This window comes from Enterobacter vonholyi (genome assembly GCF_008364555.1).
GTDB lineage: Bacteria > Pseudomonadota > Gammaproteobacteria > Enterobacterales > Enterobacteriaceae > Enterobacter > Enterobacter vonholyi.
Genome location: NZ_VTUC01000004.1, coordinates 230,687 through 288,357, shown reverse-complemented (window position 1 = coordinate 288,357; position 57,671 = coordinate 230,687). Strand labels below are relative to the sequence as shown.

Here is a 57,671-nt window from a genome sequence, read left to right as displayed (position 1 = left end):
AATGAGAGAATATATCTTCAGAAACTCCGATATAACAAACAACCCTAAATTCACCCACACATTTGAAATACCAAACACACTTATCAGAAGTGGGAAAAGAGAAACCGAACATCTGAATGAAATGAGACGAAAGACTTCCTGAATAAGGGCAAACTTAATCGCAACATTTTTTCTCTTAAAAAACATCCAGGCCGAAGCAAAAAGAGAAAGCAACAAAAGCAAATCAAATATAAAAAAGAGGGTTACGATAAAGCTGTAACCGCCTCCTGAAATGACATCTGAGTTCCCTGTGAACGCGATGATATCTGAAATGAAGGGGATCCTGTCCTGGCGAAGTGAATTTATAGCGTAAAGCAAGATAGCCAGTACATCCATACATCCCCAGAAATACCATAATTTACTTTTTAAATTCATAATCCTCTTCTCTGACTCCAGGTATCCATTGCCATGATTTACCACTTACTGCCCAGGCATCATCGCTCTCAAGGTATTTCTGATAAATGGATCGTTGTTCTCCGAAGCGTCTAATTACAGATTTTTCAGATATCAACGCGCGTGATACTCCGTCCAGGTCTGCGGGTAGTGCTGTCCAGCGCTGGATTTTATCGCGCGACGTATTCATGTAATCTTTACCGTCCGATCCAAACACCCGTCCCTCGTCCCCCATGCTCGTCAGGCGATTAATCGCCATGATCACAACATTTTTTGTGCCATGATAATCATCTTCCACAGTTTTCCAGTAACCCGGTCCGTAGTAAGCGGTCGATGGAATAAATGAATCACGCGTTGGGGCTGGTTTTCCAAATAGAGCGACATTGTTTCGGTAACGTTCGAGGATGTAACTCACGAAAGCTGAGCTGTACATCTTCTCATCTACACAAAACAACTCTCCTGACTCAGAGATGAAAAAGGGATATATGGCTTTTGTCCGTTGACGGTGGTCTGTTAAAACTACTTCTCCTGAGTCAATTAACCGTTCAATTTTACTAAGATTTTGTGCGTAGAGAGGATCAAACACGGCATTAGGATTAAATTCGAAGCGACGTCGCAACGTTAAACCATCAATGCTGTGAAATGGATTTAAAGCACCGCGCACCACAACAAATTCACGTCCTACGTCGCTCCGCGCATAAACAGGAGAGACAATCTTTTCGAATTCCTTTGGATGAAGCCTCTGGCTTCGAAGATCGTACACTTCCATAGTTTCTCCTGTTTATATTTCTACGGATTCACCAGCCAGGTACCCGGCCTGGTGATATCCAGCGTCTGGCCACGCGTTCTTCCGTTGCCCTGCAGTTCAATCTTCACCTCACCGGCCGGCAGCTTGAGCGATGCATAGCCGTTGGTCGCCGGACGCAGCGCTTTTGGCTCGCCGTTCACTTTCAGCGTTTCGCCGTCGAGGATGCGGATATAGACCAACGCAACAGGGCTCTCGACAGGCGGTGGCGTCTGCTGTGCCGTCGCCTGCTCGCTCACCTTCGCCGTTTCCGGCTTCACGTCCGGCGTGTTCGCGGCGGTTTCGGTTGGACGCGTCTCGGCCGGTCCCTGTGCAGCCTGCTCAGGCGCATCGTTACCGCCGCTGAACAGCATCGCCCCGGCGACAACGCCCACCAGCACGCCTGCGGCAACCAAGCCCGGGATCTTGTAGCGGTGCCAGTCGAGTAGCGAAGCCGGTTGTTCCTCCTCCACCGGTACCAGCATCGTGCCGGGCTTTTTCGCCGTCAGCACGTCGTTGATACCGGCGACCGGCATCTCTATCAGCGCGGCGAACTCGTCGATTGACTGCGGACGGTCTTCCATGTGCAGCGCAAGCGCGCGGTCGATGGCCTGCAGCAGCGGAATGGAATAGCCCTGCGGCATGATTTCCACCAGCGGTTTGCAGGTATCCTGAATAGAGCGCACCACGCTGACCGGCGGCGGAGAACCCACAATCAGCGTACGCAGCACCGCGCCGAGGGCGTAAATGTCCGTCCACGGGCCCTGCTCGCTTTCGTTGTCGTCGGTGTACTGCTCAATCGGGGCAAAGCCCGGGCGCAGCATGGTTTCCGTTTCGTCGGAGAGATTACCGATGGTGCGGCGCGCGGAGCCGAAATCAAGCAGCACCGGCAGGCCGTTATCCTGGATCTGAATGTTATCCAGAGAGATGTCGCGGTGCAGGTAGCCTTCGTTGTGGATAGTCTTGATCGCGCCAAACAGCATCGGCAGCGTGCGGCGGATCCAGGCTTCGTTAATCAGCTCCGGCTTTTGTTCGCGCAGGCGCGAAAGCGTGGTGCCGCTGTAAAACAGCGTCCCCATGTAGGCCGTGTCGTTTTGCACCCAGAAGCGCAGGACGTGCAGCAGGTTCGGGTGGTTAAAGCGCGCCAGCAGACGGGCTTCCTGAATGAAGCTGTTCAGGCCTGCGGAAAACGCTTTGCCAAAACGCTCGCTGCGCAGTACCAGGGTCATGTCGTCGCCGCGCACGGCGAGCGAGGAAGGCATAAATTCTTTGATAGCGATAGTGCGTTCGAGCTGGTGATCCCACGCGCGATAGACGATGCCAAAACCCCCGCCGCCGATCACCTCTTTGATTTCAAACTCGTTGAAGCGGTACCCGACCGGGAGCGCGTTTGGGACAGTCCGATTGTTATCATTATCCGTCATCTTTTACAGTTCTCTTGATGATTATTACGCGGCAAACTGACAGTGAAACTCGCCCTGCTCGCAGGTGACGTGCAGACGTCGGTACTGCTCGTCGCTGCGGCTGGCGGTAAGTAAGATCTGGCTCATCTGAGGCAGCAGGGTGTTGGTCAGAATAGCGTCCACCATGCGTCCCCCGGACTCCACCTCGGTACAGCGCTGAACAATCTGTTCCACCACGCTGTCGTCAAACTCAGAAATAATGCTGTGATTCTCTTCCAGGCGACGCTGAATGCGCTTGAGCTGCAGGCGAACAATCTGCCCCAGCATCTCGTCGCTGAGCGGGTAGTACGGCACCACCAGCAGGCGACCCAGCAGCGCCGGTGGGAAGACCTCCAGCAGCGGCTGGCGCAGCGCGCCGCTTAACGCCTCAGGCTCCGGCATCAGGTCCGGATCGGCGCACATGGCGCTAATGAGGTCGGTGCCGACGTTGGAGGTCAGAATAATGATGGTGTTACGGAAATCAATGTGGCGTCCCTCGCCGTCTTCCATCCAACCTTTATCAAACACCTGGAAGAAGATCTCGTGGACGTCCGGGTGCGCTTTTTCAATTTCGTCCAGCAGCACCACGCTGTACGGGCGGCGGCGCACGGCCTCGGTCAACACGCCGCCTTCACCATACCCTACGTACCCCGGAGGCGCACCCTTTAAGGTGGAAACGGTGTGCGCTTCCTGGAACTCACTCATGTTGATGGTGATGACGTTCTGCTCGCCGCCGTACAGGGATTCGGCGAGCGCCAGCGCGGTTTCGGTTTTACCGACGCCGGACGGTCCGCAGAGCATAAAGACGCCCACCGGTTTGTTGGGATCGTCCAGCTTAGCCCGCGAGGTTTTCACGCGGCGGGCAATCAGATCCAGACCGTGACGCTGGCCGATAACGCGCTGGTTGAGCGTGTCGGCGAGGTTTAGCACCGCGTCGATCTCGTTTTTCACCATCCGGCCCAGCGGGATCCCGGTCCAGTCGGAGACCACCGCGGCAACCACGTTTTCATCCACAGCTGCAAACAGCAGCGGTTCATCGCCCTGAAGGGCGTTCAGCGCCTGCTGCTGCTCCGCCAGCTGGCTGCGCAGATCGGCGCTATCTTCATCACCCGCCGCGAACAGCGCCGCGCGCAGGCGAATAATTTCCTGCACCAGGCTGCGTTCTTCTTCCCAGCGCAGGGCCAGGGCTTCGCGTTTTGTTTCATACGCGTCGCGTTCTGCGCGTAACGTCGTCACGCGCTCGGCGTCACCGGCCCCCACGCGCGCTTCGCGTTCAGCAATCTCAATTTCCACGTCCAGCGCGGCAAGGTGGCGCAGGCAGTCTTCGAGCTGCGCAGGGGGCGCGCTCTGGCTGACCGCGACGCGGGCGCAGGCGGTGTCGAGCAGCGCAACGGCTTTGTCCGGCAGCTGACGCGCCGGGATGTAACGATGCGACAGCTTCACCGCCGCGCTGACCGCTTCGTCGAGCAGCAGAACCTGGTGGTGCGTCTCCAGCGGCGACACGGTGCTGCGTAGCATCAGAATGGCTTTCGCTTCGTCCGGCTCGTGCACCTGCACCGTCTGGAAACGACGGGTCAGCGCCGGATCTTTCTCAATGTACTTTTTATATTCTGCCCAGGTAGTTGCGCCGATGGTGCGCAGCTGGCCGCGAGCCAGCGCGGGCTTCAGCAGGTTCGCCGCATCGCCGGTCCCCTGCTGGCCGCCTGCGCCAATCAGGGTGTGTATCTCATCGATAAACAGAATAATCGGCGTGGCGCTGGACTGGACTTCGTTAATGAGCGCCTGCAGACGGGCTTCAAACTCGCCTTTCATGCCTGCGCCCGCCTGCAGCATGCCGATATCCAGCAGCCACAGCTGAATATTTTGCAGCGGCTCCGGGACGTCGCCGTCGGCGATGCGCAGCGCCAGCCCTTCAACAACGGCGGTTTTGCCGACCCCTGCTTCCCCGGTCAGCAGCGGGTTGTTCTGACGGCGACGCATCAGGATATCCACCATCTGGCGGATCTCCTCGTCGCGCCCGACAACCGGGTCAATCTTCCCGTCCCGGGCGCGGGCGGTCAGGTCCTGGCCATACTGGGCCAGCGTCCCCTGTGCAGCCGGTACCGCACCCGCCGGTGCGTCGACGGCGGCAGCGGCCTGCTGCGTCTCTTTGCTGTTGGCGCAGATGGTATCGAACTGCTCAATCAGCACCTCGACGTTAAGGCGGGTAAACTGCGCCGAAATGCTTTTCAGCACGTTGGCCAGGTTCCAGGTTTTCAGCATGCCGATCAGCAAATGGCCGCCGCGAATACGGCTGACGCCAAACTTCAGCGAGCCGAAGACCCAGGCGCGCTCCACGGCGCTGTCGATATGCTCGGAGAGATCGGAAACTGAACTGGCGCCACGCGGAAGGACATCCAGCGCGGCCACGATATCGCGCGTCAGCTGCTGTTCGTCGAGGGCAAAGTGGCGGATGACCTGCTGCAGATCGCCATCCTGCTGCTGCATCAGCTGATGCAGCCAGTGCACCAGCTCCACGTACGGGTTGCCGCGCAGCTTGCAGAACGCAGTCGCGCTTTCCAGAGAGGTAAATAACAGCGTATCCAGTTTGCCGAAAAGCACGGCACGGCTAATTTCTGACATGTTAGTTTCCATTAACAATGATTCGGTATACGGAAGGATTACCGCTCTGCGCGATACACCAGATCGCCGCGCGGGACAGGCTGCGGCTGAATGCCCAGCCAGGTGTTATAGCCTAATCGCCCATGACTGCCGAGCGTGGTGCCCTGCACCGCGTCTTCGCGCAGGATCACCCGCGTTTCCCATTCAAATTCTACCCCAGCGTACTGACGCACCCAGTCGCGCAGCTCGGTGACCCACGCTTCACCCGGCAAAAAGCGGTTGTATTCCTCCGCGCTCAGCGGGCCAATATCGATGCGAAACTTGTGCTGCACGTCGCGGACGGCGACGCCGAGAAAGGCCGATTCCCCCATGCGCGGCATGCGGCGTCCTGCTCCCAGCTGCGCCTGCTCGCGCGTGGAGAGCGGCATCCACTGCGGCACGTTGCTGACCAGTTTGACCGGCGCCTTAAAATAGCTGCGCAGGATCTTCTCCAGCCCCTCCGGATCCCGCCCGTGACGGGTCAGGTGCCCGGCGTGGGTAAAGCGGGCATGCGAGCTCAGGCTGCCTTTGTTCATCTGCCCAGGCTGGCCCATGCCAATCAGCGACGCCAGATAGCCCTCAAAGCGCTTGTTATCAGCGCGGTCCAGCGAGACGGTAGGCTGCGCATCCGCCCAGGCGCGGTAAAACAGCAGCGCAAGACGGTGATGGAACAGATCGGCAAACGCGCTGAGGCTGGTGTCCTGATGATGATAAATACGCTCGCGGGCGTACTCGGTCATATGGACCGGGAGCGGGCCGTTCGGGCCAAACAGGCCGAAGCTGAGGATAGACACCTCGTGCAGCCCGCTCTCTTCCCGCTGACGTACGTGGGCCAGCGTCGACGGCGCAAAGCTCATCGACGGCTGCTGGCCGATGCGCAGCGGTTCAAATTTCGGCAGTGGCGCGCGTCCCAGCGGGTAGCGCTCGCCGCCCTGGGCATCAATGCGCCTTAACAGCTGAAACAGATCGTAGCGCCAGGGCGTCTCACGGACGCCGTGCCAGAACGCATCCGGCAGCTTCGTCAGGCGATGCACGCGCAGCGGTGCAGTGGCAGCGTCACTCATATCAACGCCCTTTTACCCATGCGCGGCGCCCAGTAGCCAATCTCGCCGCGCTGCTGACTTTTCAAGGTGAACTCGGTGAAGCTGTTGATAGAGACCAGACGGGCAAAGAGGCGCTCCATCACGCTGCCAAAGAGCCACGGGCTGGCGCCGGAAAAGGCTCGCTCATCCACCGTCAGGGTAATGCCGATCCCGCGGGCGAACACGACCGGGCCGGGTTCAGGCACGCGGCGGTGAACCGGCTCCAGCACGCAGTGGCGCACCCCCTCCACCTGACGCGCAACGGGCGTTTCGGCCAGGTTGGCATAAAGCCCTAACAGCTGGCGCAGCGCGGCCGCCCCCTCTTCGTTTTCGCTGTCCATCAGGCTGAGGTAGTTCATCTGCAGCTGGCTGATAAGCCGCCAGGTGCTGAACCCTTCCGCCAGAGCCGGGCGCGGCGGCGTCGGGCCTTTGCGCAGGGTGAGGGATTTCACCGGCATGGAGTCCGCCACAATAAACTGCCCGAGCTCCTGCTGCAGCATCAGCGGCAGGTCGCGGCTGGTGCAGAGCACCTCGGCAGAGATATAACGCAGGTTTTCCTGCCAGGGGGCATGCTGTTCATCCACCAGCGAAACAAACACCTCCGAGCCGATATAGCCGGTACGGGTGCCGTAGCGCAGGGCGTGCTCGGACAGCACGCGCTGCTCGCGTCGCAGCGAAAAATAGGCCCCGTAGTTGCCCGCATCGCCGCTCCAGGTGCTCCAGAATGGACGAAACGTCTGGTCATCGCGCTGGCCGTCCGCGCTGCCATAAATTTTTTTGACCGCGTAAATTTCATAATCCAGCGGACGAATGTTATCGACCACCAGATGGTATTCATGCTGGCCTTCATTCAGCTTCTGACGCGCCGCGACCTTTGGAAACAGGTTGATGACCGGCGTACAGTGCAGCGCCAGATGGCTGGCATCGACCACGCGCTCCAGCTGTTCATCTGACTTATCCAGCAGAATGAAGATGTCGAAGGCTTTTTCGCCTTCACAGCGCTGGATCAGCGTGCTCAGACCGCTCAGGCTGATGAAGCGGAAGCGGGCCGGAAACGCAAAGTACTCCTGCAGCAGGCGATAGCCGTCAAAGTTGCGCAGATCGTCCGGCAGCAGCGCCTGGTCAGGCTCAAAGCCCTCCTGGCGCAGCGCATCTGACGCCAGCAGCTGTCGCTGCGGCTGCGGACTGACCGTCTGACAGACGATCCCGGCGTGGTGCTCCATCACCAGCTCCAGCAGCTTCAGCGCTTCAATGTCCGGACCGCCGAGGAAAAATTCCAGGCGGTCGAAATCCAGGTGCCCGAGGTTTTGCGGGCCGTCGCAGGCAATGCGGATCCGCAGGGCGCTGCCGATCCCCCGCTGGCTCAGTCCCAGCTGCGCCAGCGGCAGATCGGCGGGGACGCCGCCCAGTTCAACCTTATCGATTTTCAGCGGCAGCAGGTTGACCTCGTGCGCCGTGGTATAGCTGCAGGTCACGCCGGTTTTTTTCAGCGCCAGGCTGTCCATCATGGTGCCACGCGGGACAATAAAGCCTTTGCTCAGGTCGCCCCGGCTGCTGTCGGGCTCAATCTCCGCAATCGCCATCGACGGCGTGGGCGCGAGATAGTTAGGCGCGATCATCTCCAGCAGACGCTGGGAGAAGCGCGGAAACTCCGCGTCCATTTTCATCTGCACGCGGGAAGTCAGGAAGGCGAAGCCCTCCATCAGACGTTCGGTATACGGGTCCGCCACTTCGATGCCGCGCATGCCCAGCCGTCCGGCGACTTTTGGGTAGCGTTCGGCAAACTCGGCCCCCATTTCGCGCAGATAGGCCAGCTCGCGGTTGTAATATTCGAGCAGTTTACTTTCCATGATTACCCCGCATCCTTCAGTTCAAAATGGCCGTTTTCCAGATCGACATCGGTACGAAACAGAAACTCCAGCGGGTACGGCACGCACCATAAACGCCCTTTGATCTCGATGGAGAGCACGTTGTGCAGATCCAGCGAGGAGGTATCCGACACGCAGCGAACCTGCAGCCCCTGCGGCAAAATGCGCGGCTCAAAATTAATGATGGCCTCGGTGAGCTTGCGCTGAATATCGTGCCATTCGATGTCCGACATTCTTTTCCCGGCCAGCGGCGCGACGCCGAAGTTGACCACCGAGCGGTTCACGTGCGGCAAGGCGCTCAAATCGCCGGAGGCATCGTGGTTGATGGTGTTAAACAGCCACTGCAGGTCGCGCAGGACGTTGCGGCGCAGGGCGGCATGGGTGATCAGATTGCTGTTGGCCGACTCGCGCTTTTTTTCCGGGTCGTCATCGGTGAGGCGATCGAGCAGCGAGGGCTGCATTTTGTCGCGCGCCCCCACCTTCTCCTGCTTGCTGCGGGCTTGCCAGCCGCTGCGCAGCAGATCGCCTTCGCCAGCGGGATTACTCATCGGCTCCATCCGTCGCAAACGTCACGAGGCTCAAGGACAGCAGCGGGCTTTCGCTTTGCTCGCTCAGCCAGGCTTTCTGGCCCCTGCCTTCGTAAAGGGTACCGTCTTCGTCGAGCGCCTGCCATTCGGTGGTGCGGCCTAATTTGACCGCATCAGCGGCATCGGCAGCAAAAGGATAACGCGCCAGGATCTGACACACCTGCTCCGTACCGTCGGTCAGGCGCACCAGCGCGTGACGCCAGACCAGATCGGTGACGCTGGCAGGCGCCTGGAAACGGATCTCCGTGATAGCGTTAAACGGCAGCCAGAAATAGCGGCCATTCACTATGGTTTCGCAGACCGGGCCGAGACGGGCATCGCCGTCCATCAGCCAGTCAAAAGCCTGCGTCTCCTCGTTTTCGAGGGTGATGTGACCCGCAGTGGCCTGCGCCTGTTCAAGGGCTTCAAGACGCAGCGCATGCGCGCGCTCGCCGTCCTCGCTCAGCGCCGCGGCAAGGGTAGTCAGCCACGGCCACTGGGTTTCAGGCATGGCCGGTCGCGCCTGTCCCGCCATTACCTGCGCGCGCTGCAGCTCGCCCTGAATGGACTGCTCCAGCAGCGTGACGGTAGGTTTCGCCTGAGGCTTCAGCGCCAGCCAGCTTTTCAGCTGGGTAAGAGCCCGCGTCCAGTTGCCGCTGAGGGTTAAAAACTGCACAAACGCAGCGCGAAGGTCGGCATCCGCCGGACGGGCTTTGATTTCAGCTTCCAGACGCGCCAGCGCATCGTTGAGCGACTCGCCCGCCAGGTGTTGATAAAGCGTATTCATAGCCATTCCTTAATTCGCCGCGCGCCATGCGCCGACGGCCGGATCGCGCAGTTGAGGACGCAGGGTGTCAATCAGAACGATATTCAGCGGAGTACCCGGTGCGACCCAGGCGCTCCACGTTTTTTTCACCGCCGCGATACGCGCCTGCAGTTTTGCGTCATCGCTGGCGATTTCACGGGAAATCTCCACCGCTACGGTGCCGTTGCTCTTCCAGCTGTTCAGGCTGTTATCGTAAGGCAGGATCATCCAGCTCTGGTCGCTGTTTGGGGTGCTGAATACCATGCGCTCTTTGTTGACGGAGGTGATCAGCGCGTTTTCCGGGTCGGCGCTTTGATTTAGGCCGGTCACCGGGAAACCGTGGATGTACGTCACCGCCATCTCTTTCTGTCCGCCGTTGCGGGACTGCGAAACTACGGTGTGTCCGCTCAGCCAGCTGCCGTTGCCGCAGCGGGTGGTGTCAGAATCCGGAATAAAGAGCGCCGGAGCAGAGGCGCCCCCTTCCCAGAAGGTGCGCAGGTGGCAACCGTCCTGAAGCGTAAACTCCTGCCACGGCGTACGGTCGGCGGGAACGGTGCGGGAAGCCACATTTTGATCTGGGGGCAATAACGTGCCGCTGGCTGTGGCAGCGGTGACGGTTGCGGCAGGCGTGGCCTGCTCCTGTTTCACCACCAGCGCCCAGTCCTGCGCTTTGCCTGCGGTACCCTGCGCCAGCGTGGTACCGGCCGGATCGTTGAGCGTCCAGCTGAGTTTATTCACTTTGCTGCACTGGTGCTCCAGCAGTGAGCCAAGACGCGGCACAAAGTTCTCCAGAACGGAGACGTCTTTCTTGCCGTTCGCCACAATGCGCAGCGCCACCTCAGGCTTACACCAGCTTTGCGGCGTGTTGTCTTTAATGTTGTCGATCCAGATATCCAGCTTCTGTGCAGGAGACTGCACGATGCGGAAATTCTCAGCCTGCGCGGTGGAGGTGACCGCCAGAAGTGCCAAACCCGATAGCCAAAGTTTCATATCGTTCCTTGTGTGTCTAATCAGTTCCGCAGGGAAGAAATTGTGCTGCGTCAGAGAGGGTGTGCAGCAAAGTGGTGTCCTGAGGGTTGCCCATCCATACCGCCAGGGCAGTATAGTTATCCTGAGCATTCCCTTCCTGTTCACCATTCTTTTGAATGATTTGGTTCATTAAGGTCAGCCACTCCTGCGGCGTATTGACCATATGCAGCGACTGCTTCATTTGCTCTTCACTGACGCCGTGCCAGAACCCGTCGGTGCAGAGTAAGAATGCATCGCCGTCTTCAACCTGCACCACGTCGCTGTAGCTCGCTTCCGGCCCGCCGTTTTCAATCCCCAGCGCAAGATAGAGCAGGTTGCTGTTCAGGTTGTCGGTCTGGTGTCCGGCATCTTTCATCTGCTGCACCAGGCTGTGGTCGGTGGTCACATGCCACAGCCATCCCCGGCGGAACAGGTACAGGCGGCTGTCTCCAGCATGCGCCCAGTAGGCCAGACCGTAATCACGGTCAATGAACAGACTGACCAGCGTCGTGCCCATCCGGCGATAATCCTGCACGGCCTGCTGCTCGCTGAGGATCGTGCGGTTCGCCGTCTGCACGTAGTCGCGGATGTGCTGCGCATTAAGATGTTTGTCGCCATCGAAGCGGGAGATAATGCTGTTGCGTGCCAGCTCTGCAGCTACCTCACCGCCCGGCAGGCCCGCGATGCCGTCGCAGACGACAAAGCAGGCTGAACGTTCCCCTATGGTTTCTCCCGTCTGATCCTGGTTGCTGGCGCGCGTCCCCTGGCGGGAGAGAGAAGCCGTTGCGATATTCATTTGTCTTCCGATCCGCTCTGTGAGTCTTTGTACTGATTCACCTCCATGTCATACGCATGAAGGAAGGCCTCGCCGAACAGGGTGTGGAAGTCATCCTCAATCTCGCCCGCCGTCTCGCCATAGCTGCGAACAAAATAGTCCCACAGGGCGGCTTTGCGGCTGCCCGGCAGCGCCAGACGCGAGGTCATGCCGTTCTGCTTCGCCTGCTCTTCCAGCTGCTCCGGGTTAAAGGACTGCAGCATTGCCGCGATAATGGCGCGGATACCGGAGATCATGCCCAGCTGGTGCGCCTGCAGATCGATCAGCGCATCGCGCACGGATTTGGTCGGCGGCATAAAGCCCGGCATCGGGGTGCCGAACATCTGGATCAGCACGGTTTTGCCGGTCGGCAACAGCTTGAACGGGTTGTTGGCATCGTCCAGCACCATGGTCATATCGGCTTTTACGCCGCGCTTGAGGATGGAGCGCGAGGAGAGCAGCGCCACCGTTCCCTGAGAGAACATACCGAGGATTTGCCCGAGCTGACGCATATTTTCACGGTCAAACTGCGGAACGGGCTGCATTTCGCTCAGGCCCATGCCTTCCAGCAGCGCCTCCAGAAGCTCGCCCTGCAGCACTTCGCCCTTCTCACCGCTGTTTGCCGTGGCGGCTGGGGCGGCGGCGTTATTGACCGGGTCGATGCGCAGACGGCCCTTAGGGGCCTGGGCGCTGCTGCGCGCAACGGCCTGCGGCGTAGGCATGGTGAAGCCTGCGTAATCCGGTCGCGCGGGCTCTTCTTCAGCGCGCGGTTCTTCCTGCGGCTCAGGGGCGAACAGCGGAGAATCGGCCAGCACGTCCTCTTCCTGCTCAGGCTCCGGCACTGGCGCAGGCTTTTCGGCGACTATGTCATCCGGATGGGTTAACGGCGCGCCGCCCATCAGCCCGAGCGGGTCGTCATTACGCGCGGCTGGCGCGCTGGCCTTGCCGCCAAACAGGGCCAGCGGATCGAGCTCATCCGTCGCCTCGTCTTCTGGCTTAGCGGGGCTATTCTCGCCCGGCGGCACCAGCGTTGACGGGGTAACGTCGTCAAAAATACTCTCTTTCTTGAACAACGCTTCGTCGCTGAACAGCGTGTCCGGGTCAACGTTCTTACGCTCAAGTTTTGGATCGCTGTCGTTGAACATCGCCAGCGGATCTTCAGCGTTACGCTCCGGGGCCGCTGGCTGGGAGAATGGATCGTGCGATGCAGCTGGCTGCGGTTTTGTACGGTTGCTGGAGATGCTGTCGGAAATGGAGAACTCCTGCATCAGGCTATCCCAGATTTCCGTTGGCACGGCGGTCGGCTCGGCCTTCCCGCGCGGTGCGACACTCGCCGGTTTCGGTTGCGGAGCGGGCGCGGACGCGGCTGCCGGACGCGCCTGCTGATGCATGCTGGCCGCCATGCGGCTCACGGGCTGCGTATCGTGGATCAGTTCGGTGACTTCGATACGGTAGTCATCAATACCGAGAATGTCGCCATCCTGCAGCTCAACCTGACGCCCTCGCTCCAGCGGAATGTCATTTAATACCACGCGGGTGACGCTGCCACGGTTGGTCACGCGGCATTCGCCCTGGGCATCAACGTGAACAATGGCCTGCAGACGAGAGATAGTGCGGTCATTATCCGGCAATACCAGATTGTTATCCGTACCGCGCCCAATGGTGCCGCCCGGGGCGTAAAAATCACAGCTGCTTTGCGGCGGCTGATGACCGGGTTTTGTAGAAATAATCGTGAATCGCATGGCGTATTCCTGCTGGTATGATTAGCGCTCAAACGCTGCCGCTCTCGGGGCGAGAACGGCGGCGTTTGGGGTTAACACATTCTATTCAGTCTGCGTAAGCTTAAACTGGCCTGAAGGACCTTCTTGTAAGGTGAAACGGGCAGCATAGCGAACAGAATCGTTTTTCCCTGACACTTTCAGAGCAACATCATATTCTCCGGCTTGCCATGTAATCCCCTGCCACTGGTGACACTGTTGGGTCGTTAACGTCACTTCAGGGCTAAACGTTGACGGCGGCGATACCGCTTTCCACTCATTTCCCGCGCGTTTCATTATGGTGGGCGAATGGCTGGTAACAGGCGCGTCTAACCCGGAGTTAGCGGGAATAGCAAAGCAGGGTTCGTTGTTCTTTAGCGTAACCGAAAGCGACTGATATTGTGCAGGATGAGATACACAGGCACTCACCGTTAATGCGATTGCTACAACACTTAGTAACTGTTTCATAACCATACCCGCCGGTCTTTAGGATTTTGAATAAACAACGATAATACCTGCAGGTATTTATCCTTCAGGTCGGGGCCGATTATTCCCTCAAACCCAGCAATGTTTCGGAAATCACCCAGACCGTAATTTATCAAATAATAAAAATCAGAAATGATAGAAGCCTGCTGCTCCATACCAAAGTCCGATAGTTTTTTATCGGGGGGCAGAGAATAATTATAACTTGCTGCCCAACTGAATGCGCCTCGGGTTCGAACATTCATTCCAATCTGATGCTGCAATACATGCACCATTTCGTGAATAAACCAGTGTTTATATCGCGGAACCTCTATTGAGAAGTCATCCCGATAATGCGGCTCGCGAAAATAGAGCTCACCATTGGGGGTCATCGCGACATCAGTCGACTGCATATTAAACGGCAAATAGCTTTTATTATGGACTTTAACTTCTGAATACTTTATTGCGTCACCAAAAACCGAGCGCGCCAGTGCTATTTCGCCAATGGTGAGAGGACGGGCGCCTCCTTCCTGCAAACTTGCCATGCTATCTTCCTTCCCGGTTGATAATGACCGGGGAAAACTCCCCGGCCACATACGCAATTACGCTTCTTTGTTTTCTTTGATGTTCCAGCCAGCGCTGCTTTCAGCACCCTTACCACCAGACGTGGTCTGCTCCCAGTACTGCTGTTTCACTTTCGCAGCCTGGAACGCATAGGTCACACCAACGGTATCGCCGTTGTCTGCACCGGTGTACTGAACAGAGGTGACCAGCACATCTTCCAGCGTGATGCGGGAGTATTCCACCTGCTGGCCGCCGGCTTTACAGACGGACAGCTCAACTTTAGTCAGGTGTTTACCGCTGGCGCAGTGTTTCAGGATAGCGGTGGTGGATTTGTCGATCAGCGCGTTAACGTGCAGGTCGTTAAAGTTAACTTTACCGGCACCGCCGCCACCGCCAACGCTCATATTACCTGGCTGGGAAGCACCCCAGGAGAAGGAGGTAATATCAGTCCAGCCGGTGTGGTTAGAATCTTTAGATTCGCCCGTAACACCCTCGACCTTCAGAAACATATCAATAGCCATAATATCTACTCTTCGTGGATGAACAATATTGCTTTCGAAAAAGCACTTATATGGCAAACAGGAAAGCATGGGGCTGAATAAAACCGTCCATATTTTACCTCTGCCTCATATCAAATGACCCGTGTCATTTGACAGTCTTACATTCCCCCTGAATGAACGGAAAGAATGTGAAGTCTTTTACTACTCTGGGTTATCCTGGATCCAGCTACGATCAGGATCGCCAATGATGACTTGCGGAACCAGTTTGTTCAGTTCGTCGCTATGATAAAGACGTAGACAGTTTAAAGTTACACCTTTGACATCGGGTTTTCGCTCTGAATGAAAACCATTAATTTGATTTTTATATTTTCCGATGAGAGCATTCACTTTATCCGTGCCATTTTCTGCATCAAAAGGTATCCACTCAATAAATGCGCTCGCACTTCGGGCCGCATCAGCAGAAAACTGACTGCCTTTATCTGCCACCTGAGCAAGACAGCGCGACAGAACTAAATCTTTTAAAACCTGCCGGTATGTTTGCTGCTGATAAAAATCAGGATAGTTATTTCCAGCACACACATAAAAAGTCATAAATGCGAGGAAAAAACAGAAATGCTTCACCTTATATCCTTTGTCATAGAACCACAGCGCATCAGTCCGACCAAAATACTAACTTTTATCTTTCCATTTTTCTGCGACAACGTATATCCCTATCGCTAATGCATTAAGTCCAGCACATAAGAATCCATGCATTGCGATTCGCGGAACATCTTCCGGCCAGTCAAAGATAAACAGATAGTAGCCGGATACCGCCACAAACAGCATAAATGAAATTATTAGCAATATATAAACGGTTAAATAGCTGATGAATTTTCGTATTAACGCTTTCACAGTCAAATTCATTAGCTATCTCGTATTCACCGAAATGGTGCCGACCCTCCAGGGCCGGCACTCATCATCACGCGTCTTTCGTCTTCAGCGACGGCAGTTTAGATACCAGACGCAGAGAAACGGTCAGACCTTCCAGCTGGTAGTGTGGGCGCAGGAAGAACTTCGCGGCGTAGTATCCCGGGTTGTCCTCAATCTCCTGCACCTGCACTTCCGCAGCCGCCAGCGGTTTACGGGACTTGGTCTCCTGGGAGGAGTTAGCCGGGTCACCGTCCACGTAGTTCATCACCCAGTCGTTCAGCCAGCGCTCCATCTCTTCGCGCTCGCGGAAGGAGCCGATTTTGTCGCGCACGATGCACTTCAGGTAGTGGGCAAAGCGGCAGCAGGCGAAAAGGTACGGCAGGCGTGATGCCAGGCGCGCGTTGGCGGTGGCATCCGGGTCGTGGTACTCCGCCGGTTTCTGCAGAGACTGCGCGCCGATGAAGGCGGCAAAGTCGGAGTTTTTGCGGTGAACCAGCGGCATAAAGCCGTTTTTCGCCAGCTCGGCTTCACGACGATCGCTGATGGCGATCTCGGTCGGGCACTTCATGTCTACGCCGCCGTCATCGCTCGGGAAGGTGTGGCACGGCAGGTTTTCCACCGCCCCGCCGGACTCCACGCCGCGAATCGAGGTGCACCAGCCGTACTCTTTGAAGGAGCGGTTGATGTTGGCGGCCATCGCATACGCTGCGTTCGCCCACGAGTAGCTGTTGTGGTTCGCGCCGTCGGTCTGCTCTTCAAAGTCAAAGCTGTCGACCGGGTTGGTGCGAATGCCGTACGGCAGGCGCGACAGGAAGCGCGGCATCACCAGACCCAGATAGCGGGCATCTTCGGATTCACGCAGCGAACGCCAGGCGGCGTATTCGGTGTTCTGGAAGATCTTGGTCAGGTCGCGCGGGTTAGCCAGCTCCTGCCAGGATTCCATCTGCATCACGCCCGGGGCGGTACCGGTGATAAACGGACAGTGCGCTGCAGAGCCGATGCGCGCCATCTCACCCAGCAGCTCAACGTCCTGCGGGCTGTGGTCGAAGTAGTAGTCGCCGACGATGCAGCCAAACGGTTCGCCGCCGAACTGACCGTACTCCTGCTCGTAGATCTTCTTGAAGATCGGGCTCTGGTCCCAGCCCACGCCCTTGAAGCGCTTCAGGGTACGGCCCAGCTCCTGCTTGGAGATGCTCATAAAGCGGATCTTCAGCATCTCGTCAGTTTCAGTGTTGTTCACCAGGTAGCTCAGACCGCGCCAGGCGCTCTCCAGCTTCTGAAACTCTTCGTGGTGAATGATCTGGTTTACCTGCTGCGAAAGCTGCTCGTCGATACCGGCAATCAGGTTCTGAATGGTACGGTAGGTATCGTTCGAGAAGGTGACGGTATTTTCCAGCGCCTGCTGCGCCAGGGTTTTGACCGCGCTTTCGACGGCGGAACGCGCCTGGTCGGTTTTCGGGCGGAACTCTTTGTTCAGCAGCGCGCTGAATTCATCCTGGCTGAACGCCTGACCCGCCTGCTGCTCGTGTTGTTGAGTCTGGTTGCTCATCGATTATTCCTCTCTACCTTTCGCACTTTCGTCATTTTTCGGCAACTGGCTCAGGGATTTGAGCAGCGTCGGATCCTGCAGAATTTTAGCGATCAGCTCTTCCGCACCGTTTTTGCCGTCCATATAGGTCAGCAGGTTGGAAAGCTGGGTACGCGCTTCCAGCAGCTTGTTCAGCGGCTCAACCTTGCGGGCCACCGCATCCGGCAGGAAGTCGTCCATGCTGTCGAAGGTCAGATCTACGTTGAGCTTACCTTCGCCGGTCAGGGTGTTATCCACCTGGAACGCCACGCGCGGCTTAAGCGCCTTCATGCGTTCGTCAAAGTTATCGATGTCGATTTCGAGGAATTTACGCTCGTCGACGGCCGGCAGGTTTTCAACCGGTTTACCGACCAGATCGGCCATGACGCCCATCACAAACGGCAGCTGAATCTTACGTTCTGCACCGTAGATCTCTACGTCGTACTCGATCTGCACGCGGGGGGCACGGTTACGTGCGATGAATTTCTGCCCACTGTTACTCATTGCCATGATGTTCTCCATCAAAGATGCGCGGTGAAGGTGAAACGGCAGGCTCCATGCCTGTCGTCATAATGCCTGGACGCGTTATTCGCGGCGCCCAAAGATGTTTTCAAGTTGGTTAACGCCGTCTGGCGCCAGGTCGCGAATAATGTCCATAAAGTTGAGTTCTGACAGCCGCTGCACCCGTTCAATCATCAGCGGTGCGGGGTGGCTCGGTTCGTACTGCGCAAAATACTGTTTTGCTTTTTCCAGCATCAGCTGCGCGTCGGCGCGGCTGGTGACCTGCACGCTGCGCCAGTCGGTGACCGGCTGAGCGGGCTGCGCTGCCGACGACGGCTGCTCTGCCTGTGGTTCTGCATGCGCCTCACGGTTCGGCAGCAGCTTGCTGATGTCGGTTACCTGACACGCGCTTGCTACCAGTCCGACGGTTTTAAGCAACTGCTCCATCTCGGGCACGCCGCTTTCACCGAGATGCCCGGTGAGCAGCTCGCGAATAGCCAGCAGCCGTTCGTTGATGACGATAACCGCTGCGGTCCCCGGCTGGTCGCCGCGGGCCAGCTCGTCAATCAGCCGTGGACGCCCGCCGGGATAGTCCGGGCATTCGGTTTTACTGCCGTCCAGCAGGGCCTGAGCATCCCGGAGCGAAATTTCATCGCCGTTTGAACGCAGCAGCGAGGCGTTACGCACGGCGATGGTGAGGTCGGACTTATCGCTCAGCCCTGCCAGGGCGTTAATGCGGTAGAACGGGTCGGTTTCGCCATACTCTTCCAGCAGCGGATAGAGCGGCTCCCAGTAGCGGGCGATCGCCTCCTGCACCAGCAGCAATCCGTCCGCGTAGCCCGCCAGCCCGCGACGGCGGGTCCAGGCATGGGTTAACGCCAGCAGGACGCGAAGATCTTTGGTGCGGGTCAGCAGGCTGATGGCGTATTTTTCCACCGTGTTCCAGTCAGCTGGTTCTGCCGGAATAATGGTGTCGCCAAACTGCTGTTCCGCTTTCCCAAGACTTGCCTGATTCATGCTCTGGAATTCGGCGTCGTACTCCAGGTTTTCGCCACAGGGTTTTTCGGGACTTATTGGCGCGAGAAATTCTTCGATATTCATGAGATCCCTGCTTATTCAAACATAGGCGGATAGAGACCGTGACGGCCCGGACGAGCGCCCCCTGCCGGGTCGAACAGCAGGGTGAAAAGCTGCCCGGTAAAGTTACCGCTGTGCACGTGGGTGTACAGCGGGTAGCCGTCGCAGCGGTTGGTCCACCAGTAGCTGGTCTGACGCAGAGGATCAAAACATTCAGCCGCCTGAGGCCAGCCAAGCGTGCTCTGGCCGTCCTCGTCATAGCCAATCACATCAAGTATGTCGGAACGCTTTTGCGGCTCGACCGGCTGCGGCGCCGGAATGGTCATCAGCATTTCGTCGAGCTGCGAGGCGGAAAAACTGTTGCGCACCGCGTGCAGCCCCAGGCGCCCAATCTGCTGATACCAGCTTTCGGCCTGGCTGAGCAGGCTGGTCGACCATTCGGACGGCGCGAAGCTCAGCTGAAGGCAAACAGGATACTGTCGGCCAACGCTGTCGCGGCCGGGCAGCAGACAGCCCATCTGGATCATCTGGCTGCCCAGCATGGGCGGTACCACAAAATTCCAGACTGGCGCTTTTTGAAACTGGCGCTCGCCGCTGCGCTGCTCTTCCTGCTGCCAGGCCAGCAGACCGACCTGGAACCAGTGTGACCACTGGCGCTGTAAAGTGTCAGGAAAGCGACGCTGCAAAAAATCTCCGGCGCTGGGTAACTTGCCATACCAGCTGTAGCGGTTCATCGCAGGGGTATTCGTCATACGGCTGTCCTTGCGGTTATGGGCATGAGAAACGGGGAAGCTGGAACGGGTTACGAATGCTGTTTGGCGCAAACTCCAGCGTGACCTGATGTCCGTCGACGTTGAAGGTGGCCTGACGGCTCAGGCTACCCGCCCCCGGGCTGGTGCTCGCTTTATCAAAGAAGCGGTTCAGCGCCCAGGAACCGTTGGTCACCAGCGTCGCCGTGCTGCCGTTCGTCAGCCCCAGCTGCATGCGCACCTGGTTCGTGCCGCCCGGCCCCGGCCAGTTCATGATCTGCACGGCCTGCGGGCCGTGGCTGTAGCGCAGCAGCTGGCCGTCAACGTCCAGCGTCAGGTTCAGAATGGAGTTATCCATTCGCACGGTGCGAACCGTCACCTTAAAGGACGGCGTGGTTGCGCCGTTAGCAAAGAAGGCGTCGCGAATCGACTGGGCCTGCTGGAACGGTCTCAGCAACCCTTCACTGCCCGGCAGCGTTTTACCGTCGATGCCCGGCATAAAGCGCCAGTTTGCCTGGGTGGTGTCCACTTTGCTGGTCAGGTTATCGCGAAAGAAGGTATCCATCAGCCCGGTCCCCGGCGCAAACATGCGCGCGAGATCGTCAGGCGTGACCTCGGTGCTGGCGCTGCGCACCAGCGGGTAGCGACCGGCAATTGCCTGGCGGCAGAACCCGCCCACTTCAACGTTAATCCGCTTCCGTACGTTTTCCAGGTCACGACGCTGGGTATCGCTGCTGGCGCCCACAGCCATGTTGCTGAACATGGTTTGCAGCCCTCCCGGCAGACGACCGGCGCTGGCCTGCAGGCGGCTGATCGCCTCCCCGCCCGGCGCCGGCATGCCGCTGTTGGCCGCATCCTGCACGGCGGTCAGGTAGCGATACAGCTCATCCACCTGCTTGAGAAAATCGTCAAACACGATGGTCTTCCCGCCCTTCTCCAGCGGCTGGGCCAGCTCAATCATCGGCGCGTAATGGTCGGTCACCAGCTGCTCCGGCGCCTGGGTAACCGCGGCGGCCTGCGTCGGCGCATTGTCATTATTACTGAACAGCGCTTCCAGCGTGCGGGTGGCGCGGTTGCTTTGCGCCTGCGCTTTACCCGCATCTTCCGGCGCTGGCGTATCGCGGGAGAGCGTCAGGACCTGGCTCAGGTTCTGCACCAGACGGCGCAGCGGCGAGTTGGCTCCGGAGAGCAGGCGCGCGGTGTTGATGCGCTGGGAAAGATCGGCGCTGTTATTGAGCTGAATGTCGGCGAGGAAGCGATCCCAGTTCGCGATAAAGTCGCGCATGTAGAGCTGGCGCACGGCGTTGTCGATCTGCTGTTTATCCTCCTGCACCGTCGCGGCCCCCAGCACCCAGGCGTCGTCCTCGTGCAGAGCGGTGGTTACGCTGTCAATCTGGCCGTTAAAGCTTTTCCAGTAGCCGTCCGGCGTATAAAGCCCCGGTACGCCTTCGCTGACCGGCTTGCCGCTTTTACGGGAAAATACCAGCTCGCTCTGCGGCCCGCCCAGGTCGGAAAGGGAAACCGGCTTCAGGTTTTCATCATGCTCCAGCAGGCGCTTGAGGCGACCGTACACCCGCGTGGAGAGCGGCTGCTGGCCGATCATCGCCCTTTCGCGGGCAACCAGCGATTCGTCCTGCGCGTACGGCGAGGCCTGAATCTTCGGCTCCAGCAGCTGCGTCAGGTGCCATTCAAGCTGCTGCAGCTGCGCCTTCGTGACGTTCTGCGGCAGATTCCGCTGCAGGTTGAGCATCACCCACGAATGCAGGAATTTACCGTCGTAGTGCTTTGGCTGATAGAGCATCTGATAGGCTTTCAGCGCTTCATAGCTGTATTCCACATCGCTGCCGTTGTCGTTACGAAGCCAGGTGGTGATGTGCATGGCAACGGCAGGCAGCAGCATCTGATCCAGCGCTTTCTGGTACAGCGACTGCGAAGCGTCGCTGACGTCATCCCCGCGATAGAGTCCCATACGGCGGGATACCGGCGGATCGTTGACATCAAACGCGTCGCTTTTCGGCAGGTCAACCAGACCGTTCAGCAGCGGCAGCAGATCGAACAGGTCACGCTGTGTCTGGTTCTGTAAGGCTTTGCTCTGCTGGTCCAGCAGCGGCACCTTCGCATCCACCTCTTCCAGGTAGGCCTTGTTTTTGGCATAGCTGGTCAGCCACAGACCGCCCAGGATCACCAGCAGGGCCAGCAGGGCCGCGTAGCCGGACCAGATCACCGCCCGGTTGCGCAGCTCCCACCAGCGGTTTTCCCCGGCGATCCCTGCTTCCTGGAAGATGACGTTTTGCAGCAGGTTCTTGATGAAGAAACTCTGGCCTTTTGCCCCCGGGATAGGCGCTTCTTTGCTGACCGAATCCCAGTTATCCGCCTCTCCCCCTTCCGGCAGCGACAGCGCGCGGTTCAGTTCGCCCATCACGCGGTCAAACGGCATGCCTTCCTGCGTCCCGCTTGCGAAGTAGATCCCGCGCGGAGAGAACTCGGTTTCAAAGTTGGAGCGGGCGAATACCGTGCTCAGGTAGTCCGCCAGCAGCGGACGCAGCGCGGCGAACTCCTGCGGGAAGAGATACGCTTCCGCGCGGGTTTTCGCGTCATGCTCTTTCAGCATGGTTTCCGGCAGCCCGGCATCGAGGCGCTGCTGGAGCAGAGAAAACTCCTGCTGGAAGTTGCCCATCAGGTCGTAATCGGCGTGTTTGGTTTGCTCCCACGGCAGCGTAAAGCCCCAGATCTGGTCGCGCTGCGCTTTATCGTAGTCGGCAAACCAGGCGCGGAAGCCTTTAAGCAGGTCGGCCTTGGTCACCATCACGTAGACCGGGAAGCGGATACCCAGCTGTTCATGCAGCTCGGACAGGCGCTGGCGCAGGTTCACCGCCTGTTGGCGGGACGCCTCGGCAGACTGGGTCAGCAGGTCCGAAATGCTGATCGTGACGATGACGCCGTTGATCGGCTGGCGGCGACGGTACTTGCGCAGTAACCCCATGAACTGCAGCCACTCACCGGCATCCTGCGCCTGCTCGCTCTCCTGAGTGGTATAGCGGCCCGCCGTGTCCAGCAGCACCGCTTCATTGGTAAACCACCAGTCGCAGTTACGCGTACCGCCAATGCCCCGCAGCGCGGTCTTACCGAAGCGATCGGCCAGCGGGAACTGCAGCCCGGAGTTGACCAGCGCCGTGGTTTTACCCGATCCCGGCGCGCCGATAATGACGTACCACGGCAGCTGATAGAGATATTGCGTGCTGAAGCGCTGCGTCCACTGGGCGCCCTGGCCCGCTTTGCTGAAGTGCGCTTTTTTAAGCATCTGCGCGGCTTCATCAAAGCGGCTGGCGAGGATCTGCTCCTCGCTGTTCAGTCGCTTCTGCGGATCCGCCGCTTCCTGGCTGGCGGTGTTCTCCTTGAGCTTGTCCATCAGCTTGCGGTTCAGCCAGGCATTATACAGGCGCGGCAGAATGTGGCCCTGTGCCCAGAGCAGATAGACCACGGCAATGCTGATAATACGGTTCTGTTCAGATTCAAGCGGTCGGGTGTCCACGATGGACAACAGAGGACCAATCATCCAGATCACCGCCGCAAGCGCCGTTACGCCGAGGAAGCTCCACAGAATGCGGTTAGTCAGTATGGAAAGAAGAGTCGTCAGCATTCCTTAGTTTCCTTGCGGCAATCCGTTCAGCTCGGCCTGAGTGTTTTCAGGCGACACCAGCAGAGTAATTTCCACACGGCGGTTACGGGCGCGGTTTTCAGGCGTCGTGTTCGGGGCCACCGGGTTAATCTCGCCCCGCCCTTCCGCTTTCACGCGGCCAGGCTGAGAGAGGCTTCCCTGCAGCATTTTTTGTACCGAGCGGGCGCGTTCCAGAGAGAGTTCATAGTTGGAGGCAAAGCGCGCGCTGCGGATCGGCACGTTGTCGCTGTAGCCCACCACCAGAATTTTGCCGCTGACGTTATTCATCGCCTGCGCAATGCGGTTGATGACCGGTTCATAACGGTCGCGCACGACGGTCGAGGCAGAGGCAAACAGCCCGTCGCCTTTCAGGATAACGACGCTGCGATCCGCTTCGTCTTTCACCGCGACGAGGCCAGCCTCGATCTCCGGTTTCAGGAAGCCGCGAAGGTTAAGCACCGCCGGTAGCTGACGGGCCGGTTGCTGAATAGTGGTTTCCGGCAGCTGGGACTGGTAAATCTTCGCCAGCACCGGGTTGGTGCTGTCGCCAAGACGCCAGTTAAGCACGATATAGAAGAGACAGGCGATAAACCCGGCCAGCGCCACGCAGGCCCACAGGGGAACCATCGGCCGCCAGAGCTTACGCAGCACGGGACGATCTTCCGGATGGGGAGAAAGCGGCGGCGGATAGCTGCCGCGCACGCCGCGGATCATCTGCCACAGCCGCTGCTTGATGGTCTCAAGCTGGGTGCGGCCATTATCCAGAACCCGATAGCGTCCCTCGAAGCCCAGCAGCAGGCAGTAGTTGATCATCTCCAGCAGCAGAATATGCTCGCGCGGGTTTTGCGACAGGCGCGCCAGCAGCTGGAAGAACTTCTCGCCGCCCCAGGTTTCGTTATGGAACGTCACCAGCAGACCGTTGCTGGACCAGACGCCGCTGCTGCCCCAGGGGGTGAGCGCGGCGGCCTCGTCGAGCGCCGTACACAGGCAGTAACGTGCCCCGACGATCACTTCGTAGGGCAGCCCTGCCTGCTGGCAGCGGACTTCAAAACGGCGAATTTCATCGATCAGGCGCTGGCGTAACGCCACCTGATCGTCATGGGAGACCGAATGACGGATCTGCGGAATCGCATTGAGCAGCGGATTGGCGGCCGCCACCAGCTGATTGTTGCTACTGGCCCCGGTAAACGCGGCATCGCTGCCGGTGTCCTGTCGTTCCTGCATATTAAGCGCTCGCTTTATTATTCTGTCGGGCTACGGATGGCCCAAAACTCCATATCCAGCCCCGGGAACTCCCCTGCAAGGTGCAGGGCGAATGCGCCGGACTTATCCATCTCGTGCCACAGCTCGCTGCCCTTCTCGAGCTCGAAGTAGCTGTAGCCGGCATGCCAAGGGATCTGCGGCGGCGCGACCGGCATGGCCCGCAGCATAATGCCCGGCAGCTGAAGCTGAACCAGATCGCGGATTTTCGACACCGGTGCGACCTTCATCTGCGCCGGGAAATGGGTTTGCAGGTGTTCGCCCGGCACGTTGGCTTTTACCGCCAGCACGAAGCCGAACTCACGCACCATGCTGGTTTCAGGCACCGTGGCGATGTTCAGGCCGTGAGAGCGTTCGTTAAGCGGGATCTGAATCGCGTGGTCTTCCATCACCAGCGACAGCCCCTGACGCAGCATCAGCATGAGCTTGCTGAAGCAGTTTGCCAGATCGTCATGATCGTAAATCGGCAGCACGCTTTCGGCGGTCCGCTGCGACGTCCAGGTGGCAAGTTCGGTCGCAAACGGCAGCCAGCTGCGCCAGAGCGTTTCCGGATGCAGCAGCGGGAGGGTTTTTAAATGAGACACCTCGCCCAGATGACGATTAACCAGCGACAGCAGCGTGAACTCAATCAGTTCAGAAGTATTAAAGCGACCGGGCTGGCGCAAACGACCGCCAATTTGCTGGCTGCGCTGTACCAGCAAGCCGTGCAGATCGTTGATCATGCTGTAGATCTGCGGGCTGTTGTTGGCATTGAGCATCGGCGGGATGTAGCTGTTGTCGAGCCGCACATGGTTGTCGTTACGTTTCTCCGTCACAAACGCCACGCCGATGGCGGTCCATTCTGCCGTGAGGTCTTTTTCCAGCATCAGGGTCAGACGCAGGCGGCCAAACTGAACGGTGGCATCTCCCACCGACATGGCGTTGTCGTCTTCCACCTCTTGCTCGAAAGCGATAAAGCGCGCCAGCGAGGCAGGCTCTTCGCTGAAAATCACCTCTTCTCTCTCGCCACGACGAACCGGCAGCGCGAGCACCACCTTTTCGTTAGTGAGATTGTCAGGAATTTTCAGCGGTACAGGGCCGTTGCGCCCGTTACGGACCTGGAAAAAGGTGCCGTCCGGCAGCAACCCACTGCAGTAGCTCAGGGCTATGCATCCCTGACGAAGCATCGCTTCATCCAGTTCAACGTCAAGAAAGCCCCAGAGATACGATCGCTGCAGCGCGCCCCATTCACGAACATGGTTGAGCAGATAGCTTTCAGTCCGCTGAAAATGGTGTGGACGCAGGAACATGCCTTCGGTCCAGACGACCTTTTCTGCTTTCGTCATGATGATGTATTTCCTGTTTTGAAGCGCGTTACTGGCTGATGACCCGAATGCCGTTCACGTCGAGAAAAACGTTGGCCTGGAGTTCATCTGCGGACCATTTCCAGAACTGGTAGATATGATTTTCGCCAGGCACGGGCAGAGGAAGTGAAACGCGCCATTTTTTGCCATCCAGCACCTGATACTCCGCCATCACGCCGATGTAGCGGGCCTCCGGAGAGCTTTGCCCGCTGAGGGTTTTGGACAGCTGTCCCGGCATCAGGAAAAACACGTCGCTGTTCAGCAGATTCGCGCCAAGCGTGGCTGACGCGTTGTTCTGCAGGGAGTAAAAGTCGCTGGACATGAAATCCGCATCGGATTTCAGCAACAGCACCCGAACCTTAAGCGGCGCAGATTCATTGATTTGTGGATGAGCCTGAAACTGCAGATTGTAGCGGGAGGGGTCGCTGTGTGAAGACGACGTACAACCACTGACCAGGGCGAAAATCACCGCGTAAAAGAATAACCACAGCTTATGAAAATTTTTATTATTCATAAAAATGCGCTCATGAAAGCCGTTTAGTTCAGGATCCAGGTACCGTTAGCGCTGTCTTTGCAGGCTTTGCTGTTACCATCGACATCGACACAGGTCGCTTTTTTACGCGTCTTCGGACGAATAGCCTGTTTACGCACGGCGGCGTCGTACAGGTCGGCCTTGATCACGGCGCGCATCGGGACGTAACCAATCAGCTGCTCGTTACCTTCATCGGCAAGCGCCATCCAGTAGTGTTCAACCTGACCCAGCACCACGTACGTTTTTCCGGTATCAAGAGTGCGGATAACTTTACCGCCGAAGTCAGGGCGGCTCATCAGAGAGGCCGGATACATAGCACGATACGGCTCGTTGACCGGCGTGAACTCCGCCGGCGGGGTAACAGCGTGACGGTGGGTTAAGGTGACGCCGTTGACCTGACTGGTCTCAATCGTATCGTCGTTGATCACAGGTTTCTGCGGCGCTTTACAGCCCGCCACCGCCATTACAAACAGAAGTGAAAACAGTACGCGCATTTTCATATGCTTTTCCGTAGCGATATTTCGATGATGAAGATAAGGGGGTGAAGTTTGACTTAAGTGCTATTGTTAAAATAGCCAGGATATTTTCGGGGCGTTACTATTTTAAGGGCATAGCTACCGCACGAGCCCTTCAGAATAAGGCCCAGCGTCTTCCTGACATATTTTGACAAACGGTAAGCAAGTTTACATGAGCTTTGCCTCAATTCAATATTTACCGTTGCGTAACTGTTGCTAAATGAAGCAGTCGGAAAATTATAGGATTAATCCTATGAAAAAACCCGGCATGGCCTAAACTCTCTTATTTTCCTACCAAAATACACTACAACTTTTTGTTTTATATACAAATAAAACAAAAGAGAAATACTTTCATTAACGCAATACTGCTATTATCGCCACTACCATAATTAGTAGAATTTGCGTATTGATGAGGTCAGCAGAATATATCAACGATGAATTATTTGTTGCACTAACAGAGTATCTTTAATATCGATCGGACTCTAAAACTTGAATGTGACTATTTCACTTATGTTGCAGGGCGTTAATTTCACGCCTAAAAAATAACTTTATATTTCTCGTTATGGCAATTATCCCGTCAGGCCTAAATTTTATCCATTAATCATTAAGCCTGAGTTAACCTTCCTGACCTTATCGCAGCCGAAAATGCTCGCGATAGCCCGCCAGCTGTGAATGTTTTTTATTGTCACCGCTCAAAGGCTTCATTCGAAACTTTATTGGTGCTACATCTTCTCCTGCTCGCCCCATCTATCTTGCTTACCGTGCGATAGATAAGATTTATTATTAAAATGATAAAAAATCGTTATAATTTCTTTAAATGTTTCAACATCAGACCCTATAAACAACTGTAATGAAAAGAGTTTTAGTTAAAGCATCTTTTCGTACCGCACGCGCGTCGCCATCCGGTCGTCATTGCTTTCGCCTATCGTTCTTTGCAGCGCTTTTAGGGGTTCAGACGTTGTGTGACCGAACAAATCAGGAGTGGGTATGAACAAGAAAAGACGCTCGGTGCCGGGTATCAGACACTATGACGGCCCTGCCGGCGGCTGGGGCGCATTGAAAGCGACGGCCATTGCAGTACGTACCCAAATGGATACCCTTGATGCCCCCGCGACGCTGCTGCGCACCAACCAGCCTGACGGCTTTGACTGCCCGGGCTGCGCGTGGCCGGATAAAGAACACAAATCGACCTTCCAGTTCTGCGAGAACGGCGCCAAAGCGGTGACCTGGGAAGCCACCAGCAAACGCGTTACCCCCGCGTTTCTGGCCGAAAACAGCGTCTCCTCGCTGCTGGCAAAATCGGACTTTGAGCTGGAAGGTTACGGTCGACTCACGCATCCCCTGCGCTATGACCGGGCAAGCGATACCTTCCGGCCCGTCGTCTGGGACGAGGCGTTTGAACGCATCGGCGAAGTGCTGCGCGGACTTGAACCGGACCAGGTTGAGTTCTATACCTCCGGGCGGGCCTCTAATGAAGCGGCTTATCTGTTCCAGCTGTTCGCTCGCGAATACGGCACCAACAACTTCCCCGACTGCTCTAATATGTGTCACGAGGCCACCAGCGTCGGCTTGCCGCGTTCGATTGGCATCGGGAAAGGCACCGTCTCGCTGGATGATTTCGACAAGACCGAGCTGGTTATCTCCATCGGTCACAACCCCGGCACGAACCATCCGCGAATGATGGGCACCCTCCATGAGCTGGCCCGCCGCAACGTGCCGATTATCGTCTTTAACCCGCTGCGCGAGCGCGCCCTCGAACGTTTTGCCGATCCGCAAAGCGTGATTGAAATGGCAACTTACGGCTCTACGGATATTGCCTCAACCTACTTCCAGGTGAAGGCCGGGGGCGATGCCGCCGCGCTGAAAGGCATAGCTAAACACCTGCTTGAAATGGAGGCCGAACGCGGCGACGTGCTCGATCGCGCGTTTATCGCCGAACATACCCAGGGCATTGAAGATTTCACCGTCGATATCGCACAGACCCGCTGGGACGAAATCGAGCAGGAGTCAGGTCTCAGTCAGGCGGCCCTCAAAACGGTAGCCGAGGCCTATGCGAAATCGAATGCCACCATTATCACCTACGGGATGGGCATTACCCAGCACAATAAAGGCACGGCGAACGTCCGCCTGATTGCGGACCTGCTGCTGCTGCGCGGGAATATTGGCAAGCCCGGTGCGGGAATATGCCCCCTGCGCGGTCATTCAAACGTTCAGGGGAACCGAACCGTCGGGATTAGCGAGAAACCCACGCCGGCCTTCCTGAACCGTCTGAAGGACGTTTTCGGCTTTGAGCCGCCGTCTCACCATGGACACGATGCGGTGCAGGCCACGCAGGCCATGATCGACGGCCGCGCGAAGGCGCTCATCTGCCTCGGGGGTAATTTTGCGGTGGCGATGCCCGATCACGAACGTGGTTTTCCGGCGATGGGTAACCTGGATTTGAGCGTGCACGTCGGCACCAAGCTGAACCGCACCCATCTGCTGGTGGGCAAAGAGACCTTTATTTTCCCGTGTCTTGGCCGTACCGAGCTGGATGTTCAGGCTACCGGTCGTCAGTCCATTACCGTCGAAGACTCGATGTCGATGGTCCATGCCTCATCCGGCAAGCTGAAACCCGCCTCACCGTTACTCCGTTCGGAACCGGCTATCGTCGCCGGCATGGCGAAAGCCACACTGCCGGAAACCCGCGTGGACTGGTTGATGCTGATTGAGGATTACGACCGCATCCGCGATCTGATCGAGCAGACCATCCCGGGCTTTGAGAACTACAATGCGCGGATCCGCGTTCCCGGCGGCTTCCGTATGCCGCTGCCGCCCACGCAACGCATCTGGCCAACGGCGACGGGAAAAGCGATGTTCTCGGTGTTCGACGGTGTTCACGAGAACGCCAGCGGCGAAGGTGAGCATGTTATGCGGCTGATCACGCTGCGCAGCCACGACCAGTACAACACCACCATTTACGCCCTTGACGACCGCTACCGTGGCGTATTTGGCCGCCGCGACGTGTTGTTCATGAACGAGGACGACATGGCGCAGTCAGGGCTGGAACACGGCGACCGCGTGGATATCGAAACCGCCCTCCCCGGCAGCGTTCAGCGTCTAAAAGACATTACCGTGGTGGCGTACAACATCGCGCCGGGGACCGTCGGCGCCTATTATCCGGAGGCCAACGTGCTGGTACCGCTGGATTATCTGGATAAGGACAGCGGTACGCCGTCGTATAAATCCGTTCCGGTTCGCATCACCCTGCGCTCTAAAGAGATCCGCATGCTGTAAGGCTGTTCGCGCAGAGAAAAGATGGATATTAAACAGTTAAAATATTTAATCGCGCTCGACGAGACCCGCCATTTTGGCAAGGCGGCCTCGCAGTGCAACATCACCCAGCCGACTCTCTCCATGCGCATCCGCAGCCTGGAAGAGGAGCTGGGGCTGGTGCTGATTTTGCGCGGACAGCGCTTTGAAGGGTTTACGCCGGAAGGGGAGCGTATCCTTGCGTGGGCCCGCGCGCTGCTGGCCGCGCACGACGGGCTGCAGGCGGAAGCGGCGCTGTGCAAAGGCCAGGTGGTGGGCGAATTACGTCTCGGGATGGTGCCGCTGGCGAGCGTGGATCCGATGATCTTTATTCGCCTGCTGACCCAAAAATATCCGGAGCTGACCTACAGCCTCTATTCCATGTCCTCCGCGCAGATTGCCGACGGCGTCAGCCGCAATCAGCTTGAGCTGGGCATTTGCTACCTCAACAGCATCGACACCAGCCTGTTCGATATTATCCAGCTACCCAAAACGAAGATGGGCCTGCTGCACGATGTCCGCCATTTCCAGCTCGGCCAGGAGACGTTGACCTGGCGCGATCTGACGGATTTTCCGCTGGGGTTTCTGACTAAAGGGATGCATTACCGGGCGCATATGGAGGCCAGCTTTAAGTCTGTCGGCATCGAACCGACGTCCGTTTTCGAGAGCGACTCCACGTTTCAGATCATCCAGGCGGTGCAAAGCGGCGTATGCTGCGCCGTGATGCCGCTGAATAACGGTCTGGAAGATCTGAACAGTAATTTCAGGATTGTCCCCATCGCCGACGCGAACATTGAGGCCCCTGTCGGCCTGATTATGCGCAGGCAGAAGCCCGTCTCCTCGCTGGCGCTGCGCTGTTTTACCGACGCGCTGGAGATTTATCACGCCAATAATGAGGCGTAGGCCTGGCGCGTCACCACGCTAAAACCGTCAATCAGCACCGCGCCGCACACGGCCCGATATTCCGGCAAACTCACCAGCGCGCGGAGCGCATCGCGAAGGGCATCAAGGGTGTCAGGCGAGGTGTGGTGCGAGGTAATGAGCGGCAGCCCCGGCGTCAGAGGGGTATGGTCAATCACCGCCAGCCCCGTCAGTCTTTCCGGCTCGTGACGCTGCAGCAACGCCCATGTCACGCAGTCGATGGCCGCGATATCCCCTGCCCCGCGTTTGACATCGATCAGCGACTGGCGATGGCTGCCGCTGAAGGACGTTTGCGCGAAAAATGGACCGTTGCTCACCAGGGGAGCGACTATTTTTCGCAGCGCATTGTAGCCGGACTGCGAATCCGGAGAATTACATACCGCACGACGTCCGCGAAAATCCGCCAGCGTGAGGTGGCGATCCTCCTCGCGCACCACCAGAAAGCTGCGGTACTGGATCCCTTCGCAGCCAGGTGCCACGTAGTGAAAACAGCCGACCACCTGCACGTCCGGAAGCTGGGTAACCAGCGGATAACCGCAGGTCTGGCTGAGGACAAGCGCAGGCTGTCGCCAGTGGGTCAGCAGATCGGACTCCGGCCAGCCGGGATCGCGATCGACGGACACACCGCGCGCAGCCAGCAGCCCTTTTACCGCCAGCCAGAGCGCAAGGGTGTCGGCGCGATCCACAGCATACATGGGAAACGCCAGCAGGTTACTCATACCCTTCCCCCTGTTGTTTTCCTGGGTGAACGGTGACGTCAACGGGCCTGCCCCAGAACTGACGCAGCCATTCACCATAGCCTCTGACGAGAAAACCGTGGTTTCGCTGCTGGTACGCCTCCCGGTTTTGCTGGTAGACGGCCTTCAGCCCGTACCAGGGCACGCCCGGCAGATCGTGATGTACTGAATGGTAGTTGAGATTCAAAAACAGTATCCGCCAGAACAGCCCGGCCTCGTTAATGACGGAGCGCGCCAGCGGATCGTCCGCCGCACGATGTTCGAAAAACGATCGTACCTTGGTCAGCGCCAGCGCCGGATAGCTGACCGCCAGCACAAACCAGACGGGTGAAAAACCGACGTGCGTCATCCAGGCGAAGAGCACCACCAGCAGCAAAGCGTGCACCAGCCACATCGTCATTGCGCGCAGGTGAAGGTGACGAAATGCCGCCGCGGCGCTGCCCAGCGTCTGAAGGATATCCAGCAGCGGTGCCAGCATCAGCCGTCCGGCAAAGGTATTCCGGGCCCTGATAAGCCGTTTCTGCCAGGGAGAAAAGCGCGCCCAGCTCTCGTCGGTAAAATAGTACGACTCTGGGTCATCCACCGGATGGGTCAGGCTATGGTGCCGATGATGGGCGAGATGGGAGTCCCGGTACAGGCCGTACGGATACCAGACCGCCAGCGGGAGCGTGCCGAACAGCTGGTTCAGCCAGGCAAAACGGGTGGGATGCCCGTGGATCAGCTCATGCTGCAGCGACATGTACCAGGCGGTAAACCCGATGAGCAGCAGCGTGGCGGGCAGCAGGCCCAGCGTTTGCCAGAACGCCAGCGTGGTAAACCAGCCTGCATAAATAGTGATAATCAGCAGCCACGTGGGCAGTTCGCTTCGCCATAAAAAACCCGATGCGAGGTGGCGGATTTGTTCGCGTTGTTGCGGATGTAAATAGAGGGAGCTTCGTTGACTCATTCCTTCAGACGCCGTTTCGCCAGAGATAATTCTCTGACGATCGGGGAAAACGCCTGAAATAACAAAGAACATTAATCGCTTTGCTTTGCCAGAAACGTGGGGGTCATGCGTTCCTTGACTTATTCTGTAATAAAGGTACTTTTCAGGACATGAAAAAGATCCTGATTATTGTTCCCGACGGCGGCATGCTGTTTGAAGCCGCCGGTATCGCCGACATTCTGATGCAGGCCAACCGGCTGCATCCGGAAGGGCTTGCGCAGCCCCGCTACCGGATTATCATCGCCACCACGCAGCCTCACCAGGTGATCCACGGCCAGTCCGGCCTGAATTTGCTGGCGGACTATCGCCTGCCGGAGCTGGATCCGCGCGAGCCGCTGGATACCATTATCATCACCGGACGCGGCATGAACGAGCAGGAGAGCACGGCGGTGGTTGACTGGCTGCACCTCGCTGCGCCGCACGCCCGGCGGGTAGCCTCTATCTGCGGCGGCGCGATGCTGCTGGCCCAGACCGGCCTGTTGGACGGTCGCCGCGCGACCACCCACTGGCGGCTGCTGGAGACAATGCAGACACAGTACCCGTCAATCCGGGTCGAAGGTGGCCCGCTGTACATTCAGGACGGCCCCATCTGGACCTCCGGCGGCGTCAGTTCCGGGTTCGATCTGACCCTGGCGCTTGTCGAGGACGATTACGGATTTACCCTCGCCCGCGACGTCGCGCAGGATATGGTGATGTACCTGCGCCGTCCCGGCGGGCAGCTGCAGTTCAGCCGCTACAGCCTTCAGCAGCCCGGCACATCCGGTCCGATAAGCGAACTGCAAACCTGGATCCTGCAGAACCTCACCGCCGATCTGTGCGTGGAAAATCTGGCCGAGAAAGCGGCAATGAGCCCGCGTAATTTCACCCGCGTGTTTACCCGCGACGCGGGAGTTTCTCCCGCCCGCTATGTGACCGAAGCGCGCCTGGCCGCGGCCCGTCAGCTGCTTGAGCAGACCCATGACTCCCTTGAGCGCGTTGCCGAGCAAAGCGGGTTTGGCACCAGCATTAACTTGCGCCGCATCTTTGAGAAGCAGCTTCACCTTACGCCCGGCGAGTACCGCCAGCGCTTCCACTGCCGCAAGATGGCGTAATCTGATCCTTTTTTGTCGTTTACGCCAACCTGCCCGACGCCTACAGTGACTCCAGACAACAGAGATAAGGAGTGCACCATGGTTAAGGTCGGTATTAACGGTTTCGGCCGTATCGGACGTAATTTCCTGCGCGCGGCGCTGGGCAACCCGGATCTGCAGATTGTGGCCATTAACGATCTGACGGACAGTAAAACCCTCGCCCACCTGCTGAAACATGATTCCCTTCTGGGCAAGCTGCCCGCGCCCGTTGAAGCGGCTGACGGCGCGCTGCAGGTAGACGGCCAGCGGATCGTGGTATTTAGCGAACGCGATCCGGCGAATATCCCGTGGCGTGATGCTGGGGTAGACGTGGTGATTGAGGCCACCGGCTTCTTTACCGAGCGAGAGAAAGCGGCGGTGCATATTACCCACGGCGGCGCTAAGCGCGTCATCATTTCCGCACCCGGGAAGAACGATGACCTGACGATTGTGATGGGCGTCAACCATGACCAGTACGATCCCGCCCGGCACGCGGTGGTAAGCAACGGGAGTTGCACCACGAACGGTCTGGCGCCGGCCGCTCAGGTGCTGCACCAGCAGTTCGGGATTGAGCATGGCCTGATGAACACGACGCACGCCTACACCAACAGCCAGGCGCTGCACGATCAGCCGGAAAAAGATCTGCGCGGCGCTCGCGCGGCGGCGCTGTCGATTGTGCCTTATTCAAGCGGTGCGGCGAAAGCGCTGGGGAAAGTGATCCCTTCCCTTGACGGCAAACTGACCGGGTACTCCCTGCGCGTGCCGGTGCCGGTGGTGTCGATTGTGGATTTAACGGTAACGCTGAGCCGTAACGTAACCGCCGAAGAGGTGAATGACGCGTTCCGCAACGCGGCCGCCAGCGGGCCTCTTAAAGGCATTCTGGGCTATAGCGATGAACCGCTAGTCTCCAGCGACTACCAGGGCGACCCACGATCCTCAATTATCGACGGGCTTTCCACGCTGGTGATAGGCGGGAACATGGTGAAGATCCTGGCGTGGTATGACAACGAGTGGGGCTTCTCTAACCGCCTGGTGGATCTGGCGGTGCTGATGGATAAGAAAGGGCTGTAAGCCTGATGCCGGGTGGCGCATGCGCCCACCCGGCAAATAATTCAATCCGCTTTCACTTTCACGCCCATAAACACAATCACCATCGCCGTTACTAACAGGAAACCGCTTCCCGCGAACACGCCGCTGGCACCGTTGAGGTCAAAGACCGCCCCGCCCCCGGCCGCACCGGCACTGATTGCCAGTTGAATTGAGGCCACCAGCAGCCCTCCTGCACTTTCGGCTTCATCCGGAACGGTAGTGGCAAGCCAGGTTGACCAGCCCACCGGAACCAGACCAAATGCAAAGCCCCATAGCGCGACAAGCAGCCCGTCCAACATCGCCAGATGACCAAAGGCGACCATCATGAGCGCGAGAACGCCCATCGCAAACGGCACCAGCGCCAGCGTCAGGCGCAGATTGCGTGCCAGCAGATGCCCTGCAACAGAAGTGCCCACAAAGTTGGCGATACCAAAGCCCAGCAGGATCAGCGAAATGGTCTCCACGCTCGCCTGCCCCACCGTCTCCAGGAACGGACGCAGGTAGGTAAAGAAGGCGAAATGGCCGCTGAAGATCAGGATGGTTGCGAGCATGCCGCCGATCATTCCCGGACGACGCAGCACGCGGAACAGCGTACTCAGGCTGCCGCTGCTTTCCGGCTTCATGGACGGCAGGACCCAGAGCTGCCACAGCAGCGCCAGCATGCAGAGTATAAAGACGTTGCGCCAGCCGATCAGGCTGCCCAGATAGCTGCCGAGCGGCGCCGCGACCACCGTGGCAATTGATACGCTGGAGAAGATCACCGCCAGCGCTTTCGGCACTTTATCTGCCGGAACCAGACGCATCGTAGTCGCCGTCGACATCGCCCAGAATCCCCCAATGGCTACCCCCAGCAGCAGACGCCCCATCAGCAGGACGTGCAGGTTGGGCGCAAAGGCCACCAGCAGGCTGGAGATAATTTGCAGCACCGAGAAAAACATCAGCACCCAGCGGCGGTCAATACTTTTGGTGGCAGGCGTAATCAGCAACCCGGTGACCAGCGCCACCAGCGCGGTGGCAGTAACGGCCTGTCCGGCCATTCCCTCGGTCACGCCCAGGCTGGCGGCCATGGGCGTTAACAAACTCGCCGGCAGAAATTCTGCCGTAATCAAACCAAATACCCCCAGCCCCAGTGAATAGACGGCCCGCCAGGCGGGTTTTGCAGGCGCTACCGCCTCGCTCGCCGCGACACATGAACTCATCTGTTGATCTCCCGTTATAAAAATGTGACTACTGTCGCAAAAGAATAGAAGGTTCACCCAGGACGATCTATGACATATAATCTCCACTTATTGATTATTCGTCCGGAGTTGTGCCATGACCGTACAGTCACCCGATCTGATCAGCGAACTTTTACGCGGCATGCGTCTTTCAGGCGTGAAATACCGGCGGATCCAGGCCAGCGCGCCGTTTGGCGTCGCGTTTCATCAGGCGCCCGGCCGGGCACAGTTTCATTTTGTGAGCCACGGTAGCGCCCTGCTGCGCATGGAGAGCGGTGCAACGTTCGAACTGAGCGGTGGCGACGCCCTCTTTATTCCCGGCGGGAATTCCCATGCCCTGCTCTCTGACGAGCAGGCCACCATTACGCCCATCAACGCCTTCCCGAGCGAGCCTATCTGCAGCTCGGTGTGTGCTATCACCTGCGAGCACTGCCCGGAAAGCGAGAATACCCTCATCTTTAGCGGGTGCATGGATTTTGAGCTGGGCGGGATGCAGCCGCTGATCAAGGCGATGCCGGAAGTGATGATGGTCAGCCGGCTGATGTCCACCTGGCCGGAAATTCATCCGCTGCTGGCGGCGATGGAGCGGGAATCCGCGGCGCGTCAGGCCGGGTATGCCGGGATCCTTGCGCGCCTTGCCGACGTGGTGGCGGCATTAATCGTGCGCGGCTGGGTTGAAGGCGGCTGCGGTAAAGCCACCGGCTGGGTGCAGGTTCTGCGCGACCCGCGCCTGAGCCGTGCCATTTACGCCATGCACCAGCAGCCAGGCCTGAACTGGAGCGTCGCGGATCTGGCAAAAGAAGCGGGCACGTCCCGCTCCGTGTTCGCCGAACGGTTTCTGGCCGCGACGGGAACCACTCCGGCAAAATATCTCAGCGAGCTGAGAATGCGGCTGGCGATTCAGTACATTCGGCATGAAAATCAACCCATTGAAACCGTCGCCCTGCGGCTGGGATACGGCTCTCTGGCGGCCTTCAGCCGGGCATTCAAGCGCATTATTGGACATGCGCCGGGCACGCTGCGGGAAGCCAGCCAGACCGCGGAAGAGGTCTGAAAGACCGGCAATATTTAACGCGAAGCGGGCAATATTCGTCTAAGGTTTTCAGGTGATTGACAACAGCGGTCACGCTGTTTAGTGAAGACAGGAGACGAACTGATGATAAGACCTCGTACACTACGCCCCGCGTTTTTGCCCCTTGCGTTAGGCGGCGCGCTGCTCGGCGTAACGACACTGGGATATGCCGACGATAGCCCCGCAGCCCAGACAACCTCACCCGATATTTTGCTGGGCCCTCTGTTTAACGATGTGCAGAGCGCCAAACTGTTTCCCGATCAGAAAACCTTTGCTGATGCCGTCCCCAAAAGCGACCCGCTGATGATTCTGGCGGACTACCGGATGCAGCACACGCAGTCCAGCTTTGACTTACGCCACTTTGTCGAGATGAACTTTACGCTCCCTGCGGAAGGGGAAAAATATGTTCCGCCTGCTGGACAAAGTTTACGTGAGCACATTGACGATCTCTGGCCCGTGCTGACGCGCACCACCGATAAAGCCAGCAACAAATGGGATTCCCTTCTGCCGTTACCGAAACCTTACGTTGTGCCAGGCGGACGTTTCCGCGAGGTCTACTACTGGGACAGCTATTTCACCATGCTGGGCCTGGCAGAAAGCGATCACTGGGACAAAATCAGCGACATGGTGGATAACTTTGCATATGAGATAGACACCTTCGGCCACATTCCCAACGGCAACCGCAGCTATTACCTGAGCCGCTCCCAGCCGCCGTTTTTCTCAATGATGGTTGAACTGCTGGCGACCCACGACAGCGATGCGTTGAAGAAGTATCGTCCGCAGATGGAAAAAGAGTATGCCTACTGGATGGACGGCGTTAATGCCCTTCAGCCGGGCCAGGCCAACAAGCGCGTGGTGAAGCTGGACGACGGCGCTGTTCTCAACCGCTACTGGGATGACCGCGACACTCCGCGCCCGGAGTCCTGGCTTGACGATGTAAATACCGCCAAAAGTAACCCTAACCGACCGGCAACCGAGATCTATCGTGATTTACGTTCCGCCGCGGCCTCGGGCTGGGACTTTAGCTCCCGCTGGATGGACGACCCGCAAAAGCTCGGCACCATCCGGACCACCAGCATTGTTCCCGTGGATCTGAACGCCCTGATGTTTAAGATGGAAAAACTGCTGGCGCGGGCAAGCCAGGAGAGCGGTGACGCCGCCAGCGCAAGTAAATACGAAGCGCTGGCTACGGCGCGTCAGAAAGCCATCGAGAGCCACCTGTGGAATGATAAAGAGGGCTGGTACGCGGATTACGATCTGAAGAGCAAGAAGGTACGCAATCAGCTCACCGCCGCAGCCCTGTTCCCGCTTTACGTGAAGGCGGCGGCGCAGGATCGTGCCGATAAAGTCGCCGCGGCAACCTCGTCGCGCCTGTTGAAACCGGGCGGGATAGCGACCACCACCGTAAACAGCGGCCAGCAGTGGGATGCGCCAAACGGCTGGGCTCCCCTGCAATGGGTGGCTGCGGAAGGGCTGCAGAATTACGGGCAAGAGAAGGTCTCGATGGACGTGACCTGGCGCTTCCTGAAGAACGTTCAGCATACTTACGACCGGGAAAAGAAACTGGTTGAGAAGTATGACGTGTCGACCACCGGTACGGGAGGCGGCGGCGGCGAGTATCCGCTGCAGGACGGCTTCGGCTGGAGCAACGGCGTGACGCTGAAAATGCTGGATCGGGTCTGCCCGAAAGAGAAACCTTGCGACAGCGTGCCGGAGAATCGGCCTGCGGCGAATGATGAGGCTGCGCCGGTGAAAGCGACGGCGCAGTAAGGGAGTAATGCCGGGTGCGGTTACGCCTTACCCGGCCTACATTTTGAAATCACAGGGAGTTACCTAGAAGCTGTAACTCGCCCCTAGCTGATACGTCCTGTCACGCCCAATCCAGCAGTTGGTCGCATCGTAGCAGGTCAGCGTCTCTTTGTTGGTGACGTTCTGCGCGCTGGCCTTAAGCGTCAGCCCTGCCAGGGAAGGCAGGATCTCGCCCATCCGATATGAAGCCGCCAGATCGTACTGGGTGGAGCCGCCCAGCTTACCCGCGTCGTTTGCCGGAGAGATTTCCATCGGCCCGGTGTAGCGGGCACCCGCTCCCAGCATCAGTCCTTTGAGCGGCGTGTTCTCAAAGGTGTAATCCCCCCAGAGGTTGAAGGCATTCTCGGGGACCTGCGTTGGACGTTTACCTTTGTACTTGTCATCTTCCCTGTTGATCGCGTGGGTGTACGCATAGTTGGCAATCAGCGTCAGGTTGTCCGTCGGACGGCTAATGGCGGAGATCTCTGCCCCTTTAGATTCCACTTCCCCGGTCTGACGATAGTTCAGGAAGCCCGGATCGGAGGTAACGACATTTTTCTGACGGATGTTAAACACCGAGGCGGTAAAGGTGGTAGCGTAGTCGGCCAGCAGATATTTTACCCCGCCTTCCACCTGCTTGCTGGTGGTCGGCTTAACGTCTTTCGCCACGAGCGTGCCCTGCGGCGACACCGGCGCAAAACCTTCGGAATAGCTGATAAACGGCGAAATTCCGCTATCGAAGGCGTAAAGCGCGCCCAGGCGCTTGGTGACGCGATCCTGCGATACCCAGGCTTTATCACCGTTTTGCAGGTAGTTGGTGGTGACGGAGCGATAATCATCGTAGCGCAGGCTGCCCAGCAGGTTGAGACCGCCAAACTCTACCTGATCCTGCAGGTAGTAACCGTTTTGCTGATAGCTGAGGCGGTTTTTCTGGGCGGTATAGAGCCCCAGCGCGCTTTCCTGGATTTGCGAATAGTCAGGATGCCGCATATCGATACCCGGCGTGGCCGACGCGTAGCGGTAGTGGAAGTGGGAGTTCAGCTTCTGGTAGTCAAACCCGGCCAGCAGGTGGTGTTTCCACTCACCCAGCTCAACGGTTTTGGTCACCTGGTTGTCAATGTTGAAGCTCTGCAGATCTTCATCCGTGGTGTAGGCAAAGCGGTTGAGCTGATAGACCTCGCTTCCCGTCCCCGTTGCATAGACGCTGCGCTGATGGGTATCGACATCAAAATAGCGCGCCTTCTGATTAAAGCCCCAGCCGCTGTCAAATTCATGTTCAAAGCTGTAGCCCAGCATCCACTGACGCTGCTTAAAACCGCTCCACTCATCACCGGCGTAGTCGCGCTTGCCCGCGTATTTCGAGCGCAGGTAGGCGAGCGGCAGCGGGTTAGACGGCGTGAGGCTCGGTGTGTTTTGCGCCAGCGCGTCCAGGGTGAGGCGGGTTTTGCTGTCCGGTTGCCAGGTGACGGACGGCGCAACCAGGTAGTTTTCATACCGGGTGGTGTGCGGCTGATCGTCGTTTTCCGTGGCTTTGCCCAGCAGACGGTAGTTCCAGTTGCTGTCGGCAACCTGCCCGGTTGAATCGAGATAGCCCTCTTTCAGATTACGGTTTCCGGTGTTAACGCCGATTTCGGTTCGGGCTTCACGCTGCGGTTTTTTGCTTTGAATATTCACCAGCCCGCCCGGTGAACCGCCGCCGTAAAGAACCGATGAGGGGCCTTTAAGGATATCAACGCTGTCAATCAACAGCGGATCGATTCGCGCTTTGGTATTGCCGGTAACGTTATAGGGCAGCTGCAGCCCGTTGTAGAACTCCTGGTCGACGGTAAAGCCACGAATTTTGTATTCGCTCATGTACGACGTATTCCCCCGCACCTCGGTTGAGACGCCCGGAGCATAGCGCAGGATTTCATTCACGGAATTCGCATGACGCTTTTCAATTTCCGGCGCAGAGACGGTCGTGATGACCTGCGGCGTTTTACTTTCGGCAACGGCCGATTTCGTGGCGCTGTTCGTCCAGGCCGGCAGCGCGCTGCCCTGCTCTGAGCCGGTGACGACGATAGTGGATTCTTCGGCGAATGCCGGAACATGCAGTGCGAGCGTGACGGCGCCTGCCAGGGCGCATAGCGTAAAACGTGAGGTATTCATAATGTCGTCTTGTTGTTAGATGCAATACGGAACGACAATTATTATCATTTAGATTAACAAATCAATACGCAGGCAAAAAAACGGCCCTCCTCAGAGAGCCGTTTATGTGAATTTATGCTCGTCGCAGTAACCTGAATATGCCCAGCACCACAATGGCACCCACGACAGCGACCAGAAAACTGTGCAGGTCGAAACCACTTATGTTGCCTCCAAAACCAAACATCGTCGCCAGCCAGCCGCCCACAACCGCACCAACGACCCCGAGTACACAGGTCAAAATAAAACCGCCGCCATCGTTTCCCGGCATGATCAGTTTAGCGATAGCGCCAGCAATAAGACCAAAGATAATCCAGGCGATGATACCCATAGCGATGCCCTCTTGCAGGTTTAACGCATGCGCAGAAAACCTTCTGCACAGCTAACTTAAGTATAGGTCATCGCCGGAAAACCATTTTCATCTCACCGACTTATCTTTGGTTAAACAGGCAAAAAAAACTCACCGGTTTGTATTAAGTTTCATTGCAGATTGCCGATAACGCTAAGACAGTCTGTCATCAATCAAGGAGCCATCCGGCGTGAGTCATTACAGTGAGCAGTTCCTCAAGCAAAATCCGCTGGCTGTATTAGGGGTATTACGCGACCTGCAAAAAGGTGAAGTGCCGCTGCGCATCAGCTGGTCGAATAATCAGTTCATCAGCAAGATCCTTGACGCCTCGCAGGATCGGCTGGTGATTGATTTAGGCAGTCAGGAGTACGAAAACCGCGCGGCGCTGAAAGCGGAGAACATCGCGGTGATGGCCGAAACGCAGGGGGCCAAAGTGGAGTTTGTCCTGTCGCGACTGGAACTCAGCGAATACCAGGGACTTCCGGCTTTTGTGACCCCCCTTCCGACCAATCTCTGGTTTGTTCAGCGTCGTGAATATTTCCGCATCAGCGCCCCGCTCCATCCCGCCTATTTTTGTAAGGCCAAAATGCCGGACAAAAAAGAGATCCGCTTTCGCCTCTTCGATCTGTCGCTTGGCGGCATGGGCGCACTGATGGATACGCCGAAACCCGACGGGCTGGTAGAGGGCATGCGGTTTACGCAAATTGAACTGGATATGGGTGGCTGGGGTCGCTTCTATTTCGATGCGCAGCTGATTGCCATCAGCGACCGCACCGTCGTGGACAGCAAAAACGAAACCATCACCACGCCGCGTCTGAGCTTCCGTTTCCTGAACGTCGGGCCAGGCGCAGAGCGTGAGCTTCAGCGTATTATCTATTCCCTGGAGCGGGAGGCGCGGGAACGCGCAAATAAAGTCCTGTGAAGAAATCGGGCAGCGTGACCGCCGCCCGTCTGCGGCATTACATGGCATCCATCGCTTTCTGTACCTTCCAGATATAACGAGGCGCCTGTGGTGCCGGATGATTTTTCGCCACATGTTCAAAGAATTCGTCTTTGTCCATGCCGTTAATCTCTTCAATCGCCTCTTTTCGGTCAGAAGAGAAGGTTCTGAGCAACGCGCCGGCACCGTTAACGTAAGACACCACCAGCGCGTACTGCATCACCTCCGGATCCTTAATGCCCTTCAGCACGCCATGCTCCATGATGCTCAGATAGGCCGTGCCCATTGAAATGTTGCGTTCCGGGTTCTTCAGCTCGCTGGTCGACGGCTGGCCGCTCCAGCCCATATAGCGGTAAACTTCTTTCCCCGCCGTTGACGCTTTAAGCTGCATCAGGCCCACCGCGTTGGATTTGCTGACGAGGGTGGGATTACCGCCTGACTCCACCGCGATGATCGCCGTGATGAGGCGCGGACTGACGCCCCAGGCCTTCCCGGCTTGCTCACTGATCGGCATCCACTGCATGGCCCGCTTCACCGGCACTTCCGGATTCCAGGGCGGGTTTTGATAATCATGTTTTGAACTACAGCCAGCGAGCAACACAATCAAAAAAGCAAACCATCTCAATTTCACGTCATCTATCCTTATAGCCGGTCATTGCGGTGCGCCGCTCTTGAAGCAGGCGGCGAATAAGCGGCATGATATAGACAATTAGTTTCTCATTCAGCAAGGATTTGCCATGTCTCAGTTTCATCTCATCGCGCCGTCGGGCTACTGCATTAACCAGGAAGCGGCGCAGCGGGGCGTTCAGCGTTTACTGGAGTCGGGCCACCAGGTAGAAAATCAGACAATTATCCCCCGCCGCCAGCAGCGTTTTGCCGGTACCGAAGCGCAGCGGCTGAATGATATCAATAGTCTGGTGAGCCTGACGGGCGAAAACCGGATTGTGCTGGCGGTGCGCGGCGGATATGGTGCGAGCCGGTTACTGGAGAGCATTGACTGGCAGGGGCTGGCACAGCGTCAGCAGCAGGATCCGCTGCTGATCTGCGGCCACAGCGATTTCACCGTCATCCAGCTTGGGCTGCTGGCGCTGTATGACATTATCACCTTCAGCGGCCCAATGCTGGCCGGTAACTTCGGCGCACCGGAGCTGGATGCGTTTACCGTGGAACACTTCTGGCGCGCGCTGCGCAATTCCACCTACAGCGTGGAGTGGCAAGGCAATGGACCACACTGGGAATGTGAAGGTCAGCTCTGGGGCGGTAACCTGGCGATGCTGGTCTCGCTTATCGGCACGCCGTGGATGCCGCAAATCGAGGACGGCATTCTGGTGCTGGAAGATATCAACGAACATCCGTTCCGCGTCGAGCGCATGCTGTTGCAGCTCTATCATGCCGGTATTCTTGAGCGCCAGTCCGCAATTGTGCTGGGCAGCTTCAGCGGCTCTGCCCCGAATGACTATGACGCGGGTTACTCCCTGGAAACCATGGTTGAGTTCATTCGCTCGCGGCTGGATGTTCCGGTCATCACCGGTCTGGATTTTGGTCATGAGCAGCAAACCGTGACCCTGGCGCTGGGGGCGCACGCCTCCCTGATCCACAATGATTCAGGCAGTCGGCTGACCATCAGCGGCCATCCTGTCATAAAGGCATAAAAAAGCCGTTATACCCCCTTAATAAAACGCTGTTGCCGTCGTTAATATGTTAGGGTTTTAGTAACAGCGTTAACATTGAGGTGGGAGTAAGAGAACATTGGATGCCGCAGCGATAATCAGCCTTTTCATTCTGGGTTCGGTCCTTGTAACCAGCAGTATTTTATTAAGTTCATTTTCATCGCGTCTCGGCATACCTATTCTTGTCATTTTCCTCGCCATCGGCATGCTGGCCGGCATTGATGGTATTGGCGGTATCCCATTCGATAACTACCCTTTCGCCTACATGGTGAGTAACCTGGCGCTGGCGGTGATCCTGCTGGACGGCGGGATGCGCACCCAGGCAAGCTCCTTCCGCGTGGCCTTAGGGCCCGCGCTGTCGCTCGCGACGGTTGGCGTGTTGATAACCTCCGGCCTCACCGGAATGATGGCCGCATGGCTTTTCCATCTCAACATCATGGAAGGTTTGCTGATTGGCGCGATTGTTGGCTCAACCGATGCGGCAGCGGTGTTTTCCCTGCTCGGCGGAAAAGGGCTTAACGAACGCGTCGGCTCCACGCTTGAGATTGAATCCGGCAGTAACGATCCGATGGCGGTGTTTCTCACCATCACGCTGATTGAGATGATCCAGCAGCACGAGACGGGCCTGAGCTGGATGTTCGTCTGGCATATCCTGCAGCAGTTCGGGCTGGGGATTGTTATTGGCCTGGCGGGGGGATACCTCTTACAGCAGATGATCAACCGCATCTCCCTGCCCGCGGGGCTTTACCCCCTGCTGGCGCTGAGCGGCGGCATTCTTATTTTTGCCGTTACCACCGCGCTGGACGGCAGCGGCATTCTCGCCGTCTATCTCTGCGGTTTCCTGATGGGCAACCGACCGATCCGTAACCGTCATGCCATTTTGCAGAACTTCGACGGCCTGGCCTGGCTGGCACAAATTGGCATGTTCCTGGTGCTGGGCCTGCTGGTTACGCCTTCGGACCTGCTGCCGATCGCCGTTCCGGCGCTGCTGTTGTCCGCATGGATGATCTTCTTCGCCCGACCGCTGTCGGTATTTGCAGGCCTGCTGCCGTTTCGCGGCTTCAACCTGCGCGAGCGGGTCTTTATCAGCTGGGTGGGCCTGCGCGGCGCGGTACCGATTATTCTTGCGGTCTTTCCGATGATGGCCGGTCTGGATAACGCCCGGCTGTTCTTTAACGTGGCGTTCTTCGTGGTGCTGATTTCGCTGCTGTTCCAGGGAACGTCCCTCGGGTGGGCGGCGAAAAAAGCCAAAGTCGTGGTGCCTCCCGTGGGCTGGCCGGTCTCTCGCGTGGGGCTCGATATTCACCCAGAGAATCCTTGGGAACAGTTTGTTTATCAGCTGAGCGCTGACAAATGGTGCGTGGGGGCCTCGCTGCGCGATTTGCACATGCCTACTGAAACGCGCATTGCCGCCCTGTTCCGCGATAATGTCCTGCTGCACCCTACAGGCAGCACCCGCCTGCGCGAAGGGGATATTCTCTGCGTGATTGGCCGCGAGCGCGACCTGCCCGCGCTGGGCAAACTGTTTAGCCAGTCGCCTCCGGTGGCGCTGGACCAGCGTTTCTTCGGCGATTTTATTCTGGAAGCCAGCGCCAAGTTTGCCGATGTGGCGCTGATTTACGGCCTGGATGAAGGGCTGGAGTACCGCGACAAGCAGCAAACGCTGGGGGAAATCATTCAGCAACTGCTGGGGGCGGCCCCTGTTGTCGGCGACCAGGTGGAGTTCGCCGGGATGATTTGGACGGTTGCGGAGAAAGAAGATAACGCGGTCAGGAAAGTCGGCGTCAGGCCGATGGAAGATGAAGCGGAGTAGCGGTTTTTTTGCCGGGTGGCGCTAGCGCCACCCGACACAACCATTCGTTACACCGTCACAACCGGCACTCTCGGTGCCAGCGCGCACATCAATTCGTACCCCACCGTACCCGCAGCGGCAGCAACGTCATCAATCTTAATTTCGTTACCCCACAGCTCGACCGGTGAACCGATGCCCGCCTGCGGGCATGGCGTAAGATCCACGGCCAGCATATCCATTGATATGGTGCCCACCGTTCCCGTGCGAACCCCATCGACCCAGACAGGCGTGCCGGTCGGCGCGATGCGCGGGTAGCCGTCGGCATAGCCGCCCGCCACGATGCCAATCCGCTGCTCGCCCTTTGCCCGGTAGCGGCTGCCGTAGCCCACCGTGTCGCCGGCTTTCAGGGTTTGCACGCCAATGATTTCGCTGCGCAGGGTCATCACCGGCTTCAGGCCGCTGTTGGCGATGTCCTGCCACTGGCCCGAGGGTGACGCACCGTAAAGAACGATCCCCGGACGCACCCAGTTATAGTGCGCCTCAGGATGCCAGAGCGTGGCCGCCGAATTTGACAGCGAGCACGGGCAGTCCAGCCCTTCTGCCGCCTGCTCAATGCGGACCATGGCATCGGCAATGCCGTCCGGTTTTTCCGCGTCGGCAAAATGGGCCATCAGCGTCATTTCGCCCACGTTTTTCATGGCGCGCAGCTGCTGCCAGACCGTATGCACGCGCTCAGGCTGGAAGCCCAGGCGGTTCATACCGCTGTTCACCTTGAGGTAAATATCCAGCGGCGCATGGAGTTTCGCATCCTGAATCGCCTTAATCTGCCAGTTGCTGTGAACGCTGGTGGTCAGCCGATACTTATCCAGCAGCGGCAGATCGTCCGCGTGGAAAAAGCCCTCCAGAAGCAGTATCGGCCCTTTCCAGCCGCGCTCGCGCAGCAGAATGGCCTCTTCCAGGTTCAGGAGCGCAAAGCCGTCGGTGGCGCTCAGGGCGCTCCAGATACGGTCAATACCGTGGCCGTAGGCATTCGCTTTCACCACAGACCAGACGCGCGAACCAGGCGCCGCCCGGCGAACAATTTGCAGATTATCCTTCAGGGCCTGCAGGTTCAGCTGGGCCAGAACAGGACGGGACATGACAACTCCTTAGCTATGCGCGCCGTGCAGGTGCTGTGGACGCGACGGCGTAAACCCCGATTGATAGCGCGCGGCGCTTAAATCGTCAAACGGAATTGCCGGCGTGCGCCTGGAAATCAGGTCGCTCAGCAGCTGGCCCGATCCGCAGGCCATCGTCCAGCCAAGCGTGCCGTGTCCGGTATTGGTCCACAGGTTTTTAAACGGCGTGCGGCCCACGATCGGCGTGCCGTCCGGGGTCATCGGACGCAGGCCGGTCCAGAACGTCGCCTGCTCAACAAAACCTCCTCGCGGGAAGAGATCGCCCACGACCATCTCCAGCGTTTCACGACGCGGTTTCAGCAGTTCAGTGTTGAAGCCGACGATTTCCGCCATTCCGCCTACGCGGATGCGGTTATCGAAGCGGGTAATGGCGATTTTGTAGGTTTCATCCAGAATGGTCGACACCGGAGCGCCGCTCTCTTCTTTTACCGGAATGGTCAGCGAGTAGCCCTTCAGCGGGTAGACCGGAATATCGAGAATACCTTTCAGCATGGCGGTGGAGTACGAACCAAACGCCATCACGTAGGCATCGGCTTTGATCACCTCCTCGCCGCACTTCACGCCGTAAATTTTTTCCCCTTCCGACAGCAGCTTGTCGACAGAGGTGTTAAAGCGGAATTTCACCCCCGCCTGTTCGCACATTTGCGCCAGACGCTGCGTAAAGAGCTGGCAGTCGCCGGTTTCGTCATTCGGCAGGCGCAGGCCGCCCGTCAGCTTATGCGCAACTTCCGCCAGCGCCGGTTCAACCTGGCCTAGCTGGCTGGCTTCCAGCAGCTGGTAAGGTACACCAGCATCTTCCAGCACGGCGATATCGCGGGTGGCATTTTCGTACTGCTGCTCGGTGCGGAACAGCTGCAGCGTCCCGCCCTGGCGGCCTTCATACTCAATCCCCGTCGACGCGCGCAGCGCTTTCAGGCAGTCGCGGCTGTATTCCGCCAGGCGCACCATGCGCCCTTTGTTCTCCATGTAGTGGCGGGTGTCGCAGTTGCGCAGCATCTGCCACATCCACTTCAGCTGGAACTGCGTGCCGTCAAGGCTGATGGCCAGCGGCGCATGGCGCTGGAACATCCATTTAATCGCTTTCAGCGGAACACCCGGTGCAGCCCACGGTGCCGCATACCCCGGAGAGATTTGCCCGGCGTTCGCCGCGCTGGTTTCAAGCGCAGGACCGGACTCACGATCGATAACGGTGACGTCATGTCCCGCCTGACTTAAATACCAGGCGCTGGTTACCCCAACGACACCACTTCCCAGTATGACAACACGCATAGCCACTCCATTATGTGCAAAAGAACAATCTTCTAATTACAGATTGATAACCTAGTTGAAAATATTATTCAACATACGACTTTTTTATGGTGACTTACCTCACACATCCCCCAGCATCAGGGGATAGTGCTAATTTGGGATCTCCTGCTGCGCGTTATTTTTAACCAGCATAAAATGCTGAAGGACACCGTTTTATTGCCGTATCAAAAACGCGAAATCGCAAAGAAAAAATTTCTGCCCCAGCACGCTTTTTAACACGTTGATCTATGCTTGAAAGGAGGCTCTCCAGACAGAGAGAGCACCCACAACGAGGGCGCGCTAATGGCTACTATTGATTCCCTGAACAAGGACAACACACGTCTGAGCGATGGACCCGACTGGACCTTCGAGCTGCTGGATGTTTACCTCGCCGAGATCGACCGGGTCGCAAAACTGTACCGCCTGGATACCTATCCCCATCAGATTGAAGTCATTACGTCCGAACAGATGATGGACGCCTACTCCAGCGTCGGGATGCCGATTAACTATCCGCACTGGTCTTTTGGTAAGAAATTCATTGAAACGGAGCGGCTGTATAAGCATGGGCAGCAGGGTCTGGCGTATGAGATCGTCATCAACTCCAATCCGTGTATCGCCTATTTAATGGAAGAGAACACCATTACCATGCAGGCGCTGGTGATGGCGCACGCCTGCTACGGGCACAACTCCTTTTTCAAAAATAACTATCTGTTCCGCAGCTGGACGGATGCCAGCTCCATCGTCGATTACCTGATCTTCGCCCGTAAATACATTACCGACTGCGAAGAGCGCTACGGCGTGGACGAAGTGGAAAAACTGCTCGACTCCTGCCACGCGCTGATGAACTACGGCGTGGACCGCTACAAACGTCCGCAGAAAATCTCCCTACAGGAGGAGAAAGCCCGGCAGAAAAGCCGCGAAGAGTATCTGCAAAGCCAGGTGAACATGCTGTGGCGCACCCTGCCGAAGCGTGAGGAGGAAAAAACGATCGCCGAAGCGCGTCGTTATCCGTCCGAGCCGCAGGAAAACCTGCTCTATTTTATGGAGAAGAACGCCCCGCTGCTGGAGCCGTGGCAGCGTGAGATCCTGCGTATCGTGCGCAAGGTGAGCCAGTATTTTTACCCGCAAAAGCAGACGCAGGTGATGAACGAAGGCTGGGCGACCTTCTGGCACTACACTATCCTCAACCATCTGTACGACGAGGGGAAAGTCACCGAGCGGTTCATGATGGAGTTCCTCCACAGCCATACTAACGTGGTGTTCCAGCCGCCCTACAATAGCCCGTGGTACAGCGGGATTAACCCGTATGCCCTTGGCTTTGCCATGTTCCAGGACATTAAGCGTATCTGCCAGTCGCCGACGGAAGAAGACAAGTACTGGTTCCCGGATATCGCCGGGTCAGACTGGCTGGAAACGCTGCACTTTGCGATGCGCGACTTTAAGGATGAGAGCTTCATCAGCCAGTTTATGTCGCCGAAGATCATGCGTGACTTCCGCTTCTTTACCGTGCTGGACGACGATCGCAACAACTATCTGGAGATCTCCGCAATCCACAACGAGGAGGGATACCGTGAGATCCGCTCTCGCCTTTCCTCCCAGTACAACCTGAGCAACCTTGAACCGAATATTCAGGTATGGAACGTCGATTTGCGCGGTGACCGCTCCCTGACGTTGCGCTATATTCCGCACAATCGCGCGCCGCTGGATAAAGGGCGTAAAGAGGTGCTGAAGCATGTGCATCGCCTGTGGGGCTTTGACGTGCAGCTGGAGCAGCAGAATGAAGACGGCAGCGTCGAGCTGCTGGAACGTTGCCCGGCGCGGTTGAATACGCTGTAGCGCCACCCGACGAAAAAAAACCTCTCATACGAGAGGTTTTTCTTTTAGCGGGTCTGAATCGCTAAATCACCCGGCAGCGTTTTCTGCATACGGTGCCAGATTTCACCGGAATCGTGACCGTAGCGGCGCACCGTCTCATAAACCTGATCGTGCAGGCCTTCGGTACAGAGCTTGCTCAGCTTATGGTAGAAGCCCAGCGCCAGGCTACGCGCTTCCGGATTGGCAAAGTAGTGGCGGCCAATGCGGGTATAAAGCCCTTTCATACCGTTGAGGATCAGGCCGTAAACCGGGTTGCCGGAGGCAAACGCCAGGCCGCGAAACACGTTGTAATCGAGGGTGGCAAAGGCATCGGCATGATCTTCCACCTCGTTCGCGCTGGCCAGCACCGCAAGGGCGTCTTCCGGATGCTGACGGAAAGCTGTACGAATAAAGATCGTCGCGATGTTGGTGCGAACGGAGAGCAGATTATCAATGAGCTGCGGCACGCTTTCATGGTCGAGACGCGCCAGCGTTTCAAGAATGTTTAACCCGGATGTTTCCCAGAAGTTGTTTACTTTCGTAGGCTTACCATGCTGGATCGTCAACCAGCCATCGCGCGCCAGCCGCTGAAGCACTTCACGCAGCGTGGTGCGAGTGACGCCAATCAGTTCAGAGAGTTCGCGTTCAGCCGGAAGAATGGACCCCGCAGGGAAACGATTATTCCAGATGCTTTCAATGATGTACTCTTCCGCGAAACCCGCCGGGCTCTGCGCCTTAATGACCATAGTGAGATTTCCATTACACAGCTTTAGCAAATTGGACTCATCATACCAGAGGCAGCCAGTGGCAGGTAGCGCGGCAAAGAGAGAAAAGAGGGATCGCCGTTTCATTTTTGTGAAATTTACAATGCCGCCTTATCCGCCTCCAGGCCGCATTTTTTGCGTATACTGATGTTTTGTCTTACTTGACGGGAAGGACGTCTGTTGTGGAAATTTCTTTTGGGCGCGCGCTATGGCGCAATTTTTTAGGTCAGTCTCCTGACTGGTATAAGCTGATATTGCTGGTTTTCCTGGTCGTTAATCCCATCATTTTTAGTGTGAATCCCTTTATCGCCGGCTGGCTGCTGGTGGCTGAGTTTATCTTCACCCTGGCCATGGCGCTAAAATGTTATCCCCTGCTGCCGGGCGGATTGCTGGCGTTTGAAGCCGTCGTCATCGGCATGACCAGCGCCGAGCATGTCAAAGCAGAGCTGGCGTCAAATCTCGAAGTGCTTCTGCTGCTGATGTTTATGGTGGCGGGCATCTACTTCATGAAACAGCTCCTGCTGTTTATCTTCACGCGCCTGCTGCTCAGCATTCCGTCAAAAATGTTCCTCTCGCTGGCGTTTTGCCTTGCCGCCGCCTTCCTGTCGGCCTTCCTGGACGCGCTAACGGTCGTCGCGGTGGTGATAAGCGTCGCGGTTGGGTTTTACGGTATTTATCACCGCGTGGCCTCCTCTCGTCCGGGTGAAGATTTGCAGGATGACAGCCACGTCGATGCGCATAACCGTGACGTGCTGGAACAGTTCCGCGCGTTTCTGCGCAGCCTGATGATGCACGCTGGGGTCGGTACCGCGCTGGGCGGCGTGATGACCATGGTGGGCGAGCCGCAAAACCTGATCATTGCCAAAGCGGCGGGCTGGCACTTCGGTGATTTCTTCCTGAGAATGGCCCCGGTCAGCGTACCGGTGCTTATCTGCGGCCTGGCGACCTGTCTGCTGGTGGAAAAATTTCGCCTCTTTGGCTATGGGGCCCAGCTCCCGGAGCCGGTACGTCAGGAACTGCATAAATTCGATCTGCAAAGCCGACGCCAGCGGACCCGCCAGGAGACGCTGCGCCTGATTGCTCAGGGGATCATCGGCGTCTGGCTTATCGCCGCGCTGGCGTTTCATCTTGCCGAAGTGGGGCTGATTGGCCTGTCAGTCATTATTCTCGCCACTACCTTTACCGGCGTGACGGACGAACATGCCATCGGTAAAGCGTTTACCGAAGCCCTGCCGTTTACCGCCCTGCTGGCGGTGTTCTTTGCGGTCGTGGCGGTGATTATCGACCAGCATCTTTTCGCGCCGATTATTGCCTTTGTATTACAGGCGTCACCGGATGCTCAGCTGTCGCTGTTTTACCTGTTTAACGGCCTGCTCTCGTCAATCTCAGATAACGTCTTTGTCGGGACGGTCTACATCAACGAGGCCAAAGCCGCTATGGAGCAAGGCGTTATCAGCGCCGGACAGTTTGAACTGCTGGCCGTGGCGATCAATACCGGCACCAACCTTCCGTCGGTGGCGACGCCAAACGGCCAGGCCGCCTTCCTGTTCCTGCTGACCTCCGCTCTCGCGCCGCTCATACGTCTTTCTTATGGCCGGATGGTGTGGATGGCGCTGCCCTACACGCTGGTGCTCACGATCGTGGGATTGCTTTGCGTCAAAATTACCCTCATTCCCTGTACGCAATGGTTGATACAAGCGGGTATACTTGCGGCGCAGTAAACTATGCATCTCGGGCAGTTCGCTGCCCGTTTGCCTTTTCGCACGATAAACATCCAATTACGTTTTATTTCGCCAGGTACAGGTGGCGCGAAAAACGAATTCGTTTACACTGCGCTTTCTAAGCATGTTCCAGGGAAATGATTATGTTGAGATTTTTAAACCAGTGCTCCCGCGGTCGCGGAGCGTGGTTGTTAATGGCCCTGACCGCCTTTGCGCTGGAAATGGTCGCGCTGTGGTTCCAGCACGTAATGGGACTGAAACCTTGCGTGCTTTGTATTTATGAACGCTGCGCGCTGTTCGGCATTATGGGGGCGGGCCTGGTGGGCGCAATTGCGCCGAAATCGCCGCTTCGCTATGCCGCTATCGCGATCTGGCTGTACAGCGCCTGGAAAGGGATTGAACTCTCCTGGCAGCACACCATGATGCAGCTGCATCCGTCACCGTTTATGACCTGCGATTTTGCCGCCCGCTTCCCGAGCTGGCTGCCGCTGGATAAATGGCTGCCGCAGGTGTTTGTCGCATCCGGTGACTGCTCCGTTCGTCAGTGGGAATTCCTGACGCTGGAGATGCCGCAGTGGCTGGTAGGCATTTTTGCCGCCTACTTTGTCGTGGCGCTGCTGGTGCTGATTGCTCAGCCGTTCAAACCGAAGAAACGCGATTTGTTCGGAAGGTAAACGCAAAACGGCAACCTCGGTTGCCGTTTTTAGTGTGTGCGCCCTCTCCCGTGGGAAAGGGTTGAGATGAGGCCATCAGGCAGCACAAGCACAATAAAAAACCCGCTTCGGCGGGTTTTTTAATCTCAACGTCTCGGGTGGTTCATGATGTGATCTTCCCAGTCCCGAACCTCGGACTCTTTCACCGCAATGTGGCGCACAGAGATACGCTCGCCGTGCATCGCCGCTTTTGAACCGGTCAGTAGCGGATGCCAGTCAGGCAGGCCTTTCCCTTCCGCCAGCAGGCGATACGCGCAGGTATGCGGCAGCCATTCAAACGTCGGCAGATTATCCCGGGTTAACTTTATGCAGTCCGGCTCAAATTCAAACCGGCGCTCATAGTTGCGGCACTGGCAGGTTTTAATGTTTAGCTGCTTGCAGGCAACGTTGGTGAAGTAGATTTCATCCGTATCTTCATCCATCAGCTTGTGCAGGCAGCACTGCCCGCAGCCGTCGCACAATGATTCCCATTCCGCGTCAGTCATGTCGTCGAGAGTTTTGCTTTGCCAGAAAGGGATGTCGTTCATCAGGATGTCCACACGTCAAAAGAAAGCGCACCTTATAACGAGTCTGGCACGTTGTTGCAAGTTTTGCCGCCCTCTTCAGGCGGCAAGATGGGGTTACAGCACGCGGGTTTTCAGCGACAGGCCGTTAAAACCGACCTCCAGTTCATCTCCGCTCACGAGCGGACCAACGCCTTCCGGCGTGCCGGTCAGGATCACATCGCCTGGTTTAAGGGTAAAGAAGCGGCTCATGTAGGCGATCAGCGGCACAATCTTATGGATCATGTCTGCCGTGGTGCCCTGCTGGCGGATCTCGCCGTTAACCTTCAGGCTGAGCGGGGTATCCTGCGGATCGCCTGTAAATTCGCTCACCGGCACAAACGCCGAGATCGGGCAGGAATTATCAAACCCTTTGGCTTTTTCCCACGGCTGCCCTGCTTTCTTCATTTTGCCCTGCACGTCACGCAGGGTCAGATCCAGCGCCACGCCGTATCCGGCAATCGCTTTCTGAACATGTTCTTCTGAGGCCTGGCGAAGCGTTGCACCAATCAGCACGGCAAGTTCCACTTCGTGATGCACCGAGCCGAGCCCCTGCGGCAGCGCCAGCGGCTGGCGGATATCGCAAAGCGCCGTTTCAGGCTTAATAAACAGAACCGGCTCTTCTGGCGTCGCGCTGCCCATCTCCTGAATATGTTTTGCATAGTTGCTCCCTACGCAAACCACTTTGCTGACGGGATAATCCAGTAATGCACCTTGCCAGTTATGATGTTGATACATGGTCGACCCCTAAACGGTTGATGTGTTGTGCCCAAAAACAGTTGAGACTATTTTTTACCGTTCGCCTCAAGATGCTGTTTTAATAAATTCTCGGGTGGCGGTGGAAGCTGTAAATAATAGCCCTGCTCGGCTAAGGCCGTTTTCACTTTATCCAGATCGGCATTAATCAGTTTCTTACGACCATCAAGCGGCAGCAGCATAGCCAGCTGTGGTCGGCCAAAGTTCTTCATTAATTCTTCAGGCACGCGTGAAAAATCGTCTTTCTTTTCGACATAAAGATAGGTCTGGTCACGGCTTGTACTTCTGTAGATCACACAAAACATGTTTTTACTCTGAATTAATGGGTGGTTGCTTGCCTCAATATACTCCTGACTATAACATGCCTGATACTCTTCGGAATATCGCAGCGAGTGGTTGCGGTTAATAGCAAATTGAGTAAGGCCAGGATGTCAAACACGCCCATCGAGCTTAAAGGCAGTAGCTTCACCTTATCAGTGGTACATTTGCATGATGCAAAACCCGAGGTTATTCGTCAGGCGTTAGAAGACAAAATCGCCCAGGCTCCCGCCTTTCTGAAACACGCCCCTGTTGTTATCAACGTCAGCGGTCTTGAGGCGCCGGTTAACTGGAAACTTCTCCAGCAGGCCGTCTCCTCCACCGGACTGCGTATCGTGGGCATCAGCGGCTGCAAAGATTCTGAGCTGAAAGCGGAAATTGAGCGTGCGGGGCTGCCCCTTCTGAATGAGGGCAAAGAAAAAGCCTCGCGTGCGGCACCCGTTGCCGTCGAAACGCCCCCTCCTGCGGTGCAAAACGTTACTACCGTCACAAAAACGCGAATGATTGATGTGCCGGTTCGTTCCGGTCAGCGCATTTATGCACCAAACTGTGATCTGATTGTTACAAGCCACGTCAGTGCTGGCGCTGAGCTGATTGCAGATGGCAATATTCACGTATACGGTATGATGCGTGGACGTGCGCTCGCAGGTGCAAGTGGCGATCGAGATGCGCAAATATTTTGTACTCACCTGACGGCGGAACTGGTGTCCATCGCAGGTGAATATTGGCTGAGCGACAAGATCCCAGCCGAATTTTATGGCAAAGCGGCTCGCCTGCTTCTGGCAGACGACGCGTTGACCGTTCAACCGTTGAATTGATCCCTTTTTAACAAGGAATTTCTATGGCACGCATTATTGTTGTTACTTCGGGTAAAGGAGGCGTTGGCAAGACCACCTCCAGCGCGGCCATCGCTACTGGTTTGGCCCAGAAGGGAAAGAAAACCATCGTTATCGACTTCGATATCGGTCTGCGTAACCTCGACCTCATCATGGGATGTGAGCGTCGCGTCGTGTATGACTTTGTGAACGTCATTCAGGGCGATGCCACGCTGAACCAGGCGATGATTAAAGACAAGCGCACCGAGAACCTCTACATTCTCCCGGCATCTCAGACGCGTGACAAAGACGCCCTGACCCGTGAAGGGGTGGAAAAGGTGCTCGACGATCTGAAAAAAATGGATTTCGACTTCATCGTCTGCGACTCCCCTGCCGGCATCGAAACCGGTGCCCTGATGGCGCTCTACTTCGCTGATGAAGCGATCATCACCACCAACCCTGAAGTTTCATCCGTGCGTGACTCAGACCGCATTCTGGGGATCCTCGCCTCTAAATCCCGTCGTGCGGAAAATGGCGAAGACCCGATTAAAGAACACCTGCTGCTCACCCGCTACAATCCGGGCCGCGTGAACAAAGGTGACATGCTGAGCATGGAAGACGTGCTTGAGATCCTGCGCATTAAGCTGGTCGGCGTTATCCCGGAAGATCAGTCCGTGTTACGCGCCTCTAACCAGGGCGAGCCAGTGATCCTTGATACAATGGCAGATGCAGGTAAAGCTTACGCCGATACCGTTGACCGTCTGCTGGGAGAAGAACGTCCTTTCCGCTTCATTGAAGAAGAGAAGAAAGGTTTCCTCAAACGCCTGTTCGGAGGATAAGTTATGGCATTACTGGACTTTTTTCTCTCGCGGAAAAAGAACACCGCCAACATCGCAAAAGAACGTCTGCAAATTATCGTTGCGGAGCGTCGTCGTAGCGACGCCGAGCCTCACTACCTGCCGCAGCTGCGCAAGGACATCCTGGAAGTGATCTGTAAGTACGTGCAGATTGACCCGGAGATGGTGACGGTACAGCTGGAACAAAAAGACGGGGATATTTCGATTCTGGAGCTGAACGTGACGCTCCCGGAAGCGGAAGAGTCGCGTCCGTAGGTTTGTGATTTCATAGCCCCGGTAAGCGCAGCGCCACCGGGGGAATATGCCGGGTTTATCACCCGGCATATTTTTTATCGAGGATAGCCTTCCAGCAGCGTATTCAGGCGATCGGCCATCAATTCCCCGCGCCATCCCGCCATCATTTCCGGCACGCCATTCTGCGGCTTCAACTTCCAGTGCCAGTTCAGCAGCTGGTTAATCTGACGACGTGAGGCGAGCAGTTCCGCGCTCAGTTTGCTTTCGGTTGCAACTGCCTGCACCAGCGCTTTGATGTCCTTGAAAGCCTTGCGATAGCCCGGCATGTCCATCAGGTTCAGCAGCGGTTCCGGCAGCGCATCTTCCGGCAGCTCCTGCGCTTTTGCGACCAGCGCCAGCAGGGTTTTACCGTGGAAACGGATCTCGCTGCCTGAAAGCCCAATGCTGTCAAGCTCGCCGAGGCTGCCCGGCATATAGCGCGCCACCGCCCAGAGATGCTCTTCGCGAACCACAAAGTTAACGGCCAGGTCGCGCTCGCGTGCTTTACGCAAGCGCCAGTCTGCCAGCAACTGCAGGCATGCCAGCTGACGCGTTCGCAGCTGCCAGGCGTTGCTGATGTCGCGCCAGGCCTCTTTCGGATCCACCACTTCCTG

General features: G+C 57.4%; 52 protein-coding genes (2 of these 52 running past the window's edge). 15 read left to right on the top strand and 37 right to left on the bottom strand.

Annotation, left to right across the window (positions count from 1 at the left end; genetic code table 11):
• The 24 genes from F0319_RS07875 to F0319_RS07760 form a co-directional block, all read right to left on the bottom strand.
• Positions 1-414, bottom strand: partial view of a hypothetical protein gene (locus F0319_RS07875; protein ID WP_045404275.1) — the 5' portion only. The gene continues 39 nt to the left of window position 1, outside the view; the window shows 414 of its 453 coding nt (coding positions 1-414); the start codon lies at positions 412-414; its stop codon lies off the left edge, out of view.
• Positions 398-1,201, bottom strand: coding sequence for a DUF8093 domain-containing protein (locus F0319_RS07870; protein ID WP_045404277.1), 804 nt, complete (start codon positions 1,199-1,201; stop codon positions 398-400). Before F0319_RS07870 ends, F0319_RS07875 begins: the two co-directional genes overlap by 17 nt.
• Before the next feature lie 20 nt (positions 1,202-1,221).
• On the bottom strand, positions 1,222-2,640 hold the full coding sequence (locus tag F0319_RS07865) for a serine/threonine protein kinase (protein WP_149366616.1): 1,419 nt from the start codon (positions 2,638-2,640) through the stop codon (positions 1,222-1,224).
• A 24-nt stretch (positions 2,641-2,664) separates the two neighbouring features.
• Complete coding sequence (gene tssH, locus F0319_RS07860; RefSeq protein ID WP_149366615.1) at positions 2,665-5,280, bottom strand: type VI secretion system ATPase TssH; 2,616 nt, start codon at positions 5,278-5,280, stop codon at positions 2,665-2,667.
• Between the two features lie 38 nt (positions 5,281-5,318).
• On the bottom strand, positions 5,319-6,362 hold the full coding sequence (tssG, locus tag F0319_RS07855) for a type VI secretion system baseplate subunit TssG (protein ID WP_149366614.1): 1,044 nt from the start codon (positions 6,360-6,362) through the stop codon (positions 5,319-5,321).
• Entirely contained in the window at positions 6,359-8,230 is a 1,872-nt protein-coding gene (gene tssF / locus F0319_RS07850) for a type VI secretion system baseplate subunit TssF (RefSeq protein WP_149366613.1), read from the bottom strand. Before tssF ends, tssG begins: the two co-directional genes overlap by 4 nt.
• Before the next feature lie 2 nt (positions 8,231-8,232).
• Positions 8,233-8,796, bottom strand: coding sequence for a type VI secretion system baseplate subunit TssE (gene tssE, locus F0319_RS07845; protein ID WP_111964760.1), 564 nt, complete (start codon positions 8,794-8,796; stop codon positions 8,233-8,235).
• Entirely contained in the window at positions 8,789-9,601 is an 813-nt protein-coding gene (locus tag F0319_RS07840; RefSeq protein ID WP_149366612.1) for a type VI secretion system accessory protein TagJ, read from the bottom strand. Before F0319_RS07840 ends, tssE begins: the two co-directional genes overlap by 8 nt.
• Positions 9,602-9,610: 9 nt before the next feature.
• A complete protein-coding gene (locus F0319_RS07835; RefSeq protein WP_149366611.1) occupies positions 9,611-10,609 on the bottom strand; it encodes a hypothetical protein in 999 nt (332 codons plus the stop codon).
• Between the two features lie 16 nt (positions 10,610-10,625).
• Positions 10,626-11,423 carry a PP2C family protein-serine/threonine phosphatase gene (locus F0319_RS07830; RefSeq protein WP_014884226.1) on the bottom strand — a complete coding sequence of 266 codons (798 nt, stop codon included), beginning with the start codon at positions 11,421-11,423 and terminating at the stop codon, positions 10,626-10,628.
• Positions 11,420-13,183, bottom strand: a complete 1,764-nt coding sequence (gene tagH / locus F0319_RS07825; protein WP_149366610.1) for a type VI secretion system-associated FHA domain protein TagH — start codon at positions 13,181-13,183, stop codon at positions 11,420-11,422. The genes F0319_RS07830 and tagH overlap by 4 nt, the downstream gene beginning before the upstream one ends.
• An 81-nt stretch (positions 13,184-13,264) precedes the next feature.
• On the bottom strand, positions 13,265-13,672 hold the full coding sequence (locus tag F0319_RS07820) for a putative T6SS immunity periplasmic lipoprotein (RefSeq protein ID WP_149366609.1): 408 nt from the start codon (positions 13,670-13,672) through the stop codon (positions 13,265-13,267).
• The gene (locus F0319_RS07815) at positions 13,663-14,205 is read right to left on the bottom strand and encodes a hypothetical protein (protein ID WP_021240381.1); all 543 of its coding nucleotides are present in this window, start codon (positions 14,203-14,205) and stop codon (positions 13,663-13,665) included. The genes F0319_RS07820 and F0319_RS07815 overlap by 10 nt, the downstream gene beginning before the upstream one ends.
• 57 nt (positions 14,206-14,262) lie before the next feature.
• Complete coding sequence (locus F0319_RS07810) at positions 14,263-14,745, bottom strand: Hcp family type VI secretion system effector (RefSeq protein ID WP_008502640.1); 483 nt, start codon at positions 14,743-14,745, stop codon at positions 14,263-14,265.
• Between the two features lie 180 nt (positions 14,746-14,925).
• Complete coding sequence (locus F0319_RS07805) at positions 14,926-15,345, bottom strand: T6SS amidase immunity protein Tai4 family protein (protein WP_240168083.1); 420 nt, start codon at positions 15,343-15,345, stop codon at positions 14,926-14,928.
• A gap of 337 nt (positions 15,346-15,682) precedes the next feature.
• On the bottom strand, positions 15,683-17,182 hold the full coding sequence (gene tssC / locus F0319_RS07800) for a type VI secretion system contractile sheath large subunit (protein ID WP_014884232.1): 1,500 nt from the start codon (positions 17,180-17,182) through the stop codon (positions 15,683-15,685).
• A 3-nt stretch (positions 17,183-17,185) separates the two neighbouring features.
• Positions 17,186-17,710 carry a type VI secretion system contractile sheath small subunit gene (gene tssB / locus F0319_RS07795; protein WP_149366608.1) on the bottom strand — a complete coding sequence of 175 codons (525 nt, stop codon included), beginning with the start codon at positions 17,708-17,710 and terminating at the stop codon, positions 17,186-17,188.
• Between the two features lie 75 nt (positions 17,711-17,785).
• A complete protein-coding gene (gene tssA, locus F0319_RS07790; protein ID WP_115875525.1) occupies positions 17,786-18,802 on the bottom strand; it encodes a type VI secretion system protein TssA in 1,017 nt (338 codons plus the stop codon).
• 11 nt (positions 18,803-18,813) lie between these two features.
• Positions 18,814-19,530, bottom strand: a complete 717-nt coding sequence (gene tagF, locus F0319_RS07785; protein ID WP_029740102.1) for a type VI secretion system-associated protein TagF — start codon at positions 19,528-19,530, stop codon at positions 18,814-18,816.
• A 16-nt stretch (positions 19,531-19,546) separates the two neighbouring features.
• Positions 19,547-23,167 carry a type VI secretion system membrane subunit TssM gene (gene tssM / locus F0319_RS07780; protein WP_149366607.1) on the bottom strand — a complete coding sequence of 1,207 codons (3,621 nt, stop codon included), beginning with the start codon at positions 23,165-23,167 and terminating at the stop codon, positions 19,547-19,549.
• Positions 23,168-23,170: 3 nt separating this feature from the next.
• Entirely contained in the window at positions 23,171-24,409 is a 1,239-nt protein-coding gene (locus F0319_RS07775; RefSeq protein ID WP_045404313.1) for a DotU family type VI secretion system protein, read from the bottom strand.
• Between the two features lie 17 nt (positions 24,410-24,426).
• On the bottom strand, positions 24,427-25,770 hold the full coding sequence (gene tssK / locus F0319_RS07770) for a type VI secretion system baseplate subunit TssK (protein WP_133294655.1): 1,344 nt from the start codon (positions 25,768-25,770) through the stop codon (positions 24,427-24,429).
• 28 nt (positions 25,771-25,798) lie between these two features.
• On the bottom strand, positions 25,799-26,302 hold the full coding sequence (gene tssJ / locus F0319_RS07765) for a type VI secretion system lipoprotein TssJ (RefSeq protein WP_047652274.1): 504 nt from the start codon (positions 26,300-26,302) through the stop codon (positions 25,799-25,801).
• Between the two features lie 23 nt (positions 26,303-26,325).
• Entirely contained in the window at positions 26,326-26,820 is a 495-nt protein-coding gene (locus F0319_RS07760; protein ID WP_111964770.1) for an SH3 domain-containing protein, read from the bottom strand.
• A gap of 1,002 nt (positions 26,821-27,822) precedes the next feature.
• On the opposite strand from F0319_RS07760, the gene F0319_RS07755 reads away from it, so the two are divergent.
• Complete coding sequence (locus tag F0319_RS07755) at positions 27,823-30,111, top strand: FdhF/YdeP family oxidoreductase (protein WP_149366606.1); 2,289 nt, start codon at positions 27,823-27,825, stop codon at positions 30,109-30,111.
• A 21-nt stretch (positions 30,112-30,132) separates the two neighbouring features.
• Positions 30,133-31,029 carry a LysR family transcriptional regulator gene (locus F0319_RS07750; protein ID WP_111964772.1) on the top strand — a complete coding sequence of 299 codons (897 nt, stop codon included), beginning with the start codon at positions 30,133-30,135 and terminating at the stop codon, positions 31,027-31,029.
• Here the strand turns inward: F0319_RS07750 and F0319_RS07745 are convergent.
• Positions 31,008-31,766 (bottom strand): phosphate/phosphite/phosphonate ABC transporter substrate-binding protein, encoded by a 759-nt coding sequence (locus F0319_RS07745; protein WP_149366605.1) that lies wholly within the window; start codon positions 31,764-31,766, stop codon positions 31,008-31,010. The genes F0319_RS07750 and F0319_RS07745 overlap by 22 nt on opposite strands.
• Positions 31,759-32,730 carry a fatty acid desaturase gene (locus F0319_RS07740; protein ID WP_149366604.1) on the bottom strand — a complete coding sequence of 324 codons (972 nt, stop codon included), beginning with the start codon at positions 32,728-32,730 and terminating at the stop codon, positions 31,759-31,761. The genes F0319_RS07745 and F0319_RS07740 overlap by 8 nt, the downstream gene beginning before the upstream one ends.
• Positions 32,731-32,879: 149 nt before the next feature.
• Between F0319_RS07740 and F0319_RS07735 the strand changes: the two genes are divergently transcribed.
• On the top strand, positions 32,880-33,860 hold the full coding sequence (locus F0319_RS07735) for a GlxA family transcriptional regulator (RefSeq protein WP_111964774.1): 981 nt from the start codon (positions 32,880-32,882) through the stop codon (positions 33,858-33,860).
• A gap of 78 nt (positions 33,861-33,938) precedes the next feature.
• Complete coding sequence (gap, locus tag F0319_RS07730) at positions 33,939-34,949, top strand: type I glyceraldehyde-3-phosphate dehydrogenase (RefSeq protein WP_149366603.1); 1,011 nt, start codon at positions 33,939-33,941, stop codon at positions 34,947-34,949.
• A 41-nt stretch (positions 34,950-34,990) separates the two neighbouring features.
• Here the strand turns inward: gap and F0319_RS07725 are convergent, their stop codons facing one another.
• Entirely contained in the window at positions 34,991-36,166 is a 1,176-nt protein-coding gene (locus F0319_RS07725; protein ID WP_149366602.1) for an MFS transporter, read from the bottom strand.
• A gap of 115 nt (positions 36,167-36,281) precedes the next feature.
• On the opposite strand from F0319_RS07725, the gene F0319_RS07720 reads away from it, so the two are divergent.
• Together F0319_RS07720 and F0319_RS07715 are read left to right on the top strand one after the other, a co-directional pair.
• Positions 36,282-37,238, top strand: a complete 957-nt coding sequence (locus F0319_RS07720) for an AraC family transcriptional regulator (RefSeq protein ID WP_149366601.1) — start codon at positions 36,282-36,284, stop codon at positions 37,236-37,238.
• A 102-nt stretch (positions 37,239-37,340) separates the two neighbouring features.
• On the top strand, positions 37,341-39,026 hold the full coding sequence (locus F0319_RS07715) for an alpha,alpha-trehalase (protein WP_149366600.1): 1,686 nt from the start codon (positions 37,341-37,343) through the stop codon (positions 39,024-39,026).
• A gap of 63 nt (positions 39,027-39,089) precedes the next feature.
• On the opposite strand, the gene F0319_RS07710 is transcribed toward F0319_RS07715, so the two are convergent.
• Complete coding sequence (locus F0319_RS07710) at positions 39,090-41,192, bottom strand: TonB-dependent siderophore receptor (protein WP_149366599.1); 2,103 nt, start codon at positions 41,190-41,192, stop codon at positions 39,090-39,092.
• A gap of 112 nt (positions 41,193-41,304) precedes the next feature.
• Positions 41,305-41,559 (bottom strand): GlsB/YeaQ/YmgE family stress response membrane protein, encoded by a 255-nt coding sequence (locus tag F0319_RS07705; protein WP_008502662.1) that lies wholly within the window; start codon positions 41,557-41,559, stop codon positions 41,305-41,307.
• Between the two features lie 208 nt (positions 41,560-41,767).
• On the opposite strand from F0319_RS07705, the gene ycgR reads away from it, so the two are divergent.
• Entirely contained in the window at positions 41,768-42,499 is a 732-nt protein-coding gene (ycgR, locus tag F0319_RS07700) for a flagellar brake protein YcgR (protein ID WP_023312174.1), read from the top strand.
• 37 nt (positions 42,500-42,536) lie between these two features.
• Here the strand turns inward: ycgR and emtA are convergent, their stop codons facing one another.
• Positions 42,537-43,148: a membrane-bound lytic murein transglycosylase EmtA gene (gene emtA / locus F0319_RS07695; protein WP_024909815.1), complete on the bottom strand. Its 612-nt coding sequence runs from the start codon at positions 43,146-43,148 to the stop codon at positions 42,537-42,539.
• A gap of 106 nt (positions 43,149-43,254) precedes the next feature.
• Between emtA and ldcA the strand changes: the two genes are divergently transcribed.
• Positions 43,255-44,169, top strand: coding sequence for a muramoyltetrapeptide carboxypeptidase (gene ldcA / locus F0319_RS07690; RefSeq protein ID WP_149366598.1), 915 nt, complete (start codon positions 43,255-43,257; stop codon positions 44,167-44,169).
• Between the two features lie 97 nt (positions 44,170-44,266).
• A complete protein-coding gene (locus F0319_RS07685) occupies positions 44,267-46,000 on the top strand; it encodes a potassium/proton antiporter (protein WP_111964781.1) in 1,734 nt (577 codons plus the stop codon).
• Between the two features lie 47 nt (positions 46,001-46,047).
• Here F0319_RS07685 and dadX read toward each other — a convergent pair whose 3' ends face one another.
• Both dadX and F0319_RS07675 read right to left on the bottom strand, forming a co-directional pair.
• Complete coding sequence (gene dadX / locus F0319_RS07680; RefSeq protein WP_149366597.1) at positions 46,048-47,118, bottom strand: catabolic alanine racemase DadX; 1,071 nt, start codon at positions 47,116-47,118, stop codon at positions 46,048-46,050.
• 9 nt (positions 47,119-47,127) lie between these two features.
• Positions 47,128-48,426, bottom strand: coding sequence for a D-amino acid dehydrogenase (locus F0319_RS07675; protein ID WP_149366596.1), 1,299 nt, complete (start codon positions 48,424-48,426; stop codon positions 47,128-47,130).
• A gap of 321 nt (positions 48,427-48,747) precedes the next feature.
• Between F0319_RS07675 and F0319_RS07670 the strand changes: the two genes are divergently transcribed.
• Positions 48,748-50,280: a SpoVR family protein gene (locus tag F0319_RS07670; protein WP_023293929.1), complete on the top strand. Its 1,533-nt coding sequence runs from the start codon at positions 48,748-48,750 to the stop codon at positions 50,278-50,280.
• A gap of 44 nt (positions 50,281-50,324) precedes the next feature.
• Here the strand turns inward: F0319_RS07670 and fadR are convergent, their stop codons facing one another.
• Positions 50,325-51,044, bottom strand: coding sequence for a fatty acid metabolism transcriptional regulator FadR (fadR, locus tag F0319_RS07665; RefSeq protein WP_023336056.1), 720 nt, complete (start codon positions 51,042-51,044; stop codon positions 50,325-50,327).
• A gap of 200 nt (positions 51,045-51,244) precedes the next feature.
• On the opposite strand from fadR, the gene nhaB reads away from it, so the two are divergent.
• Positions 51,245-52,783, top strand: coding sequence for a Na(+)/H(+) antiporter NhaB (gene nhaB / locus F0319_RS07660; RefSeq protein ID WP_149366595.1), 1,539 nt, complete (start codon positions 51,245-51,247; stop codon positions 52,781-52,783).
• A 143-nt stretch (positions 52,784-52,926) separates the two neighbouring features.
• Positions 52,927-53,457, top strand: coding sequence for a disulfide bond formation protein DsbB (dsbB, locus tag F0319_RS07655; protein WP_045908244.1), 531 nt, complete (start codon positions 52,927-52,929; stop codon positions 53,455-53,457).
• Positions 53,458-53,582: 125 nt separating this feature from the next.
• On the opposite strand, the gene F0319_RS07650 is transcribed toward dsbB, so the two are convergent.
• From F0319_RS07650 to F0319_RS07640, 3 genes are all read right to left on the bottom strand, one after another.
• Positions 53,583-54,023, bottom strand: coding sequence for a YcgN family cysteine cluster protein (locus tag F0319_RS07650; protein ID WP_111964877.1), 441 nt, complete (start codon positions 54,021-54,023; stop codon positions 53,583-53,585).
• 93 nt (positions 54,024-54,116) lie between these two features.
• Positions 54,117-54,776, bottom strand: a complete 660-nt coding sequence (locus tag F0319_RS07645; RefSeq protein ID WP_024909871.1) for a fumarylacetoacetate hydrolase family protein — start codon at positions 54,774-54,776, stop codon at positions 54,117-54,119.
• 47 nt (positions 54,777-54,823) lie between these two features.
• Positions 54,824-55,099: a YcgL domain-containing protein gene (locus F0319_RS07640; RefSeq protein WP_029742143.1), complete on the bottom strand. Its 276-nt coding sequence runs from the start codon at positions 55,097-55,099 to the stop codon at positions 54,824-54,826.
• Between the two features lie 123 nt (positions 55,100-55,222).
• Between F0319_RS07640 and minC the strand changes: the two genes are divergently transcribed.
• Genes minC through minE form a run of 3 tightly spaced genes read left to right on the top strand, consistent with a single transcriptional unit; the run spans position 55,223 to position 57,039 of the window.
• Positions 55,223-55,930: a septum site-determining protein MinC gene (minC, locus tag F0319_RS07635; RefSeq protein WP_111964785.1), complete on the top strand. Its 708-nt coding sequence runs from the start codon at positions 55,223-55,225 to the stop codon at positions 55,928-55,930.
• A 23-nt stretch (positions 55,931-55,953) separates the two neighbouring features.
• On the top strand, positions 55,954-56,766 hold the full coding sequence (minD, locus tag F0319_RS07630; protein ID WP_023312187.1) for a septum site-determining protein MinD: 813 nt from the start codon (positions 55,954-55,956) through the stop codon (positions 56,764-56,766).
• A gap of 3 nt (positions 56,767-56,769) precedes the next feature.
• Positions 56,770-57,039, top strand: a complete 270-nt coding sequence (minE, locus tag F0319_RS07625) for a cell division topological specificity factor MinE (protein ID WP_008500504.1) — start codon at positions 56,770-56,772, stop codon at positions 57,037-57,039.
• Positions 57,040-57,113: 74 nt separating this feature from the next.
• Here the strand turns inward: minE and rnd are convergent, their stop codons facing one another.
• Positions 57,114-57,671, bottom strand: partial view of a ribonuclease D gene (gene rnd / locus F0319_RS07620; protein WP_149366621.1) — the 3' end only. Its footprint extends 570 nt past the window's final position; 558 of the gene's 1,128 nt are visible here — the last part of the coding sequence; its start codon lies beyond the right edge, outside the window; its stop codon occupies positions 57,114-57,116.

Coding starts and splice junctions, on each gene's coding strand:
- F0319_RS07870 (WP_045404277.1), bottom strand. CDS start 1,201: ATGGAAGTGTACGATCTTCGAAGCCAGAGGCTTCATCCAAAGGAATTC.
- F0319_RS07865 (WP_149366616.1), bottom strand. CDS start 2,640: ATGACGGATAATGATAACAATCGGACTGTCCCAAACGCGCTCCCGGTC.
- tssH (WP_149366615.1), bottom strand. CDS start 5,280: ATGTCAGAAATTAGCCGTGCCGTGCTTTTCGGCAAACTGGATACGCTG.
- tssG (WP_149366614.1), bottom strand. CDS start 6,362: ATGAGTGACGCTGCCACTGCACCGCTGCGCGTGCATCGCCTGACGAAG.
- tssF (WP_149366613.1), bottom strand. CDS start 8,230: ATGGAAAGTAAACTGCTCGAATATTACAACCGCGAGCTGGCCTATCTG.
- tssE (WP_111964760.1), bottom strand. CDS start 8,796: ATGAGTAATCCCGCTGGCGAAGGCGATCTGCTGCGCAGCGGCTGGCAA.
- F0319_RS07840 (WP_149366612.1), bottom strand. CDS start 9,601: ATGAATACGCTTTATCAACACCTGGCGGGCGAGTCGCTCAACGATGCG.
- F0319_RS07835 (WP_149366611.1), bottom strand. CDS start 10,609: ATGAAACTTTGGCTATCGGGTTTGGCACTTCTGGCGGTCACCTCCACC.
- F0319_RS07830 (WP_014884226.1), bottom strand. CDS start 11,423: ATGAATATCGCAACGGCTTCTCTCTCCCGCCAGGGGACGCGCGCCAGC.
- tagH (WP_149366610.1), bottom strand. CDS start 13,183: ATGCGATTCACGATTATTTCTACAAAACCCGGTCATCAGCCGCCGCAA.
- F0319_RS07820 (WP_149366609.1), bottom strand. CDS start 13,672: ATGGTTATGAAACAGTTACTAAGTGTTGTAGCAATCGCATTAACGGTG.
- F0319_RS07815 (WP_021240381.1), bottom strand. CDS start 14,205: ATGGCAAGTTTGCAGGAAGGAGGCGCCCGTCCTCTCACCATTGGCGAA.
- F0319_RS07810 (WP_008502640.1), bottom strand. CDS start 14,745: ATGGCTATTGATATGTTTCTGAAGGTCGAGGGTGTTACGGGCGAATCT.
- tssC (WP_014884232.1), bottom strand. CDS start 17,182: ATGAGCAACCAGACTCAACAACACGAGCAGCAGGCGGGTCAGGCGTTC.
- tssB (WP_149366608.1), bottom strand. CDS start 17,710: ATGGCAATGAGTAACAGTGGGCAGAAATTCATCGCACGTAACCGTGCC.
- tssA (WP_115875525.1), bottom strand. CDS start 18,802: ATGAATATCGAAGAATTTCTCGCGCCAATAAGTCCCGAAAAACCCTGT.
- tagF (WP_029740102.1), bottom strand. CDS start 19,530: ATGACGAATACCCCTGCGATGAACCGCTACAGCTGGTATGGCAAGTTA.
- tssM (WP_149366607.1), bottom strand. CDS start 23,167: ATGCTGACGACTCTTCTTTCCATACTGACTAACCGCATTCTGTGGAGC.
- F0319_RS07775 (WP_045404313.1), bottom strand. CDS start 24,409: ATGCAGGAACGACAGGACACCGGCAGCGATGCCGCGTTTACCGGGGCC.
- tssK (WP_133294655.1), bottom strand. CDS start 25,770: ATGACGAAAGCAGAAAAGGTCGTCTGGACCGAAGGCATGTTCCTGCGT.
- tssJ (WP_047652274.1), bottom strand. CDS start 26,302: ATGAATAATAAAAATTTTCATAAGCTGTGGTTATTCTTTTACGCGGTG.
- F0319_RS07760 (WP_111964770.1), bottom strand. CDS start 26,820: ATGAAAATGCGCGTACTGTTTTCACTTCTGTTTGTAATGGCGGTGGCG.
- F0319_RS07755 (WP_149366606.1), top strand. CDS start 27,823: ATGAACAAGAAAAGACGCTCGGTGCCGGGTATCAGACACTATGACGGC.
- F0319_RS07750 (WP_111964772.1), top strand. CDS start 30,133: ATGGATATTAAACAGTTAAAATATTTAATCGCGCTCGACGAGACCCGC.
- F0319_RS07745 (WP_149366605.1), bottom strand. CDS start 31,766: ATGAGTAACCTGCTGGCGTTTCCCATGTATGCTGTGGATCGCGCCGAC.
- F0319_RS07740 (WP_149366604.1), bottom strand. CDS start 32,730: ATGAGTCAACGAAGCTCCCTCTATTTACATCCGCAACAACGCGAACAA.
- F0319_RS07735 (WP_111964774.1), top strand. CDS start 32,880: ATGAAAAAGATCCTGATTATTGTTCCCGACGGCGGCATGCTGTTTGAA.
- gap (WP_149366603.1), top strand. CDS start 33,939: ATGGTTAAGGTCGGTATTAACGGTTTCGGCCGTATCGGACGTAATTTC.
- F0319_RS07725 (WP_149366602.1), bottom strand. CDS start 36,166: ATGAGTTCATGTGTCGCGGCGAGCGAGGCGGTAGCGCCTGCAAAACCC.
- F0319_RS07720 (WP_149366601.1), top strand. CDS start 36,282: ATGACCGTACAGTCACCCGATCTGATCAGCGAACTTTTACGCGGCATG.
- F0319_RS07715 (WP_149366600.1), top strand. CDS start 37,341: ATGATAAGACCTCGTACACTACGCCCCGCGTTTTTGCCCCTTGCGTTA.
- F0319_RS07710 (WP_149366599.1), bottom strand. CDS start 41,192: ATGAATACCTCACGTTTTACGCTATGCGCCCTGGCAGGCGCCGTCACG.
- F0319_RS07705 (WP_008502662.1), bottom strand. CDS start 41,559: ATGGGTATCATCGCCTGGATTATCTTTGGTCTTATTGCTGGCGCTATC.
- ldcA (WP_149366598.1), top strand. CDS start 43,255: ATGTCTCAGTTTCATCTCATCGCGCCGTCGGGCTACTGCATTAACCAG.
- dadX (WP_149366597.1), bottom strand. CDS start 47,118: ATGTCCCGTCCTGTTCTGGCCCAGCTGAACCTGCAGGCCCTGAAGGAT.
- F0319_RS07675 (WP_149366596.1), bottom strand. CDS start 48,426: ATGCGTGTTGTCATACTGGGAAGTGGTGTCGTTGGGGTAACCAGCGCC.
- F0319_RS07670 (WP_023293929.1), top strand. CDS start 48,748: ATGGCTACTATTGATTCCCTGAACAAGGACAACACACGTCTGAGCGAT.
- fadR (WP_023336056.1), bottom strand. CDS start 51,044: ATGGTCATTAAGGCGCAGAGCCCGGCGGGTTTCGCGGAAGAGTACATC.
- dsbB (WP_045908244.1), top strand. CDS start 52,927: ATGTTGAGATTTTTAAACCAGTGCTCCCGCGGTCGCGGAGCGTGGTTG.
- F0319_RS07650 (WP_111964877.1), bottom strand. CDS start 54,023: ATGAACGACATCCCTTTCTGGCAAAGCAAAACTCTCGACGACATGACT.
- F0319_RS07645 (WP_024909871.1), bottom strand. CDS start 54,776: ATGTATCAACATCATAACTGGCAAGGTGCATTACTGGATTATCCCGTC.
- F0319_RS07640 (WP_029742143.1), bottom strand. CDS start 55,099: ATGTTTTGTGTGATCTACAGAAGTACAAGCCGTGACCAGACCTATCTT.
- minC (WP_111964785.1), top strand. CDS start 55,223: ATGTCAAACACGCCCATCGAGCTTAAAGGCAGTAGCTTCACCTTATCA.
- minD (WP_023312187.1), top strand. CDS start 55,954: ATGGCACGCATTATTGTTGTTACTTCGGGTAAAGGAGGCGTTGGCAAG.
- minE (WP_008500504.1), top strand. CDS start 56,770: ATGGCATTACTGGACTTTTTTCTCTCGCGGAAAAAGAACACCGCCAAC.